Source organism: Pseudoxanthomonas sp., from assembly GCF_002863005.1.
Taxonomy (GTDB): domain Bacteria; phylum Pseudomonadota; class Gammaproteobacteria; order Xanthomonadales; family Xanthomonadaceae; genus Pseudoxanthomonas_A.
Genome location: NZ_PKDG01000009.1, coordinates 165,241 through 221,881, shown reverse-complemented (window position 1 = coordinate 221,881; position 56,641 = coordinate 165,241). Strand labels below are relative to the sequence as shown.

The following is a 56,641-nucleotide window of genomic DNA, read 5'->3' as shown; positions in this document are numbered from 1 at the left end:
CTCGAGGATGCCGCGCGCGCAATGCAGATAGGCGGCTTCGCTGCCGAGCAGGAACTGTTCCGGCGGCACCACGTGCGGTGCGATGGCGGACAGCGTCGGCAGTGCATCGGCCTCCTGCACGAAGGCGACCAGCAGGCGCGACGGGTCGGCGGCCGCATCGGCCAGCGCGTTGTCGTCGATGATCGTGGCCAGCTCCTTCGCCGACTTCACGATGACGGGCACGTCGATCCCGAGCTGCGCGGCGATGGCGGCGGAGATCTCCGCCGCGATCTTCGCCGGCGTCTTCTTGCTGGAGCGGAACACCACGTTGCCGCTGTTGAGCAGCGTGGCGACATCCGCGTGGCCCAGCCCTTCCAGCAGCGCGCGCAGGTCCGCCATGGCGATGCGCTTGACCTTGCCGACGTTGATGCCGCGGAGTAGGGCGATGTAGGTGGTCATGGGATGTCTCAGGGTGAGGGACGGGCGAATAGCAGCAAGGCGAGGATGCCCTTCATGAGCCATCAGACGCCGAGCACATACACCCTCGCGCCCTTGGAGGCGAAGGACACTCTATAGCCCTGTAGATGCCTCATGAATTCTTCCGCCGCGATGCTGACTTCAGAGCGCGGCGATGCGCCCAGTGACTCGATACACACACTGTAGAGTTTGCTGCCGCGACGGGTCCGCTCAAGCGTCCCGAGGAACCGTCCGAGGGCATCGCACGAGGCTTTACTCTGATCGTCGCCAGGCGTTTCTATGTCGAGAACGTCCCAGCCACAGCCACATCCCGTGTGCGGCGCGAGGTAGTAGACGTACTGGGAGCCGAGCACTGAACGAACCACCCTCGCCTCGGGCGACGCTGACGGCACGAGGCTCAGAGAGAAGTCATACGTTCTCACCTCGTCGAGTTGCTTGTCCACGCCAACGTAGAGCTGCGAGCAGTTCACGCGCTCACCCAACCGGCGCGAAGCGTCGCACCGCGCGCCCATCCACGATCACGTCTTCGCAGAACATCGCATACGGCCGCACCCACAAGCTGCCTTCGCCGTACAGCGCGCGGTACACCACCACCGGCTCCAGCGTCTCGCTGTGCCGCGCCACCGCGACCACGTCGTAGTCGTTGCCCTTGTAGTGGCGGTAGAGGCCGGGGGTGAGTTCGGGGAGGGCGGGGAGCGTGGCCATGCGTGTGCCTCGTGGATGAGTAGGGTGGACCCTGGCCCACCGTTGCGGACATTGTCCACGATCAGGCAACACACGCGCCGGGAGACGTTGGATCCACAATGAATGTATGTGGTGGGCCGGGGCCCACCCTACGAGCTCTTGAGGCCAAGCGCAGCCCTTATCCGATCCCACGTAGATATGTCGAAATCCTCAGACAGCATCAAGGATGCTGCTGATGGATTGATATCTACAATCTCAGCGTACTGAGCCTTTATCCTGAAACCATCTTCTTTGTAGAGCCTTAGAGAATCATACAAAGAGCCGACTTGGTCAGTCCTAATCTGCAGGCGAACCGCCGTTCCTTCGTAAGAACAGGGAAAGTAACTCTTACCCTCAGCTGCCTTTGTAAGCATCATTCCCTGATCGCCGCTGGCAATGAAAAAGTTGCCGCCATTTCGACAAATTCTACTAGTCATATACAGGCCGAATCCTGAGTTCGCCCAGTGACCCTTCTGCCTGATGCGAGATCCTTTGAAGGCCTTCCCTGAAACCGCAGGCATACAAGCATAGTTGAGGGCATGCTTGTCACTCTCAATTCCGAGATGGGGATTGCGAGACAGCGTCTTCCTGAGACCAATCCCTCTATCAATAATTGCGACTTCGACTTTATTCTTCGTCGGCCAATATTGAGCACACATTCCGATCTGATCAGCCTCACTGTGCTCAACCACATTCCTCATTATCTCTCTCAGTGAGTACGCCAACGTTCTGTGAAGATCGCTCTCGTCTTCCCCGCAGAGCATTGCCGCCAACCGCTTGCTCTTCTCTTCAATCACATCGCCAACTGCTTCTCCCCGCTCTACTGCTTGGTTTCTAAGCTCATCACAGTTGAATATAGAAACAGGCAAGTATCGTGAACCTCCAGGGGCTTCGCCGGGACGCTTACCATAGTCATACCCAAACGCTTTGAAGAACCCCATGTGGGCTGCGTAAGTCATCTTCTCGTGATTGACACATCTGAAGCTATTAAGCTGACAACGAACGGCAGCTCTCTGGAGCTCACTTGATACGATCAGCATTGCGAAGGGCTCGACGAGCCCGACGTTCTTGAAGTCAACACATATCTCCTTCTCATCCTTGAGCTGTGCCAATTCAACGGTGAACTGGAGCGAACTGCTCAAGTCCAAGGTCCGGGGAATACTGATGACTTTCTCTGGCATATGCTTCGCTTTCTGTTTCACATAGCAACGCGCTGTGCAGGCGGTTGCAAGCCTTTTCAACGACTCCATCTAAGGGTTTGACTACAACAAACTCAATACCCCGCCGCCTGCCCATCCTTGCGGCTTTCGCTGGCGCCGTAATACACACCGGTCTCCGGGTCGCGCTTGATGGCCTGGTAGCCGCCGTAGGGGCCGAGGGCCCATTCGACGTGGTGGCCCTTGTCCATCAGCGCGCGGATGGTTTCGTAGGGGTAGCCGGATTCCAGCTGCACCACGCCGCCGTCGGTCATCGCGGTGGCGCTGCCGACCGGTTCGGTGGAACCGTCATGCTGGATGCGCGGGGCGTCGCCGGCTTCCTGCAAGGTCATGCCGAAGTCGATCAGGTTCATCACGATCTGCGCGTGGCCCTGCGGCTGCATGGCGCCGCCCATCACGCCGAAGCTGACCCAGGGCCGCCCGTCCTTCGTGATGAAGGCCGGAATGATCGTCTGGAACGGGCGCTTGCCCGGCGCATAGCAGTTGGGATGCGGCGTGGCGCCGTCGCAATCGCGCAGCACGAACATCTCGCCGCGGTCCTGCAGGATGAAGCCCAGGCCGGTCGGCGCCATGCCGCTGCCCATGCCGCGGTAGTTGGACTGGATCAGCGAGACCATCATCCCGTCCTTGTCGGCGACGGTCAGGTAGATGGTGTCGCCTTCTTCCAGTTCCTTCGGCGTGCCGGGCTGCACTTCGCGTAGCACCTTGTCGGGCGAAATGAGTTTCGCGCGTTCGCGCGCGTACGGCTTGGAGATCAGGCGCGCGACCGGCGCGGGCTGGAATGCGGGATCGGCATACCAGCGCGCGCGATCGGCGAAGGCCAGCTTCTTCGCTTCGACGAATAGGTGCACATGCTCGGGACTGCCGAAGGGAATCCTGCTGAAGTCGTAACCCTCCAGCACGTTGAGCATCTGCAGCGCGGCGATGCCCTGCCCGTTCGGCGGCAGTTCCCACACGTCGTAGCCGCGGTAATTGGTGCTGACGGGTTCGACCCATTCGCCGTGGTGGGCGGCCATGTCCTCGTACGAAAGGAAGCCGCCGTTGGCCTTGAAGTACGCGTCGATGGTGCGCGCGATGTCGCCCTTGTAGAACGCATCGCGGCCGCCGATGGCGATCTTCTGCAGCGTGTCGGCCAGGCGCGGGTTCTTCCACAGCTCACCGGTGCGTGGCGCGCGGCCGCCGATCGTGAATTGCTCGCTGAAGCCGGGGAACTTCGACAGCCGCGGCACCGAGCGCTCCCAGTAGTAGGCGATCGTCTGGTGGACCGGGTGGCCGTCGCGCGCGTAGCGGATGGTCGGCGCCAGCACTTCGCGCATCGGCAGCTTGCCGAAGCGGTCGTGCAGCGCGAACCATCCATCCACCGCGCCCGGCACGCTGACCGGCAGCGGTCCGTGCGCGGGGATGTCGGTGATGCCCTGCTGCCTGAAGTAATCGAGCGTCAGCGATTTCGGCGAACGGCCGGAGCCGTTGTAGCCGTGCAGCTTCTTCGTCTTCGGGTCCCAGACGATGGCGAACAGGTCGCCGCCGATGCCGTTGCCGGTGGGCTCCATCAGGCCGAGCGCCGCATTGGCGGCGATGGCCGCATCCATCGCGGTGCCGCCCTGCTTCATCACGTCGAGCGCGATCTGCGTGGCCAGCGGATGCGAGGTGGCCGCCATCGCGTGCGGCGCGATCACGTCCGAGCGCGTGGCGAAGGCACGGCCGGTGATGCGGTCGGCGGCGGATGCGGCGGGAACACCGGCGGCGGCACTCAACGCCGTCGCAATGCAGAACGAAGCAAGGATGCGCATCAGGGGAGGAGGATGGTGCGCGGTGCGCACCTTCACCCGCCGATCTTACGCGCTGGACTACGGCCAGACCGGCGGATTCGCCTGCCAGGCGCCGAGCACTTCCGCCAGGGTGTCGCGGTCTTCCTGTCGCCAGTCGGGCAACTGCGTCGCGAAGTTGCGCGCATCGACCCATACGCTGGGCTCGGTGCGCACGGCGGCGCCGAACCATGCGACGGCCTCCTGCTTGCGGTCGAGCCGCCACAGGACCAGCGCCAGCGTCGGGGGCGCCCAGGAAGGCGAGCCGTAGGCCGTGACGATCTCGGACCACTGCACCAACGCCGGCTCGAACTGGCCCGCCCGGTACAGGTCCCACGCATAGTTCCAGCGGACGGCCCGGCCTACCGTGCCCTTGGCCTCGGTCGCGGCAACGGTCTGCTGATAGAGCTGTCCCGCCAGCTCTGTCCGCCCTTCACTGGCGGCGATGTGCGCGAGCTGCGCCGTCGCCTCGATATGGCGCCGCCCGCGTTCGCGCTCGCGGACCAGCGCCTGCACCTGCGCCTCGCCTTCGCCGGGGACCACGACGATCTGCCTGGCCGTCGACTTGTCTTCGTCGAAGTAGAACTCCTTGGGCTTCGGCACGTTCTGCGCGTGCGCGGACAAGGCCATGGATGCCAGCACGGCGGCCAGCAGCAAGTATTTACCGGATTTCACGTACGTTCCCCTGACACTTGATGTTTCCCCGAACCCCATCGTAACCGCTGCAACGCACAACGACGAAGTGACCCACGTCACAGAAAAGGCCGCTGTTACAATGCGCGCCTTCACGCCCGAGGGGATTTCGGGCCCCGCCAGCCGCTTTCACGGGCCCGCCATGACCAGCACCGCCGAACTGACTTCGCCCTCGTCCGCCAACCTGCCGCAGCTCGGGGCGATCGACAGCGACTACACGCTGGAACACAAGTACACGCGCACCGACGGGCGCATCTACCTGAGCGGCGTGCAGGCACTGGTCCGCCTGCCGCTGATGCAGCGGCTGCGCGACCAGGCCGCGGGCCTCAACACCGCCGGCTTCATCAGCGGCTACCGCGGCTCGCCGCTGGGCGGCTTCGACCTGGAGCTGTGGCGCGCGCGCAAGCACCTCGAATCCGCGGGCGTGAAATTCACCCCGGGTTTGAACGAGGACCTCGGCGCCACGATGGTGTGGGGCACGCAGCAGACCAACCTGTTCCCGGGCGCCAAGGTCGATGGCGTGTATGCCATGTGGTACGGCAAGGGCCCCGGCGTGGACCGCTGCGGCGACGTGTTCAAGCACGGCAATGCCGCGGGCACCTCGAAGTTCGGCGGCGTGCTGGCGCTGGCCGCGGACGACCACAACTGCCGCAGCTCGACGCTGCCGCACGGCTCGGAAGACGAGTTCGTCAGCGCGATGATGCCGGTGCTGAACCCGGCCGGCGTGCAGGACATCCTGGACCTGGGCTTGGTGGGCTGGGCGATGAGCCGCTACACGGGCCGCTGGATCGGCTTCAAGACGATCGCCGAGACGGTGGAATCGTCGGCCTCGGTGCAGGTGGATCCGTTCGCGCGCGAGATCCTGCTGCCGGAAGACTTCGCCATGCCCGCTGGCGGCCTCAACATCCGCTGGCCGAATCCGCCGCTGGACCAGGAGATGCGCCTGCACAAGTACGCGGTCGCTGCGGCACAGGCCTTCGCACGGGCCAACAAGGTGGACCGCATCGTGCTGGACTCGCCGCGCGCACGCCTCGGCATCGTCACCACCGGCAAGAGCTATCTGGACGTGCTGCAGGCGCTGGAATACCTGGGCCTGGACGAACAGGCCTGCGCCGACATCGGCATCCGCGTCTACAAGGTGGGCATGACCTGGCCGCTGGAGCCGGTGGGCATCACCGAATTCGCGAAGGGGCTGGAAGACATCGTCGTGGTGGAGGAGAAGCGCGCCTTCATCGAGCGGCAGATGAAGGAATACTTCTACAACTGGCCGGCCAGCGCCGGTACGCGTCCGTCCATCGTCGGCAAGTACGACGAAGGCGGCGAATGGATCCTGCCGTCCACCGGCGAGCTGACCCCGGCCACCATCGCCGGCGTGATCGGCAAGCGCATCCAGCGCTTCTTCACGACGGAGTCCATCGAGCAGCGCCTGCGCTGGATGGAAGAGAAGGAAGCCGAGATGGCGCTGCCGCGCGCCAACTTCCCGCGCGTGCCGCACTACTGCTCCGGCTGCCCGCACAACACCTCGACGGTGGTGCCGGAAGGCTCGCGCGCGCTCGGCGGCATCGGCTGCCACTACATGGTCACATGGATGGACCGCGACACCGACACCTTCACCCACATGGGCGGCGAAGGCGTGACGTGGTCCGGGCAGGCACCGTTCACCGAGACCGAGCACGTGTTCCAGAACCTCGGCGACGGCACGTTCTTCCACTCCGGTTCGCTGGCGGTGCGCCAGTCGGTCGCCACCGGGGTGAACATCACCTACAAGATCCTCTACAACGACGCGGTGGCGATGACCGGCGGCCAGCCGGTGGACGGCACGCTGTCGGTGCCGCAGATCGCGCACATGATGCGGTCCGAGGGCGTCGATACGATCGTCGTGGTCAGCGATGAAGTCGGCAAGTGGAGCAAGCGCGAGATCTTCCCGTCGGGCGTCGAGTTCTTCGACCGCAAGGAACTGGACGACGTGCAGCGCCGCCTGCGCGAGGTGAAGGGTGTCTCCATCCTGATCTACGACCAGGTCTGTGCCACCGAGAAGCGCCGCCGCCGCAAGCGCGGCAAGCTGCCGGACCCTGCCAAGCGCACGATGGTCAACACGCTGGTCTGCGAAGGCTGCGGCGACTGCGGCGTGAAGAGCTTCTGCGTGTCGGTGCTGCCGAAGGAAACCGAGTTCGGCCGCAAGCGCGAGATCGACCAGTCGAACTGCAACAAGGACTTCCGCTGCGTCGACGGCTTCTGCCCCAGCTTCGTCACCGTGCACGGTGGCACGCCGCGCAAGGGCAAGAAAGCGAATGCCGCCGACCTGCTGGCCGCGCTGCCGGCGCCGGCGTTCAAGTCCGACCTCGACCAGCCCTGGAACATCCTGATCACCGGCGTCGGCGGCACCGGCGTTGTGACCATCGGCGCGCTGCTCGGCATGGCCGGCCACCTGGAAGGCAAGGGCGCCAGCGTCCTGGACCAGACCGGCTTGGCGCAGAAGGGCGGCGCGGTGACCACGCACATCCGCATCGCGCGCACCCCGGAGGACATCCACGCCGTGCGCATCGCCGCGGGCGAGGCCGACCTGGTGCTGGGCTGCGACATGGTGGTGGTCAACGACTACTGGGTGCTGTCGAAGGTGCGCGGCGAGCGCTCGCAGGTGGTGCTGAACACCTACGAAGCGATGCCGGGCACGTTCACCACGCATCCGGACATGCAGTTCCCGGCCGCCGACATCATCGCGGGCGTGAAGGTCGCCCTCGGCGGCCGCGAGCCGATGCTGGTGGATGCCACCCAGATCGCCACCGCGCTGATCGGCGACGCGATCGGCAGCAACCTCTTCATGCTGGGCTACGCCTGGCAGCAGGGCCTCGTGCCGATCTCGTTCGAGGCCATCATGCGCGCGGTGGAGCTCAACGGCGCCGCGATCGAGATGAACAAGACCGCCTTCGCGTGGGGCCGCCTGGCCGTGGTGAATCCGCAGGCCGTGCAGGAAGCCGCCGGCCTGATCCGCAACACGCAGACCGAAAGCGAGCGCACGCCGGGGGCGCTGCAGATCCTTCCCCCGGGCGAATGGGAAAGCAGCGAATGGGGCGCCAACAGCGCACCCCGCAATCCGGGCAACGAAAGCGAACTGCGCGGTCTGCCGGAAGGCGCTACCGGCAGCGGCGACAACGTCGCATTCCTGCCGCTCGACGACCTGCGCCTGTCGCGCTCGCTGGACGAGCTGATCGCCCGGCGTTCGGCGTTCCTCACCGAGTACCAGGATGCCGCCTACGCGAACCGCTACGCCGACCTGGTGGCGAAGGTCCGCTCCGCCGAGAACATCAAGGCGCCGGGTTCGACCGCATTGACCGAGGCGGTGGCCCGCTATTTCTTCAAGCTGATGGCCTACAAGGACGAATACGAAGTCGCGCGCCTGTACACCAGCGGCGACTTCCAGCGACGCCTGCAGCAACAGTTCGATGGCGACTACGAGGTGCACTTCCACCTGGCACCGCCGCTGTTCGCCAAGAAGGATGCGCACGGCCGCCTGATGAAGAAGGAGTACGGCCCCTGGATGTTCAAGGCATTCGGCCTGCTGGCGAAGCTGCGCTTCCTGCGCGGCGGCACCTTCGACGTGTTCGGCTACACCGAAGAGCGCAAGGGCGAGCGACAGCTGATCGCCGACTACGCGAGGACGGTGGACGAACTGCTGGGCGCGCTGGATGCCGACCGCCTGGGGCTGGCCGTGGAGATCGCCAGCATCCCGGAGCACATCCGCGGCTACGGTCACGTCAAGGAGAAGCACTTGCACGCGGCCAAGGCGCGCGAGGCGGAACTGCTCGGCCTGTGGCGCAACCCGAAGTCGCTGCATATCGTGCAGGCCGCGTAGCAAGAAACCCCGCTTCGGCGGGGTTTCTTGTAGCGTGCGCCATGCGCACGACCTCATGATCCTTCCGGTAACTCGTGGTCGTGCGCATGGCGCACGCTACGCACATGAATTCGCTCAATCGCTGTGGGAGCGACGTGAGTCGCGAACGCTGCCGTGTAGAAACCTTTCGGCACGGATCACGGCGGATAAGTGCGGATAAAGCACATCAGACATTCGTTTCTGATCCGCTGTTCTCGCCCTGATCCGTGTCGAACGAATGCTTTCGATCCACGGTCGCGACTCACGTCGCTCCTACAAGAATCTCCGCCGTCGCCAGACCAGGCAGCGGTTGTTGGCCGGCATGGGGTTGTCCTCGACCAGCGACAGGCCGATGCGACGCGCGAGTGCGTCGATGGCCTCGAAATCGCGGATGCCCGAGGCGGGATCGCGGTCCTTCAGCCATTGCTCGAACGCGCGGTTGCTGTCGCTGGTGAACTCGCCGACATAGTTGAAAGGCCCGTAGACGATCAGCAGGCCGTTCGCCTCCAGCACCTTGCCGACGCCGGCGAAGAAGGCCTCGACCTGCGGCCAGCCCATGATGTGCAGGCTGTTGGCGGTGAAGACCGCATCGAAGCCGGCGTCGGGCCACGGCCCGTCGACGTCGAGTTCGAAGGCAGGCGGCGTGTTCGGCAACGCCGCGTCGTCCAACCATGCCCCGATGCCGGCCAGGTTTTCCGCGCGATCACTGCCCTGCCATGCCAGCCAGGGCATCGCGGCGGCGAAATGCACCGCGTGCTGGCCGGTACCGCTGCCGATCTCGAGCACGCGACGGGTGTCTGCAAGGTGGCGCTGCAACACCGACAGGATCGGGTCCCGGTTGCGTTCGCAGGACGGCGCGAAAGGTTTGGTCATGCCACGTAGCGTGCGCCACGCGCACGAGCCGCCGTAGCCGGAAGCGTCCTGACGTCGTGCGTATGGCGCACGCTACGCGGCCCGCACATAGAAGCGCTTCGCACCGCCCTCGCCCGCCCGCTCCTCGACGGTGAAGTGGCGCGGATGCGCCTTCATCAGGTCGCTGAGCTTCTTGTGGCCGTAAAGCCGCGTGTCGAAATCGGGGCGCACCTTGTTGAGATAGCTGCCCACGCTGCCCAGGAAGGCCCATCCCTGGTCATCGCTCGCGTCTTCGATCGCCTGGCGGATCAACTGCAGCGGCAGCGACTCGTGCTTGCGCTGCTCGACGACGGGTGCGGCCGCAGGTTCGGCCTGCGTCGCCGGCTTCCTGGTCGCCGGCCTGGCGGTCTTCTTCGCCTGCTTCTGTGGCGATGGTGATGGCGGCGCGGGGGCTTCGCTGCGCAGCACCTCGACGTAGATGAACTTGTCGCAGGCCTGCACGAACGCATCCGGCGTCTTGCGCTCGCCGAAGCCGTATACCGTCAGGCCTTCCTCGCGCAGACGCTGGGCCAGGCGGGTGAAGTCGCTGTCGCTCGAGACCAGGCACACGCCGTCGAAGCGCCGGGTGTACATCAGGTCCATCGCATCGATGATCAGCGAGCTGTCGGTGGCGTTCTTGCCACTGGTGTAGGCGAACTGCTGCACCGGATTGATCGAGTGCTTCAGCAGCGCCTGCTTCCATTGGGTCATGCGCGTGCTGGTGAAATCGCCGTAGATGCGCTTCACGCTGGCCACACCGTACTTGGCCGTCTCCGCGAGCAGGCCCTCGATGACGGCCGGCTGGGCGTTGTCGGCATCGATCAGCACCGCGAGGCGGGGCTGTTCGTCGTCGTTCTCGAGCCGTGCGACCGGGCGGGATTTCATGCGGGTCGATTCCTGTACGGGATGAGGCCCATTGTGCACCACGTCACGGCGTCATGACCGCCGTCACTTGACGCTGCGATGCGTGCCGACGACAGTCCGGAGGCTGCCGTTTCCGGACCCGATCGATGCAACGACGCGACTTCCTCGCCCTGGGCGGACTGACCCTTGCCGGACTGGCCTTGCCCGGTACGCGCGTCATCGCGGCCGAAGCGCTGCTGGAACCCGGCGACGTGGCGAAGAAGAAGCGCCTCGCCGAAGCCGCACTCTCGGCCGCGACCGCGGCGGGTGCGAGCTACTGCGACGTGCGCGTCGGCCGCTACCTGCGGCAGTCGCTGATCACCCGCGAGGACAAGGTGCAGAACGTGGTGAACACCGAATCCTCTGGCATCGGCGTGCGCGTGATCGCGCAGGGCGCGTGGGGCTTCGCGGCGACGAACGACCAGACACCCGACGGCGTGGCCGCCGCCGCGCGCCAGGCCGTGGCGATCGCGCGCGCGAATGCGCGCATCCAGGGCAAGCCCGTGCAGCTGGCGCCGTTGAAAGGCGCCGGTGAGGTGAGCTGGCGCACGCCGATCGTGAAGAACGCGATGGCGGTGCCGGTGAAGGAGAAGGTAGAGCTGCTGCTGGACGCGAATGCCACCGCGCTCGCTGCCGGCGCCAGCTTCGCGGCGTCGCGGATGTTCGTCATCAACGAGCAGAAGTATTTCGCCAGCACCGACGGATCCTGGATCGACCAGGACGTGCACCGCATCTGGGTGCCCTTCACGGTGACGGTGGTGGACAAGGCGACCGGCAAGTTCAAGACGCGTGATGGACTCTCTGCCCCGATGGGCATGGGCTACGAGTACCTTGATGCGAACCCGGCCGACAGATTCGCGCTGCCGGGCGGCGTGGTGGCCTATGGCGCGTCGTACGACCTGCGCGAAGACATCGTGGCCGCGGCGAAGCAGGCGCGGGCCAAGCTGACCGCGCCGTCGGTAAAGCCCGGCAAGTACGACCTGGTGCTGGACCCGTCCAACCTGTTCCTGACCATCCACGAGAACGTCGGCCATCCGCTGGAGCTGGACCGCGTGCTCGGCTACGAAGCCAACTACGCCGGTACCAGTTTCGCCACGCTGGACAAGCGCGAGCAGCGCTTCCAGTGGGGCAGTCCGATCGTCAATTTCACCGCCGACAAGACCGAACCGCGCAGCCTCGGTGCGGTGGGCTACGACGACGAAGGCGTGAAGACGCGCCGCTGGGACCTGGTGAAGGACGGCGTGCTGGTCAACTACCAGGCCACGCGCGACGAGGTGCATATCCTCGGCGAGGACGCGTCGCACGGCTGCAGTTACGCCGATTCCTGGAGCAGCGTGCAGTTCCAGCGCATGGCCAACGTGTCGCTGGCGCCGGGCAAGACGCCGCTGACGGTGGCCGAGATGGTGAAGGACGTGGAGAACGGGCTGTACATCCACGGCCGCGGCTCGTACTCGATCGACCAGCAGCGCTACAACGCGCAGTTCGGCGGGCAGCTCTACTTCGAGATCAAGGACGGCCAGGTCACGCGCCAGGTCGAGGATGCGGCCTACCAGATCCGTACGCCGGAGTTCTGGAACGCCTGCACCGCGATCTGCGACGCGCGCGATTTCCGCCTTGGCGGTTCGTTCTTCGACGGCAAGGGCCAGCCCAGCCAGGTATCGGCCGTGTCGCACGGCTCGGCCACCACGCGCTTCAACGGCATCAACATCATCAATACGGCGCGCAGCCTGGGGTGATGCGAAGGCGTCGATCCGGGCATCGCGACACCGTGTGTATGCCGAAAGTCATTTGACGCTGTCTGCACGCGGGCGCAAGAATCCGGGACGACCTGTGCGGTGGTGAAGGCGCAGGCCGGAATGCTCCCGTCGCAGTGCCCCGCCTGCCGCCCGGCAGGCCCAACCGGTGGAGAATTGCCTTGCAACGTCGTGACTTCCTGGCCATGACCGGCCTCAGCCTGGGCGGCCTGATGGTGCCGTCCTTCTTCGGCAAGGCGATTGCCGCCGAGCAGCTCCAGTCCACCCTCGATGTCGCCTTCAAGAAGCGCCTCGCCGATGCCGCGCTCGCCGCGGCCAAGCAGGCCGGCGCGACCTACTGCGACGTGCGCATCGGGCGCTACCTGCGCCAGTTCGTGATCACCCGCGAGGACAAGGTGCAGAACGTGGTGAACACCGAGTCCACCGGCGCCGGCATCCGCGTGATCGCCAACGGCGCCTGGGGCTTCGCCGCCACCAACACGCTGACCGCCGAGGGCGTGGCCGCCGCCGCGCGCCAGGCCGCCGCCATCGCCAAGGCCAACAGCAAGACCCAGACCGCGCCGGTGCAGCTGGCCAAGGCGCCGGGCTTCGGCGAGGTGTCGTGGAAGACGCCGATCAAGAAGAACGCGATGGACGTGCCGATCAAGGACAAGGTCGACCTGCTGCTGGGCGTCAACGCCGCGGCGATCAACGCCGGCGCGGATTTCGTCAACTCGATGATGTTCCTGGTCAACGAGCAGAAGTATTTCGCCAGCACCGACGGCTCCTTCATCGACCAGGACGTGCATCGCATCTGGGTGCCGATGACGGTCACCGCCATCGACAAGGCCAGCGGCAAGTTCCGCACCCGCGATGGCCTGTCCGCGCCGATGGGCCTGGGCTACGAGTACCTGGACGGCGACGCCGCGCAGAAGTTCACCTCGCCGAACGGCGTGGTCAACTACGGCCTGTCCTACGACATGAAGGAAGACGCCATCGCGGCTGCGAAGCAGGCGCGCGCGAAGCTGACCGCGCCGTCGGTGAAGCCGGGCAAGTACGACCTGGTGCTGGATCCCTCGCATACCTGGCTGACCATCCACGAATCGGTCGGCCATCCGCTCGAGCTGGACCGCGTGCTCGGCTACGAAGCCAACTACGCCGGCACCAGCTTCGCCACGCTGGACAAGCGCGAGCAACGCTTCCAGTACGGCAGCGAGCTGGTCAACCTGTTCGCCGACAAGACCCAGCCCGGCAGCCTGGGCGCGGTCGGCTACGACGACGAAGGCGTGAAGACCAAGCGCTGGGACCTGGTGAGCGCCGGCAAGCTGGTCGACTACCAGACCATCCGCGACCAGGCCCACATCCTGGGCAAGACCGAATCGGATGGCTGCTGCTATGCCGACTCGTGGAGCAGCGTGCAGTTCCAGCGCATGGCCAACGTGTCGCTGGCCGCCGGCAAGACCAAGCTGTCCGTGGCCGACATGGTGAAGAACGTCGAGAACGGCATCTACATCATCGGCGATGGCTCGTTCTCGATCGACCAGCAGCGCTACAACGCGCAGTTCGGCGGCCAGCTCTTCTACGAGATCAAGAACGGCAAGATCACCCAGCAGATCGAGGACGTGGCCTACCAGATCCGCACGCCGGAATTCTGGAACGCCTGCACCGCCGTCTGCGACGAGAGCGATTACCGCCTGGGTGGTTCGTTCTTCGACGGCAAGGGCCAGCCCGGCCAGGTGTCCGCGGTGTCGCACGGGTCGTCCACCGCGCGCTTCAACGGCATCAACGTCATCAACACCGCCCGCTCGCTCGGCTGACCGGCGCAAGGAGATCCTAGAACATGAGCATCCTCACCGAAGCGCAGGCCAAGGCCATCCTGGACAAGGTCATCGCGCTGTCCACCGCCGACGAGTGCACCGCCTCCCTCACCGGCTCCGTCGACGGCAACATCCGTTTCGCGCTTAACAACGTCTCCACCAGCGGCATCGTCAGCAACACCGACCTTGGCGTGCAGGTGGCGTTCGGCAAGCGCGTGGGCATCGCGACGATCAACGAGTTCGACGACGCCGCGCTGGAACGCGTGGTGCGCCGCGCCGAAGACCTCGCCCGCCTGGCGCCGGAGAACCCCGAGTTCATGCCGGCCGTCGAGAAGCAGACCTACAAGCCCAGCGCCACCTTCAGCGAATCCACCGCCGCCATCACGCCCGAGTTCCGCGCCCAGGTCGCCGCCGACTCGATCGGCCCCTGCAAGGCGGAGAAGCTGATCGCCGCGGGCTTCCTCGAAGACGGCCAGAGCTTCGTCGCGTTCGCCAACAGCAAGGGCAACTTCGGTTACCAGCGCGCGACCGCGTTCAACTACACCTGCACGGTGCGCACCGAGGACGGCCGCGGTTCCGGCTGGGTCGGCCGCAACCTGAAGGACGCGAACGCATTCAAGGCCGACAGCGACATCCGCACCGCGATGCGCAAGGCCAGCGAATCGGCCGAGGCCAAGGCGCTGGAGCCGGGCAAGTACACGGTGATCCTGGAACCGGCCGCGGCCGCGGGCCTGATCTCCTTCATGATGAACTTCTTCGACGCGCGCCAGGCCGACGAAGGCCGCAGCTTCCTGTCCAAGATGGGCGGCGGCAACAAGCTGGGCGAGCAGGTCTACGACCCGCGCGTGAACATCAGCGCCGACCCGTGGCACCCGGGCGCGGAAGTGATGCCGTGGGACGGCGAAGGCCTGCCGCGCGAGAAGATGGCCATCGTCGAGAACGGCAAGATCGCCAACCTGGAGTACTCACGCTTCTGGGCGCAAAAGCAGGGCAAGCGCGCGATCGGCTCGCCCGGCAACCTGCTGGTGGCCGGCGGCACCAAGTCCACGGCCGAACTGGTCGCCGGCACGCAGAAGGGAATCCTCGTCACGCGCACCTGGTACATCCGCATGGTCGATCCGCAGACCGTGCTGCTGACCGGCCTGACCCGCGACGGCACGTTCTACATCGAGAACGGGCAGATCAAGCACCCGGTGAAGAACTTCCGCTTCAACGAGTCGCCGGTGATCATGCTCAACAACATCGAGGAACTGGGCAAGCCGGTGCGCGTGGCCGGCGACGAGTCCAGCTTCGTGATGATGATCCCGCCGATGAAGCTGCGCGACTTCACCTTCACCTCGCTGTCGGACGCGGTGTAACGCTTTTCTCCTTCTCCCCTGGGGAGAAGGTGCCCGAAGGGCGGATGAGGGGCGAACGAAGTCCATGATGCTCGAACCATCGGGACTCCATCGCCCCTCACCCCAACCCCTCTCTCCCACCGGGACTTCCTGCGGTCGCCGTCGGGAGAGGGGCTTTCAGAGACCTCGGCTTTGCTCCACTCCCGGCTAACGCGCGCGCAGTTCCTCCACCTGATGCTCGGCGGCATGGTGACGGCCGCATTGCCCAGGCAGGCACGCGCAGCCGGCCACTACGATTTCCACTTCACCCGGCTGAAGTACGACTCCGGCGACTGGGACGTGGACGCGCGCATGCCGTCCAACCTGATCACCTCGCTGATCGACTACACCACGATGCGCGTGGACCCGAAGGAACACGTGCTGGCGCTGTCCGATCCGCGCATGCTCGCTGCCCCGTTCTGCTACCTGGCCGGGCACAAGCTGGTGGAGTTCAATCCGGTGGAGCGCCGCCACTTCGAGCGCTACGTGCGCAACGGCGGCTTCGTGTTCGTCGACGACTGCAACCACGACATCGACGGCCTGTTCGCCAAGTCGTTCGAGGCGCAGATGGCGTCGATCTTCGGCGCGAAGGCGATGAAGAAGCTGCCGAACACGCACGCGATCTATTCCTCGTTCTTCAAGTTCGAAGGCCCGCCGGCCACCAGCTTCGAGCTCAACGGCTGGGGCGACGACCTGGTGCACGAGTACCTGCAGGGCATCGAGATCAACGGCCGCCTCGGCGTGCTCTACAGCAACAAGGACTACTGCTGCGAGTGGGACTACGACTGGCGCAACAAGCGCTTCCTGGCCGAGGACAACACCAAGTTCGCGGTCAACCTCGTGATCTACGCGCTGACGACATGAGGAAAGACAACGCCATACCACTCGCCTCGCTGGCGCTCTGGGGCGCCTCGCTCGCTTACGTGTGGACGATATCCGGCCAGCCACGCATGGCGGACGGCGGACTGTCGGGCGACGAGATGTCCCTGATCGAGATGGCGATGATGCTGGCCGTCCCGTTGGCCACGTTCGCCTCGATGTTCATCGCCATGCGGCGCGCGTACTGGAACGGCAGCCGATTCTGGTTGTTCGCATGCCTCTTGCTCTGGCCACTCGCCTACGTCTACGCCCTGCTCATCAACCGTACCGACCTGCATTGAGCAGGCTCCGGACATTCTGAAACGACGGAATCCCCATGGCATCCATCACCGAATCCGACCTCCAGCGGCAACTCGCCACGCTGGGCGAACTCCGCGCCGCCATCGGCCAGGCCATCGTGGGCCAGCAGGACGTGGTGGAGCAGTTGCTGATCGGCCTGCTCGCCGGCGGCCATTGCCTGCTCGAAGGCGTGCCCGGCCTTGGCAAGACGCTGCTGGTGCGCTCGCTGGGCGAGGCCCTGCACCTGCAGTTCCGCCGCGTGCAGTTCACCCCGGACCTGATGCCCAGCGACATCCTCGGCACCGAACTCCTGGAGGAAGACCACGGCACGGGCCATCGCCATTTCCGTTTCCAGCCCGGCCCGATCTTCACCAACCTGCTGCTCGCCGACGAACTCAACCGAACGCCGCCGAAGACCCAGGCCGCGCTGCTGGAGGCGATGCAGGAACGCACGGTCAGCTACGCCGGTACCACGCATGCGCTGCCTTCGCCGTTCTTCGTGCTGGCCACGCAGAATCCGCTTGAACAGGCCGGCACCTATCCGCTGCCGGAAGCGCAGCTGGACCGATTCCTGCTGCACATCCGCGTGGACTACCCCACCGAGCAGGAAGAACACGACATCCTCGCGCAGACCACCGGCCGTGCCGGCGGCGCGGTACCGCGCGTGATGGAAGGCGAGGCCGTGCTCGCGCTGCAGAAGCATGTGCGCGACGTGCATGTCAGCGAGGACCTTCTGCGCTGGATCACAAAGCTCGTGCGCGCCAGCCGTCCCGGTGATGGCGTGCCGGAGGAGATCCGCAAGTACGTGCGCTGGGGCGCCGGTCCGCGCGCCGGCCAGTCGTTGGTGCTGGCCGCGAAGGCCCGCGCCTTGCTGCACGGCCGCCTGGCGGCGACGCGCGAGGATATCGTCGCGCTGGCGAAGCCGGTGATGCGCCACCGCCTGCTGCTGTCGTTCGCCGCCGAGGCCGAACAGGTCAGCGCGGACGACGTGATCGCCGCGCTGCTGCGCGGCGTGCCGCTCGCCGCCTGATCGACCGCCCATGGCGCACGACCTGATCCCCGCCGACGTCCGCAGCCGGTTGAAGGACCTGCGGCTGACCGCGCGCCGTGCAGTCGGTGCGCAGGGGATCGGCGTGCACCACAGCCGCAGCCGCGGCGCCGGCTTGGAGTTCGCGCAGTACCGCGCCTACGAGCCCGGCGACGAGCTGCGCCAGATCGACTGGAAGCTGTACGCGCGCTCGGACCGCTTCTTCGTGCGCGAAGCCGAGCGCGAGAGTCCGCTGACGGTGTGGATCGTGCTCGACGCGACCGCCTCGATGGCGCAGCGCGATGGCGCGCGCGGCACGCGCTTCGACGCCGCGCGCAGCCTCGTGGCGTGCGTCGCCGAACTGGCGCTGCGCCAGGGCGACCGCTTCGGCCTGCTCGTGCTGCACGGCGATGGCGTGCGTCTGGTGGCGCCCGGCAATGGCGCGCGCCAGCGCGACCAGCTGCTGCTCGCCTTGCACGGCCTGCGTGCGGACGGTGCGTTCCCTGCGCAGGAACGGTTGGGACCGGTGTTCGAACGGATCGGTGCCGGCGATCTGGTGGTGGTGCTCAGCGACTGGTTCGACGAAGCCATGCCGGCGCTGGTGGAGCGGCTCGCCGCCGCGCGGCGCGAAGTGCTGGCCATCCAGCTGCTCACCGCCGACGAGCGCGACTTCGCCTATACCGGCGGCCATCGCTTCCGCGATCCGGAAACCGGCGAGGAATTGCTGGGCGATGCCGCAGCCCTGCGGGCCGACTACCTGCAGCGCTTCGGCGAGGCACAGCGCGTGCTGGACGCCCGCCTGGATGCGGCCGGCATCCGCCACGCCCGCCACTACACCGACCAGCCGCTGGACCTGCCGCTGCGCCGGCTGTTCGGTGCACGCGACGCGGCGGAGTACGCATGAGCCTGGCGTTCCTGCTGCCGGCCGGCCTGGCCGCGTTCGCGGCGCTGCTGCTGCCGTTGCTGCTGCACCTCGCACGTCGGCACGAGCAGACGCCGACCGACTTCGCCGCACTGCGCTGGCTGCGGCAGAAACCGAAGCCGCGCCACCGCATCCGCTTCGACGAATGGCCGTTGCTGTTGCTGCGCCTGCTGCTGCTCGCATTGCTCGCGCTGTGGCTGGCCCGGCCGATGCTGTCGGGCCTGGACGACACGCGGCCGTGGACGGTCGCCGTGCCCGGCGTGGATGCTGGCTTCGCACGTACGACCTCCGATGCGCGCATGCGGCTGCACTGGCTGGCGCCGGGCTTCCCGTCGCTGGATGCGCCGATGCCTGCCGGCACGCCCGCCATCGGCAGCCTGCTGCGGCAACTCGACGCCGAACTGCCTCCCGGCGTCGCGTTGACCGTGATCTTGCCTGCAACCTTGCAGGGCGCGGATGCCGAGAGGCCCGCGCTGTCGCGTGCGGTGACCTGGAAGGTCGTCGACGGCGCGATGCCGGCATCGTCGGCGAAGTCCTCGCCATCGCCTGCATGGGCGATCCGCCACCCAATAGGCGACGAACATGCGCTGCGCTACCTGCGCGCCGCCGCGCGGGCGTGGCAGCCGAACAGCGCGACGGCCGTGCAGATCGGGACCACCGACGCGCCATTGCCTCCGCCGTCGCAGCCGCTGGTGTGGCTGGCGCCGGGACCGGTGCCCGCGCCGGTCATGCAATGGATCTCGGCCGGCGGCATCGCGTTGCTCGCCCATGAAACGACAGTGGACGGCATTGCGATGTCGTCGACGGCCTGGCGCGACGCCGAAGGTGCGCCCCTGGTCGAAAGCGCCGTGCTCGGCCAGGGCCGGGTGATGCGCTTCACCCGCGCGCTGCGGCCCGACGCGATGCCGGCGCTGCTCGACGCCGATTTCCCGCGCCGGCTGCGCGCCCTGTTCGACGGTCCCGCTGCCGCACCCACGCGCGTGCTCGCGACGGATTACGCGCCGACGCACGGTGGCGCGGCCTATCCGGTCGCACCACGCGATCTGCAACCCTGGCTCGCGCTGCTGATCGCGTTGTTGGTGCTGGCGGAACGCTGGATGGCCACGGGGCGCACGCGGAGCGTGGCGCCATGACGTTGTCGGCCTTCGACCGCCTCGCCCAGGTCCGTCGCCATGCGACGCTCGGCCAACTGGTGTTGGGAGCACCGATTCCCGTCGCGCTCGCCGGTGTATTGTGGCGCTTCGCATCGCCCATGCTCGCCGTGGCCGTCGCGCTGGGCGGGATCGCGGTACTCGCCGCGCTGGCCTGGCGACGCGCACGCGCGTTCGACACCGCCTGGCTGGTGCGCCAGCTGGATGCACGCCGCAAGGACCTCGACGACAGCAGCGATCTGCTGCTGGCACCACCCGCTTCGCTGACGCCGCTGCAACAGCTGCAGCAAGCGCGCGTCCGCGAGCGACTACGCAGCCAGCCGGCACCGGACCTGCGCACGCCGTGGCCATGGCCGCGCATCGTGGCGATGTGGCTGGTGGCTGGCGTGGTGATCGCCGTGTCGGCGCTGTGGCCGGCGCGCGCACCGATGGCCAGCGCGCTCGCGCCTGCGGATGAGGAAACACCGGTCATTCCCGGCGTCCCGCGCCTGGTCGGCCAACGCTTGAACGTCGCGCCGCCGCCCTACACGGGCCAGTCGGCGCGCGACGAAGCCACGCTCGATGCGAAAGCCCCCGTTGGCTCGCGACTGGCCTGGACGCTGCGTTTCGAACCGCAACCGACCCGCGCCGATCTCGTCTTCCACGACGGCCAGCGCATCGCGCTGCAGCGCGACGGCGACACCTGGCGAGCGACGCATGGCCTCGCGAAATCCACGCTGTATCGCGTGGTGGCCGCCGGCACCGAGGCGCAACCGCCGTCCAAACTCCGGCGGCTGGATGCCATTCCCGATCGCGCGCCGCAGGTGAAGGTGCTCGCGCCCGACCGCGGCCTCAGCCTGGTGGCAGTCGGACAGACGCGCTGGGCGCTCGCCTTCGAAGCGCGCGACGACTACGGCGTGGCCGCGGCCGCCACGCTGAAGCTGACGCTCGCGCAAGGCAGCGGCGAGAACATCGCGTTCAAGGAACAGGCGATGACGCTGCACGGCACCGGCCCCGCGACCGCGCGCCGGTTCGCCGCCTCGCTGGACCTGAAGGCGCTCGGCATGGCCGTGGGCGACGACCTGATCGCACAGCTCACCGTGCGCGACACGCGCGCGCCGACGCCGCAGACCGCGCAGAGCCCCGGCCTGATCCTGCGCTGGCCGGCGGACCTGGGCGAGGAAAGCACCGGCTTGGAAGGACTGGTGAAGAAAGTGATGCCGGCCTACTTCCGCAGCCAGCGCCAGATCATCATCGACGCCGAAGCGCTGCAGAAGCAGAAACGCGGCCTGGCGGCGGACACGTTCGTCACGCGCTCGGATGCGATCGGCGTGGACCAGCGCATCCTGCGCCTGCGCTACGGCCAGTTCCTCGGCGAGGAAGCCGAAGGCGAGCCGCAACCGCCGCCGACCAGCGACACCGATGACGACCACGCGGACGACGACGGACACGATCACGCCGGAACCCCGACCGCCGCGCAGGACGATCACGACCATGCGACATCGGCGAGCGGCGCCGGCTTCGGCCGCGAGGCCGACGTGCTGGAGGCCTACGGCCACACGCACGACCACGCGGAAGCCGCGACGCTGCTCGACCCCGACACGCGCGCCACGCTGAAGAAGGCGCTGGACCAGATGTGGCAATCGGAACTGCATCTGCGCCAGGGGCAGCCGGACCGCGCACTGCCGTTCGCGTACAAGGCGCTGGAGTACATCAAGCAGGTGCAACAGGCGACACGCATCTACCTGGCCCGCGTGGGACCGGAGCTGCCGCCGATAGACGAGACGCGCCGGATGGGCGGCGATCGCAAGGGCATCGGCTCACGCGCGCTCGGCCCGCTCGCCCCGATGCCCGACGACGTCGACGCAGCCCCCGCTCGCGCATGGCGTGCCCTGGCCAACGATCGTGCGCCGGCGGATGGCGCGGACCTGGACGCGCTGCACACCTGGCTGCGCACGAACGAGGCACGCGTGCCGGATGCGCTGGACCTGTTCGCGGCCATCGATGAAGTGCGCGGCGATCCGGCGTGCGCGCCCTGCCGTGCGCGGCTGCGTGCGCTGCTGTGGTCGGCGTCGCCGCAACCGCCCGCACAGGTGCAACGTCGGGCCGCGCCGGACGATGCCGGCCGCCGCTATCTCGATGCCCTCCAGCAGGAGCCCGCGCGATGACCCTGCCCGCGCTCCTGCCCTGGCTGCTGGCCGGCCTGCTCGCGCTCGGCGTGCTGCTCGCGTGGGCGCGCCTGATCGCGCGGCGTCGTGGTGCTTCCACGGATGTGCGCGGCTCCCGTACCCGCTTCCTGCTGCTGTGCGCGCTGCAACCCGTCTGCGCGCTGCTGCTCTACTTCACCCTGCTGCCGCCGCGGCAGGCATCGACCCCCGGCACGCTGGTGGTGATGACCGCGAACGCCGGGCAAGTTGCCCTGCCCGTGGCGCTGCAGGGCCAGACCCGCGTCGCCCTGCCGGAGGCCGCGGCCTCCGACGGCAGCGAGCGCGTGCCGGACCTGGGCACTGCGCTGCGCCGGCATCCGGACGTGGGGACGCTGCACGTCGTCGGTGATGGACTGGAAGCCCGCGACCGCGATGCGCTCGGCGACCGGCGCGTCATGTATTCGCCTACCGCCTTGCCGCGCGGTGTCGTCGAACTCGCGCCGGTGGGTGTCGTGGCGCCGGGCGACACCTTCATCGCCAGCGGTCGCGTGAACGACTTGCCGAAGGCGACGGTGGTGCTGTTCGACCCCGCAGGCCAGCGCGTCGATGCCGCGCCGGTGGACGAGCAGGGTCGCTTCCGCCTCACCGGTGTCGCCCGCCTGCCCGGGCCGGCGCTGTTCCGGGTAGAGGTGCGGGAAGCGCGCGGTAGCGTGGCCGATGCCGCGTCGCTGCCGGTCTGGACGCAGCCCTCGACGCCACCCCGCGTGTGGGTGCTCGCCGGTGCGCCCAATGCCGAGGGCAAGTACCTGCGTCGCTGGGCGACCGACGTAAGCATCCCGCTCCACATGCAGGTCAGCCTCGGCGGAGGCATGCAGCTCGGCGACGCGCCGTTGCCGATGAACGCCGAGACGCTGCGCCGTTTCGACCTGCTGGTGCTGGATGCGCGCAGTGCCGCGGGACTCGGCGAAGCGCAACGTGCGGCGCTCGGCGCGGCCGTGCGCGACGGACTGGGCGTGCTGGTGCGCGCCGACGGACCGATCTCGCCGCCCGTGCAACGCCTGCTGGGCGTGCCGGCCGTCGGCAACGACGAGTCCGAGTTCCGCCTGTCCCGTCCCGCGCCGGACGACGACGCCTGGCGCGCACCACGCGGCGCGGGCACGGCAGACCTGCCGGTGGATGCCGACGCCGTGCCGGGCGGCCTGCCCGTCCTCACGCGGCGGGCGGTGCGGATGCCTGCGGGTGACGATGTCGCACTGTTGCGGGACGCCGCTGGCGCACCGGCCGCGTGGTGGCACGCGATGGGCCGCGGCCGGGTCGGCGTGTGGACGCCGGCCGATACCTACACGCTGGTGCTGGCGGGCCACGCCGACGTGCATGCCGCGCTGTGGTCGCAGGCGTTTGCCACGCTGGCGCGCGCGGGCACGCAGGCCATTGCCACGACGCCCCACGGCGCGCGCGTGGGCGAGCGCATGGCGCTGTGCGGCATCGCAGACGACGCACGGATCGTCGCACCCGACGGCATCACGACGCAGGTAGTGCGTGATCCCGCCTCCGGCAGCGCGCGCTGCGCAGGCTTCTGGCCGCGAAGCGCGGGCTGGCATCAGCTGAGGGTGGGCGACGCCGCGGCGCCGTTCTTCGTCCGCGCCGAAGACGATGCGCCGTCGCTGCACCGCGCCGAGCTCCAGGCGCAGACACGCTCGCGCTCAGGCGCCGCGAGCGCAGTGGTGGCATCGCCATCGACCATGGAAGGCGTTCGCGGGCCCGCCTGGCCGTGGTTCCTCGCCTGGCTTTCCGTCAGCGCGCTGCTATGGTGGCTCGAACGCAGGCGCGCGCCGGCCGGTTAACGACTCTCGAATGTCCGGTGCGCAATCCTTCCTTCCATCTCACCCTCCGGAGTTACGCATGATCCGAACGGCGATTCCCGCCCTGCTGTTGACCCTCTCGCTGGCCGCCTGCTCTTCGCCCGAAGCCGACGAACAGACCGCCGCCGCCGAGCAGTCCCAGGCTGCGGCCAGCGAAGCGGCCACCCCGCCCGCTGCCGAGCCCGCGCCGGCCGAACTCGCCGGCAGCTGCGACGACACCCAGGCGCAGTGGATCATCGGCAAGACCGCGAGCGAGGCCGACATCGAACAGGCCAAGGCCGACAGCAAGTCCGACGCCGTGCGCGCGCTGAAGCCGGGCGACGCCGCGACGATGGACTTCAATCCGAACCGCCTGAACATCATCCTCGACGAGAAGGGCGCGGCGACCTCGGTCAACTGCGGCTGACGCTTCGCGCCACGTCCATCGGACGACGAACCGCCCGCGGCGACGCGGGCGGTTTTTTGTTGTCCGGCGGACACGGTTTTGCCCCGTGAAAAGTTGCCTTTGCAACCAACAGGTGGTGCGCCATAGGTGTTGTTGCGGCGTCGCAACATCTATGGTCTAGTCGGATTTCCGGTGACATTTCGAAGTGCCGCTGCGTGGGCAGGGCACGGTGTCGCCGTCACTCCGGTTTGAGGCAAGACATGGCCCCTCGCAATCGCCAAGGCGGCTTTGAACAGGGTCTCTACGACCCGAACGACGAACGCGACGCCTGCGGCTTCGGCATGATCGCGCAGCTCGACGACCAGCCCTCGCGTGCGCTGGTCGACACTGCGATCGCTGCGCTCTCGCGCATGACCCATCGTGGTGGCGTGGCCGCCGACGGTCTCACCGGCGACGGCTGCGGCCTGCTGATCCGCAAACCGGAGGCATTCCTCCGCGCGCTCGCCGCCGAATCCGGCATCGCATTGGGCGTGCGCTTCGCCGCCGGCCTGGTGTTCCTGCCGCACGACGAGGTGCAGGCCGCGCAATGCCGCGCCGCGCTCGAAGCCGAACTGTTCCGCACCGGCGTGGCGGTGAAGGGCTGGCGCGTGCCGCCCACCAACGACGCGGTCTGCGGCCAGTTGGCCAAGGACACCCTGCCGCGCATCGAGCAGCTCTACGCCCAGGCAGAGGAAGGGCAGAAGGACGAAGCCTTCGCGCTGGCGCTGTTCCTCGCGCGCCGCCGGGCCGAACAGCAGCTGCGCGCGTCCGTGCCCGACTTCTACGTGGTCACGCTGTCGCCGCATGCGATCGGCTACAAGGGCATGGTGTTGCCGGACAAGCTGTCGACCTTCTTCCCGGACCTGCAGCGCAGCGATCTGGCCAGCAGCGCGGTGGTATTCCACCAGCGCTTCTCCACCAACACGCTGCCGCGCTGGCCGCTGGCGCATCCGTTCCGGCTGCTGGCGCACAACGGCGAGATCAACACCATCGAGGGCAACCGCCGCTGGGCGCAGGCGCGCACCAAGGTGTGGAAGACGCCGCGCTTCGACATCGGCGAATTCGACCCGGTCATCTCGATGCACGGCTCCGATTCGCAGAGCCTGGACAACATGCTGGAGTTGCTGGTCGCCGGGGGCATGGAGCTGATCCAGGCGCTGCGCATCCTGGTGCCGCCGGCGACGCAGTCGCTGGAGTTCAAGGACGCCGACCTCGCCGCGTTCTACGAGTTCTACGGTCTCAACACCGAACCGTGGGACGGCCCCGCGGGCATCGTCTCGATGGATGCGCGCTACGCCGCGTGCACGCTGGACCGCAACGGCCTGCGCCCCGCGCGCTGGATGCTGACCAGCGACCGCCACTTCATCGTCGCCAGCGAAGCCGGCGTGTGGGAAGTGCCGGCCGAACGCGTCACCCGCAAGGGCAAGCTCGGCCCGGGCGAGATGATGGCCATCGACCTGCGCCGCGGCGACCTGCTCGACAGCGAAGCGGTGGACCGCATCAACCGTGGCCGCGCGCCGTACAAGCAGTGGCTGCACCAGGGCGTGACCTACCTGCAGACCGAGCTGATCGATCCGTCGCTGGTCGAGGAACCCTTCGACGAGCGCACGCTGCGCGGCTACCACAAGCTGTTCCAGCTCTCGACCGAGGAAGTGGAGCAGGTGCTGCGCCCGCTCGCCGAGACCGAGCAGGAAGCCACCGGCTCGATGGGCGACGACACCCCGATGGCCGTGCTCAGCCGGCAGACGCGGCCGCTGTACGACTACTTCCGCCAGGCGTTCGCGCAGGTCACCAACCCGCCGATCGATCCGCTGCGCGAAGACTGCGTGATGTCGCTGACCACCCAGCTGGGCCGGGAGACCAACATCTTCCACGCCGGCCCGGAGACGGTGAACCACGTCATCCTCAATTCGCCGGTGCTGAGCCAGCGCAAGCTGCGGCAGTTGCTGAAGATGCCGCAGTACGTCGAGAAGAACCGCCTGATCGACCTGTCCTATTCGCATGAGGAAGGCCTGAAGGCCGGCCTGGAGCGGATCTGCCGCGAGGCCGAACAGGCGGCGCGCGATGGCGACGTCATGCTGCTGCTGTCGGACCGTTACCCGCAGCCGGGCCGGCCGATGGCGCATGCGCTGCTCGCCACCGGCGCCGTGCACCACCACCTATGCCGCGTGGGCCTGCGCTGCGACGCCAATCTGATCGTCGAGACCGGCACCGCACGCGATCCGCACCACATGGCCTGCCTGATCGGCGTGGGCGCCACCGCGGTGTATCCGTACCTGGCCTACCAGACGCTGTTCGACCTGGGCCGGCGCGGCATCCTGCAGATCAAGAAGGGCGGCGAGCAGGCGCAGATCGGCCGCAGCTACCGCAAGGGCATCTACAAGGGCCTGTCGAAGATCATTTCGAAGATGGGCATCTGCACCATCAGCAGCTACCGCGGCGCGCAGCTGTTCGAAATCGTCGGCCTGGACCCGGACGTCGTCGACCTGTGCTTCGCCGAGACGCCGTCGCGGATCGGCGGCGTGGGGTTCGAACGCCTCGACCTGGAGGCGCGCCAGCTCGATGCGCGTGCGTGGAACGACCGTGAATCACCGGAAGTCGGCGGCCTGCTGAAGTACGTGCACGGCGGCGAGTACCACATGTACAACCCGGACGTGGTGATGACGCTGCAGCGCGCGACGCGCACCGGCGACGCCCGCGACTGGCAGGCCTACGCCGACGCCGTGAACTCGCGCCCGCCGTCGGCACTGCGCGACCTCTTGCAGTTAAAGAAAGCCGACACACCGACGCCGCTGGACGAGGTGGCCGACGCATCCGACCTACTGCGCCGTTTCGACACCGCGGCGATCTCGTTGGGTGCGCTGTCGCCCGAGGCGCACGAAGCGCTTGCGATCGCGATGAACCGCCTCGGCGGCCGCAGCAACTCCGGTGAAGGCGGCGAAGACCCCGCGCGCTATGGCACCGAGAAGCGCAGCAAGATCAAGCAGGTCGCGTCCGGCCGCTTCGGCGTGACGCCGGAGTACCTGGTCAATGCCGAAGTGCTGCAGATCAAGGTCGCGCAGGGCGCCAAGCCCGGCGAAGGCGGCCAGCTGCCGGGCCACAAGGTCAACGAGCTGATCGCGCGCCTGCGCTACGCCAAGCCCGGCATCGGCCTGATCTCGCCGCCGCCGCACCACGACATCTATTCGATCGAAGACCTCGCGCAGCTGATCTACGACCTCAAGCAGATCAACCCGACCGCCCTGGTCTCGGTGAAGCTGGTCAGCCATGCGGGCGTGGGCACGATCGCCGCCGGCGTGGTGAAGGCCGGCGCGGACCTGATCACCATCTCCGGCCATGACGGCGGCACCGGCGCCAGCCCGGTGAGCTCGATCCGGTATGCCGGCGTGCCTTGGGAACTCGGCGTGGCCGAAGCGCACCACGCGCTGGTGGTGAACCAGCTGCGCGACCGCACCGTGCTGCAGACCGACGGCGGCCTGAAGACCGGCCTGGACGTGGTCAAGGCCGCGCTGCTCGGCGCCGACAGCTTCGGCTTCGGCACCGGCCCGATGATCGTGCTCGGCTGCAAGTACCTGCGCATCTGCCACCTCAACAACTGCGCCACCGGCGTGGCCACGCAGGACGAGCGCCTGCGCACGCAGTACTTCACCGGCCTGCCCGAGCGCGTGGAGAACTTCTTCCGCCTGCTGTCCGAGGAAGTGCGGCAGTGGCTGTCGTACCTGGGCGCGCGTTCGCTCGACGAGATCGTCGGCCGCACCGACCTGCTGCAGCAGCTGGACGTGTCGCCGCGCGAAGGCGTGAATGTCGACCTGTCGCGCCTGCTGAAGGGTGCACAGTTCGACAGCAGCAGCTGCGCGGCGCAACGCCTGTACGAATCGCCGGACAGCCTGGCCACGCAGCTCGATGGTTTGCTCGCCGAACCGATTCGCAAGAAGAGCGGCGGCGACCATCGCTTCCTGATCCACAACACCGACCGCAGCATCGGCACCCGCCTGTCCGGCGCCATCGCGCGCCAGCACGGCAACCAGGGCATGGCCGACGCACCGCTCAACCTGCGCTTCCGCGGCACCGCGGGGCAGAGCTTCGGCGCGTTCAACGCCGGCGGCCTGCAGATGGAGCTGGAAGGCGAAGCCAACGACTACGTGGGCAAGGGCATGGCCGGCGGCCGGCTGGTGGTACGCCCGCCGCGCGGCGCGCGCTTCGAGGCACGCAACACGCCCATCATCGGCAACACCTGCCTGTACGGCGCGACGGGCGGCGAACTGTTCGCCGCCGGCCGCGCGGGCGAACGCTTCGGCGTGCGCAATTCCGGCGCGCTGGCGGTGATCGAGGGCGCCGGCGACCACTGCTGCGAGTACATGACCGACGGCATCGTGCTGGTGCTGGGCAAGGTGGGTCTGAACTTCGGCGCCGGCTTCACCGGTGGCCTGGCCTACGTGCTCGACCTGGATCGCGATTTCGTCGACCGCTACAACCACGAACTGATCGACATCCACCGCATCAGCCCGGAAGGCTTCGAGAGCCATCGCCAGCACCTGCACACGCTGATCAGCCGCCATCGCGAACTGACCGGCAGCATCTGGGCGCAGCAGATCCTCGACGAGTTCCGCGACTACGTGGGCAAGTTCTGGCTGGTAAAGCCGAAGGCCGCGAGCATCGACTCGTTGAATGAGACCTTGAGGCGCGCAGCATGAGCGCGCTCCGCCTTTCTCCTCCCCCCTCGCGGGGGAGGATGCCCGCAGGGCAGGAGAGGGGGCGCGAGCGCAGCGACGCATGCCGTTGCGTCCGTGCACTCGATGCGCGGACGTGGCGCTTCGCCGCAACGGTCTCCGGCTCACCCTCTCCCGGCCTTCGGCCACCCTCTCCCATCAAGGGAGAGGGAAAGCAGGTACTGTCCTCATGAGCAAGAAGCAGGTATTCCAGTTCCTCGACCTGCCGCGGACGATGCCGCAACGCATCCCGCTGGAGTTGCGCACGTCCGGCGACTGGGGCGAGCTGTACGGCAAGTTCGGCAAGGAGGAAGCGCAGTACCAGGCAGGCCGTTGCCTCGACTGCGGCAATCCCTACTGCAGCTGGAAGTGCCCCGTGCACAACGCGATCCCGCAGTGGCTGCAGCTGGTGCAGGAGAACCGCATCGAGGAAGCCGCCGCGCTGTGCCACTCCACCAACCCGCTGCCGGAAGTCTGCGGCCGCGTGTGCCCGCAGGACCGCCTCTGCGAGGGCAGCTGCACGCTGGAGGAATTCGGCGCGGTCACCATCGGCGCGGTGGAGAAGTACATCGTCGACACCGCGCTGGCCAATGGCTGGCGGCCGGACCTGAGCGACGTGCAGCCGACCGGCAAGCGCGTCGCGGTCATCGGCGCGGGACCGGCGGGCCTGGGCTGCGCCGACCGCCTGGCGCGCGCCGGCATCCAGGCCGTGGTCTACGACCGCTACGAACAGATCGGCGGCCTGCTGCAGTTCGGCATCCCCAGCTTCAAGCTCGACAAGAGCGTCATCGCGCAGCGCCGCGAGGTGCTGGAAGGCATGGGCGTGGAATTCCGCCTGGGCGTGGAAATCGGCCGCGACCTGACGCTCGCGCAGCTGCTGGAAGAGTACGACGCGGTCTTCCTCGGCACCGGCGCCTACCGCTATACCGACGGCGGCCTGCCCGGCCAGGACCTGGACGGCGTGCTGCCGGCCCTGCCCTTCCTGGTGCAGAACGGCCGCATCGTGAGCGGCAACGATCCCTGGGGCCGCGCGATCGCCGGTTGGGAAGACAAGCTGCAGCTGCCGGACCTGCAGGGCAAGCGCGTGGTCGTGCTCGGCGGCGGCGATACCGGCATGGACTGCGTACGCAGCGCGATCCGTCTGGGTGCCGCGAAGGTGACCTGCGCCTACCGCCGCGACGAGGCCAACATGCCCGGCTCCGCCCGTGAAGTCGCCAACGCCCGCGAGGAAGGCGTGCGCTTCCTGTTTAATCGCCAGCCGCTCGGCATCGTGGCCGGCGACGACGGCACGGTGGCCGGCGTGCAGGTGGTCGAAACGAAGCTCGGCGAGCCGGACGAACGCGGCCGCCAGAACGCGGTGCCGGTCGAAGGCAGCGAATCGGTGCTGGAAGCGGACGTGGTGATCATCGCGTTCGGTTTCTCGCCGACCGTGCCGGCGTGGTTGGCCGACGTCGGCGTGGAAGGCACGCCGAACGGACGCATCGTCGCCGGCGGCGGCGATCGCCTGCCGTTCCAGACCACGCATCCGAAGCTGTTCGCCGGCGGCGACGCCGTGCGCGGCGCCGACCTGGTGGTCACCGCGGTCGCCGAGGGACGCGACGCGGCGGGCAGCATCGCGACGCTGCTGCTTGCATAGGGTGCGCACGGTGCGCGTTGCCGCGTCTCGTGGACACGCGCTGACGCACGACGACAGCGGTGGCGGGCCAGGGCCCGCCCTACGCTAGACTCGCGGCTCTCTTCTCGTGACCTCGACGATGCGCCTGGGCCTGGCTGCCAACCGCCTGCACCACCATACCGAGGACGCGGCGCTGTTCCGCTGGCTGCGGGCCTGCGAACCGGGCATCCGCGACCTGCAACTCGCGCTGCATGCGGTGGGACGCACGCATGATGCGATCGCCGCCGCCGGCATGCTGCGCGGCTACGACGGGCTCAAGCGGTATCCGTACGGCCGCGATGGCGGACTGATGAAACTGGTGGCGGAAGTCGTCGGGCTGGAAGGCGCCGAACGCAGCCTCGATGGTGCGATCTACTTCATCGATCCTGTCGATCCGTCCTCGATCTTCCCTGAAGCTACCGCACTGAAGCGCCAGTGCGTGATCCACGGCAAGCCGTTCCTGTCGACGGTCGCCTCCGCGCGCGACTGGATCGAGATGGAACGCATCCATGCCGGCTTCGCTCCCGACCATGGCGCGGATCGCTTCCATGCGCTGGAATCGCAGACGCTGGCCCTGATCGCGCACGATGCGATGAAACCGCAGATGCTCGCGTTCGCCGACGCGCACTTCGACGTGCTGTCCCGTTTCGCGCACCGCATGGCGACCGGGACCACCGGCCTGCGCCTCAACGAACTGGCGTGGAGCCGCGGGTGGCCGCAGGACGTGCCCTGGGTGGAGCGTTTCCAGAGCGGTCCGCTCGGTGGCGACGCGCAGATCGCCGACCGCGTGCTGGAGCATCGCTGCCAACGCGTGATCTTCTTCGAGGATCCGCATGTGGCGCGCCAGCACGAAGCCGACATCCAGTTGCTGGAGCGCGCCGTGACCACGGTGACCGACGAAGCGGTGTGCACCACGTCGCTGGCGGTGGCAAAGCGATGGTGCGAGGCCGTCGGAAAGCGCCAGTCGGCTGTTGTGGGAGCGACGTAAGTCGCGAAAACGCGCGGCGGATCGTCGCCATCCTTTTTACACAATGAAATGCCCATCGGAGTTGGCTGAGAAAGCGTTCGCGACTCACGTCGCTCCCACATGAATTACGGCTCCATGGAATCTCCACCCCGCCACCTGCTGAAGGATCTCTCGCTGTCCGCCATCGTGGCCGGCTTCGTCACCGTGCTGGTCGGTTTCGCCAGTTCGGCCGTGATCGTGTTCCAGGCGGCGCAGTCGCTGGGCGCCTCGCCGGAAGAGATCTCCTCATGGATGTGGGCGCTCGGCCTGGGCATGGGCCTGACATGCATCGGCCTGTCGTTGCGTTACCGGATGCCGGTGGTGACGGCGTGGTCCACGCCCGGCGCGGCCATGCTGATCAGCAGCGTCGCCGGGCTGCCGCTGTCGGATGCGATCGGCGCGTTCCTGCTGTCGGCGTTGCTTATCGCCGTGTGCGGATTCTCGGGCTTCTTCGAACGGATGATCAGCCGCATCCCGGTATCGCTGGCGTCCGGCATGCTGGCCGGTGTGCTGCTGCGCTTCGGCATCGACGCGTTCGCGTCCATGAAGACGCAACTGGGCATGGTGCTGACGATGTTCGCGGTCTACCTGCTCGCCCGCCGTCTGCTGCCCCGCTACGCGGTGATCCTGACGTTGCTGGTCGGCATCGCGATCGCCGGCGCGCTCGGCTTGCTGCGCATCGACGGCCTGTCGTTGCAACTGGCGAAACCGATCTTCACCACGCCGACGTTCTCGTTCGCGGCGGTCGTCGGTATCGCCTTGCCCTTGTTCATCGTGACGATGGCCTCGCAGAACGTCCCCGGCGTGGCGGTGATCCGCGCATCCGGATATCCGATTCCGATTTCGCCTGTCGTCGGTTGGACCGGCGTGGTCAACCTGGTGCTGGCGCCGTTCGGTGCGTTTGCGCTCAACCTGGCGGCGATCACTGCGGCGATCTGCATGGGCCGCGAAGCGCATGAAGATGCTGCGCGTCGTTACGTCGCGGCCATCGCGGCTGGCGTGTTCTACGTGCTCGTCGGTCTGTTCGGCGCGACGGTGGCGGCCTTGTTCGCCGCCTTTCCGAAGGAACTGATCCTCGCCATCGCCGGCATCGCATTGCTGGGCACCATCGGCAACAGCCTGGCCGCCGCATTGCGCGAGGAAGCGGAGCGCGAGCCCGCGCTGGTGACCTTCCTCGTGACGGCATCGGGCTTGTCGCTCGCGGGCGTCGGTTCCGCGTTCTGGGGCCTGCTCGCGGGCGTGGTGACGCTGCTGGTATTGCGCCGCACCTGAGCCTCGTTCGCATTCCGCTCATGAGGGTGAAAGCGGCGTGGAGTGTTCATTTTCAACGGCACGGATTCACCTGTGGGTGATGCAGGCGTGGGCACGATTCGGTCCACGCCATCCCATAGGAGATTTCCATGCAGACCATCCGTTACCGCCATCGCTTGTTGACGCTCGCCGCGCTTGCCGCGCTGTCGGGCGCTGCGTTCGCGCAGGCGCCTTCGCCGACTGCCGGCAAGGACGCGTTGAAGGAGCCGCAGGTCCGCTCGCTGCTCACCGAGAAGGGCTACACCAACATCGATGATCTCGACTTCGAGGACGGCCAGTGGGAAACCGATGCGACCAGCGCCAACGGCGACCGCGTCGACGTGCGCATCAATCCGGCCAGCGGCGACATCGTGGCCGAGAAGCTGGTGTCCAACCTCAGCGAGAACGACGTCAAGGCGAAGCTGGCCGCTGCCGGCTATTCCAAGGTGCATGACGTCGACTTCGACGACGGCGTCTGGAAGGCCGAGGCCGAGCGTGCCGATGGCAACGACGTCGAGATCCACCTGGCCGCCAACACCGGCGAGATCATCCACGTCGAAAACGATTAATCCAGCTCGCTTCGCGCGCAACGACGAAGGCCGCCCCAAGGGCGGCCTTCTTTCATGCCATCGGCGCCTGCGGCCTGGGACGCGCAAATCGCCATCCCACCAGCATGCCGCAGAACAGCAGGATCGCAGCAAGAAACCACGGGGCGCCAGGGACATGGGCGGGCGCGGATTTTCCGATGAACAGCGCGAACGTCCCCGCGAACATCATCGGGCCGATGACGCCCGCCAGGCTTGCGAGGCTCATCAGCGCGCCCTGCATGCGCCCCTGCTCGCGCTCATCCACTTCACGCGTGATCAACGACTGTGTCGCGGGCGTGGCCAGCGCCCATAGCGCACTGATGGGCAATCCGAGCAGGAAGGCGGTACCGACTGGTGCCCACCCGTAAACGACGAAACCGAGCGCACCGCATGCCAGGCCAAGCAATAGTGTCCTGCGCTCGCCAAGTCTTTTCACCACGCGACCGATCAGCAGGGCGTTCACGATGACGCTCAGGACGCCCACCGCTGCCAACACCCAGCCGACCTCCTTCGGACCCCATTGGAAGCGGTAGCCGGCGAACAACACGAATACGCTGGGATAGACGAAGTGCGCGAGGTTCGCGATGAAGACGACGGCGACCAGGCCGAGCACCTGCGGATAGCGCTTGAGCAATACCAACGAACCGAAGGGGTTCGCGTGCTTCCAATCGATGCGGCTGGTCCGCTTTTCCGGCGCAAGCGATTCGGGAAGCACGAACCAACCGTAGAGGAAGTTCAACATCGCCAACCCTGCGGAGAACCAGAACGGAAGACGCAGATCGATGTCCCCCAGCGCACCACCGATCAGGGGACCAATGACGAACCCTACGCCGAACGCCGCGCCGATCATGCCGAAGGCCTGTGCGCGCCGCTCCGGCGGGGTGACGTCGGCGATGTAAGCATTCGCCGTCGTGAAGCTCGCCGAGAACACACCCGAGAAGACTCGCGCCAGCAGGAGCAGCGGCAGGGTGCCGGCGACCGCCATCAATACGAAGTCGGCACCCAGGCCCAGGCACGAGAGAAGGATCACCGGCCGGCGTCCGAATCGGTCGGACAGCGCGCCCTGCACCGGCGAGCTGATGAACTGGATGGCATAGAACACCGTGCCGAAGATACCCACCCAGATCGCAGCGCGCGCCGCATCCCCACCGGTGAACTGCTTCACCAGATCCGGCAACACCGGGATGATCACGCCGAACGACAGGATGTCGATCAGCACCGTGACGAAGATGAAGATCAGGGCGGCGCGGCGGCCGGCGTGTGCGGGAGCTTCGGCGTTCACGGAGCGGACCGGCGAAAAGGTGCGCAAGTGTAGGGCATGTCGCGCCTTGTGGTCCCCCTGTGGGAGCGACGTCAGTCGCGACGGCAAAGCCCGCACGTCGCAAAAAAACCGTCGAGTCCGAGAAACCGCGCTGACCAAGAAGGACGTGACGGCGTAGGACGTGCGGTCGCGACTGACGTCGCTCCTACAACGGTGCTGCGGAGATCACGTGGCTCAGCCGATGGCGCTGGCCGGGTTCCAGTTCGATCGCGTCTTCGGCGGCATTCGCGGCTTCCAGACAGACGAAGGTCCGCCAGCCGTCGCCGGGCATGTCCGCGATGGTGGCCGCACCAGCGTCGCCCGGGTTCCAGACCACCAGCGAACGACTGCCGAAGGTGTCCAGCCGGATGCGGCGGCGGCCGGCAGGATCGATGAGGTCGAATCGATGGCCGGTGCCGGTATAGATCCGGTCGCTGCGGCCCGGGTCGCGTGGGTCGTGCAGCGTCCAGTCGCCGGCTTGCGCGTGCGTGGCGCCGTCGTACTTGTCCGCATAGCGCAGGCCGTCGAAGCCCGTGACGCGCACCTGTGCCGCGTCGGCCACACGGAAATACGTGTGGAGCGCCTGGGTCAGCACGACCGGCGCCTCACCGCGATGCAGGGTGTCCAGGCTCTGCCGGAGGTCGCGACCGACATGCACGGTCTGGATCAGCTCGAGCGGCACGCCATCCCGCAGCGGCAACGCGAGCTTGAGCACGACGCTGCCATCGGCCTCGCGCCGCACGTCCGTCAGCGGCCAGCGCGATACACGTGCATGACCGTGCTGGGGTGCATCGTCGGGTTGTCCCTGCCGGCCGAAGTAGGGCCAGCACACCGGCACGCCGCCGCGGATCGCCTTCGGCGGCATGGCCGTGGTCGGCGACACCCAGAGCAGGTCGTCGAATCCCGTCGGCGCGAACGACAGCACCTGCCCGCCGTGCAGACTGATGCGAGCAAGGGACATCGGGGTTTCCACCCGCAGCACGTCGATGTCCTGCCAACGTTCCTGGGTCACGCCTTCGGGTAATGCACTCACGGCTTTCGCGGCTCCGGTGGCGCGACGGGCGGCCCTTCCGCCTTCAGCGCGGCGAGTATTTTCGCACCGGCCCGGCCGTCCGCGGGCTGCAGGCCCAGGCGCTGCTGTTCGACGAGGATCGCGCGCCGCGTCTGCGTGCCGATCATGCCGTCTGCCGTGCCGATCGCGTGGCCTCGCGCGAGCAGCAGCGTCTGCAGTTCGCGACGCTGCGGCCGACCCAGGCCGGGATCGTCCGTCGGCCAGGCCGTCACCAGCCCCGTGCCGCCACGCAGGCGATCCGCCAGCAGCGCGATGGCCAGTGCATAGCTTTCGGCCGCGTTGTAGGAATAGATGGCGTCGTAGTTCTTGAACACGACGAAGGCGGGACCGTTGATGCCCGTGGGCACCAGAATGGCCGCGTTGCGATCATCCGCGGGCAACGGCTGTCCGTCGACGCGCGAGATGCCTTGCGTGACCCACGCGGCCAGGGGCTTCCGGTTCGTGCGCCCCGCCTGCGCGAGGTCGAAGCCGGCAGGCAGCGTCACCTCGTGGCCCCACGACTCACCGGTGCGCCAACCCGACTTCACCAGGTAGTTCGCGGTCGATGCGAGCGCGTCGGGAATGCTGTCGATCAGGTCGCGGCGACCGTCGCTATCGAAATCGACGGCGATGCGTTCGTAAGTGCTCGGCATGAACTGCGTGTGCCCGAACGCGCCGGCCCACGAGCCAGTCAATCCTTCCACCCGTACGTCGCCGGACTGCAGCAGCTTCAACGTGGTCAGGAATTCGCCCCGGAAGAATGCCTGCCTGCGACCGAAGCACGAGAGCGTGGACAACGACACCAGCAGCGGTCGCTTCCCGAACACACGCCCATAGTCGCTCTCCACGCCCCATACCGCGACCACGGTGGCGGGATCCACGCCATACGCCTGCGAGACACGACCCAGCAGGTCCGCATGCGTCACCAGCATTGCCCGCCCGTCCGCCACGCGCTGGTCGTCGACCAGCGCCGCCAGGTAATCCCACAGTGGCGTGGTGAACTCCGGCTGTGCATCCAGCAGGTCCAGCACGCTCATGTCGGCGGCCAGATCCTTCGCGTACGTGTCGAACGTGGCCGTCGCGATGCCCTGCTTCTCGGCGACGCCGCGCAACGTGGTCATGCAGGCGGCGAAGACCGGGTCGACCACGGGAACGGCGACCGGCGGCACGCCGGGGGCGGAGGCGGCAGGTGCGTTCTGCGCTGCTGCCGGCAGTGCCGCCAGCAGCGCCAACCAGAGAAAGGATGCAGGTGAAGTCATGACGGCCTCCCTGGCCTTCGGGGGAGCGGTCACTTTGCCTTGCGGGAAGATCGAAGCCAAGCCGCGCAGGGCCGGCGCGGAGACCAAGGACCGAAGCAACGAATCAGCGCACGATCACCCGATGTTCCACCACTTCCACCGGCGGCACGGTCTCCCACGACCGCCGGTACACCATCCGCACCGTGGTCTCGCCTGCCTTGTCCGCACGGAACCACCAGCGCGCGATCGAGGACGCACCCGGCATGGGCGGCTGCGTGTCCATCGGCGGCGGCGTGGCCGGACCGGTGGTGCGCGACAGCACCGGCGCGCCGTCGGACGTGAATTCCCACGCGTACCCCGTGCTCGCGTTGGACATCAGCGCAATCTCCAGCACCTGGCCTACCTGCATCACGACGGCGTCCTTGCCTTGCGGACGGACCAGGCCATCGTCCGCAGGCGGGGTGGGACGTGGCCCGCCATCGCTGGCAGTCCCGCTGGCGCAGGCGGCAAGCATCACGCACAGGCCGGGCAGCAGCAGTGATCGCATGGGGAACTTCCTCGGGGAGAGGCCGCCGTTATACACCCCGGCTTTAGGGCCCGTCCGTAGAATGGCCAGCATGAACAACACCCCCCAGAATTCCTCGCTGGGTCGCGAGGTCGCGTATCCCGCGCAGTACGACCCTACCCTCCTCTTCCCGATCCCGCGCCAGGGCGCGCGCGACGAGATCGGCATCGCCGCCGATACCTTGCCGTTCGTCGGCCACGATCGCTGGCATGCGTACGAGTTGAGCTGGCTGGATGCCCGGGGCAAACCGCGCGTGGCGACCGCCACGCTGACCGTACCGTGCACGTCGCCGTGCCTGATCGAATCCAAATCGCTCAAGCTCTATCTCAACTCGCTCAACAGCACGCGCTTCAACAGCGATGCTGCGGTGCTCGAGCGCATTGCAACCGACCTGTCTGCACGCGCGGGCGCGGACGTGCAGGTCGTGTTCGGCCTGCCGCCGATGGCCGAGATGCCCGAGGGCGAATCGCTCGACGGGCTGGACGTGGAGATCGACCATTACGGACCGCCGCGCGCCGAATTCCTTGCCGCCGATCCGGAAGCCGAGGTCGAGGAACTCCTTTCGTCGGAACTGCTGAAGTCGAATTGTCCCGTCACCGGCCAGCCCGACTGGGCGACGGTCGTGATCCGCTATGCCGGCCCGCGCATCGACCGGATCGAACTGCTGCGCTACCTGGTGAGCTTCCGCGACCACGCGGAGTTCCATGAGCAGTGCGTCGAACGGATTTTTCACGATATGCTGGCCCATTGCCGGCCGACGTCGTTGTCGGTGGAAGCGCGCTATACCCGGCGCGGCGGCCTGGACATCAATCCGTGGCGCGCCACGGCCGACATGAATGTCCCGCTCATGAAGCGCGATCAACGGCAGTAACGTCACTCAGCTAACAATAGAAGCGATTTCACGCACGCGCTATGGATTCTTAACAAGGCACGTGCAACGCTCTGCTCATCCCACAGCCCGCCAGGAAGGGTGGTTGCAATGAGCACAGAGAAGAAAGCCGACTTCTCCAACGTGAAAGAAGGTTTCGCTACCTCGGGTGAGGTGAAGCAGGCGCCTGACTTTTCAAACGTCAAGGAAGGATTCGCGGCATCTGGTCAGGTGGAAGACGTGACGCCTGCCACCGAGATCGCTTACACGGTGGAGAAGGGCGATACGCTGTCCAAGATTGCGAAGGAACATCTTGGCAGCGCCAATGCCTGGAAGCAGATCTTCGAAGCCAATCGCGACGTCATCGACGATCCCGATCGCATCTTTCCAGGCCAGGTCATCAAGCTTCCGCCCAAGCCGAGCGACGCTTGAGCGCTCCACATCTCCATTCAAAAGGAACCGAATCCATGAAGCAGAATCGCACCGCCTATGCCCTCGCCGCCGCCATGATCGGCACCGTAGCCCTGGTGGGCTGCAAAAAGAAGGAAGAGCCAGTCGCCGCGCCTCCTGCCGTGGTGGAGCCGGCCCCGGCTCCCGCGCCGATGGAGCCGGCGCCTGCGGTCGTGTCGGTGACGGGCGTGACGCTGGGTAATGCCGTCGACGCCGAACAGAAAGTAACAACCGCTGCGACCACGTTTGCACCGAAGGACACCATCTATGCATCCGTGGCGACCGATGGTGCCGCCAATGGCGCGATGCTGGCGTCCAAGTGGACCTTTCAGGATGGCCAGACGGTCAGCGAGGAAACCAAGACCCTCAACACCACTGGCCCCGGCGTGGCGACCTTCAGCATCTCCAAGCCTGATGGACTGCCGGCTGGCAAGTACAAGTTCGAAGCCACGCTCAACGGTACGTCGGCCGGCGTGACAGAGTTCGAAGTCAAGTAACCCGCAAGGCAAGTCTCTCTCCCACGTGTGTGGGGCAAGCTCGGGCGTGGAGGAATCCACGCCCGCTTTTTTTTGTCACTAATGTTAGTTGCCAAGCGCGATGATGCCAGCGATGCTGATTCGTCCCACTGAGGGACTTAACCAAAGGAATGACGATGAAAGTATTGAATGAATCCGAATTGGCGCTGATTTCCGGTGGTGCAGCAGACTTTTCGGACGTCACCGCTACAGTAGATTCGACTGAAGAGCTCGTAAGTCCCGTAAGCAACGGGGCTCTGAAGGTATGGGTCTGCATCACGACCGGCATCTGTCTGAAATAAGCAGAACTGCTGCCTCATCCGATGCATGAACAGGCGTGGATGTCTCCACGCCTGTTCTTCTATGCGGATGCCGCGGACACTGATGCTCCAAGTCCGCCTTCTGGTACGCCCGACGTGGTACTGGCAGGTTACCATACCCCCTCGTTTTGCCCTGCGTGCGGCGACACGCGACAATGGCGCGCTGACTTCCCCATCGCCCCTTGTCGAGAGTCCTGATCCCCATGTCGGATACGCCCCGCATCATCTACACCCTCACCGACGAAGCCCCGTTCCTCGCCACCCAGTCGCTGCTGCCGATCATCGAGGCGTTCACCGCCCCCGCCGGCATCGCCGTGGAAACCCGCGACATCTCGCTGGCCGGCCGCATCCTGTCGCAGTTCCCCGAGTACCTGGCCGACGCGCAGAAGATCAGCGACGACCTGGCCGAGCTGGGCCAGCTGGCGACGCAGCCGGAAGCCAACATCATCAAGCTGCCCAACATCAGCGCCTCGGTGCCGCAGCTGAAGGCCGCCATCAAGGAGCTGCAGGCCCAGGGCTACCCGCTGCCGGACTACCCGGACGAGCCGAAGGACGAGAAGGAAAAGGACGCCAAGGCGCGCTACGACAAGGTCAAGGGCAGCGCGGTGAACCCGGTGCTGCGCGAAGGCAACTCGGACCGCCGCGCGCCGCTGTCGGTGAAGAACTTCGCCCGCAAGCACCCGCACCGCATGGGCGCGTGGAGCGCGGATTCCAAATCGCACGTCGCCCATATGGCGGCCGGCGATTTCTTCGGTAGCGAGCAGTCGGCCACGTTGGCCAACGACGGCGCGCTGAAGATCGAACTGGTCGCCGCCGACGGCACGGTCACCGTGCTCAAGGACAAGGTGAAGGTGAAGGCCGGCGAGATCGTCGACGCCGCTTCGATGGGCCGCAAGGCGCTGGCCGCGTTCGTCGCTGCCGAGATCGCCGACGCCAAGGCCCAGGACGTGCTGTTCTCGCTGCACCTCAAGGCCACGATGATGAAGGTCTCCGACCCGATCATGTTCGGCGTGGTCGTCAACGAGTACTACAAGGCCGCGCTGGAGAAGCATGCTGCGGTACTGGAGCAGATCGGCTTCGATGCCAACAACGGCATCGGCGACCTCTACGCGCGCCTCGGCGCACTGCCGGCCGACCAGCAGGACGCGATCAAGGCCGACCTGCAGGCCGTCTACGCCGATGGCGCCGCCGTAGCGATGGTGAATTCCGACAAGGGCATCACCAACCTGCACGTGCCGAGCGACGTGATTGTCGACGCCTCGATGCCGGCGATGATCCGCGACTCGGGCAAGATGTGGAACGCCGAAGGCAAGCTGCAGGACACCAAGGCCGTCATCCCGGACCGCTGCTATGCGGGGATCTACCAGGCGGTGCTCGACGACTGCCGCAAGCACGGCGCCTTCGATCCCGCCACGATGGGCAGCGTGCCCAACGTCGGTCTGATGGCGCAGAAGGCCGAGGAATACGGCAGCCACGACAAGACCTTCCAGATCCCGACCGACGGCAGCGTGCGCGTCACCGACGACGCCAGCCGGGTCGTGTTCGAGATGAAGGTCGAGGCCGGCGACATCTGGCGCATGTGCCAGACCAAGGACGCGCCGATCCAGGACTGGGTGAAGCTGGCCGTCGGCCGCGCGCGCCTGAGCAAGACGCCGGCGATCTTCTGGCTGGACAAGGACCGCGCGCACGATGCGCAGGTGATCGCCAAGGTCGAGCAGTACCTCAAGGACTACACCACCGACGCGCTCGATATCCGCATCCTGCCGCCGGTCGAGGCGATGAAGGTGTCGCTGGAACGCATCCGCAAGGGCGAGGACACCATCTCGGTGACGGGCAACGTGCTGCGCGACTACCTGACCGACCTGTTCCCGATCATGGAGCTGGGCACCAGCGCGAAGATGCTGTCGATCGTCCCGCTGATGGCCGGTGGCGGCCTGTTCGAGACCGGCGCCGGCGGTTCCGCGCCGAAGCACGTTCAGCAGTTCCTGGAAGAGGACTACCTCCGCTGGGATTCGCTGGGCGAGTTCCTCGCGCTGGCCGCATCGCTCGAGCACCTGGGCCAGCGTTACCTCAACACGCCCGCCAAGGTGTTGGCCAACGCGCTGGACGTCGCCAATGGCCGCATCCTCGACGAGAACCGCTCGCCCGCGCGCAAGGTCGGTGAGCTCGACAACCGCGGCAGCCACTTCTACCTGGCCCTGTACTGGGCGCAGGCGCTGGCCACGCAGGACGAGAATGCCGAACTGAAGGCGAAGTTCGCGCCGCTGGCGAAGGCGCTGGCCGATAACGAAGCCGCCATCCTCGGCGAGTTGAACGGCGCGCAGGGCAAGGCGCTCGACATCGGGGGCTACTACCACCCCGACATCGCCAAGACCGCCGCCGCGATGCGTCCCAGCAAGACCTTCAACGACGCGCTGGCGACGCTGTCGGCCTGAGGTCTATCGCTTTCTCCGCCGCATCCAGCGCCCGGCCCTGTGCCGGGCGTTGTGTTTCATGCGGACACAGACTCGCCAGCTGTCCGCGCGCGAAGCTTCGATCTACGTGAAGGGCTCCCACGCTGGCGGGCGCTCAGCGGAACAGCGACAACGAGGTCATCGCACGCAGCCGCCGTGCGCCGAGCCGCTGCACCGCTTCGCGACGCCGGGCCAGGCCTGGCGCATCGTGGACATGGTGCCGGTGGGCGGGTTCGTGCGGCGGGCTGTCGGTGTGGGCGACATGACCCTGCAGGAACAGCATGCCCTGGCTCATTCCACCCAGCTGCTGCCACCACTGCTTCCTGATTCCGGTTTGCATGGGACTGCTCCGTGGCGCCGGTGTCCGGCTTGAAGGACTCCCAAGGTAGGCGCATGATCGGCCCCGAAAAAGCGAAAGCTCCGCAAGCCAGCCTTGAGGTGGATTCAAGATGAGCCGACTGCCGCTGGATCAGGTGGACGCCTTCGTCACGGCCGCGCGCCTGCGCAACCTCACCCGCGCCGCCGAGGCCATGCACCTGACCGTCAGCGCGTTGAGCCATCGCATGCGGCTGCTGGAGCAGCGGCTCGGCCACAAGCTGCTGGCGCGCGGACCTCGCGGCGTGGAGATGACGCCGGAAGGCCAACGCCTCTTCGATGCCATCTCCGGGCCGCTGGACACCATCGAGCATGCGCTGCGGCGCGCCACGTTGCGCAACGACCACACGGTGACGCTGAGCCTGATCCCTTCGATGGCCACGGCCTGGCTGGTGCCGCGCCTGCCGGCGTTCCTGGCCCAGCATCCGGAGCTCGGCCTCAATCTGCAATCGAGCACGCACGTGGTGGATTTCGAGCGCGAGCCGGTGGACCTGGCGCTGCGGCTCGGCGGTGGACGCTGGCCGAACGTGCACGCGGAGTTTCTCTTCCACGAATGGATCACCCCGGTCGCCAGCCCCGCCTTGCTGAAACAGCACGGCCGGCCGGCACCGGACCAGATGGCGAAGTTGCCGTTGCTGGGCGATCCGGCCAATCGATGGAAAGACTGGTTCGAGCATTTCGGCGGGCAGCCGCCGGCGCGCTATGTCGCGCAGTTCGACGACACCGAGACACTGCACCAGGCGGCGGCGCAAGGCGTGGGCGTGGCACTGGCGCGCTGGACGCTGGCCGAGCCGCTGGTGAAGGCCGGGCGGCTGGTGACGCTGACGAAGAAACGGCTGCAGGCCGACTTCGCCCACTACTTGGTGTATCCGGAACGCAGCCTGGCGCACCCCGGTTTCCGCAAGGTGCGCAGCTGGCTGCTGGAGCAGGCCGGCATCGCAGTGGAGCGATGACTCCAGCGCGTGCCGGCTAACATCGCGCGCATGGTCCCCGCCGACGCCATCGTCCGCCTGATCCACGACGCCTTCGCGGATTACCACGCGCGCTTCGCCGAGATCACCCGGCGCGCGAAGATCCGGTTCGAGACGCAGGACTGGACCGCGGCCCGCGCCGATGCGGTCGAACGCATCGAACTGTACGACCAATGCATCGCCGAGTGCGCACTGCGGCTGCAGGCGGTACTGCTGGGACAGGCCCATGACCGGACGCTGTGGATCGCCGCACGTACGGCGTTCGAGAAGTTGGTCAGCGGGCAGATCGACCGCGAGCTCTACAAGACCTTCTACAACACGCTGAGCCGCCGCTTCCTGCGCATCCGCGGCGTGGACCCGGCGCTGGAGTTCGTCGCGCTCGATGTGGAACCCACCGACGCGATCACCCACCCCGTCGCCCGCCACAGTTACGCGGTCTCCGAGCATCGGCCCACCGACACCTTCGCGCGCGTGCTGGCGGACTACGGCTTCGACGTGCCGTATGCGCACCGCACCCGGTGCGCGGCGGCGATCGCGGTGCGGCTGCAGGACGACCTGGCGCACTGGGGGGCGCAGCCGGTGCGCGGCATCGAACTGCTGGACACGGTGTTCTACCGCGAGCGGCGCGCCTATCTGGTCGGCCGGGTGTTCGGCGAACACCGGTTCTCGCCCTGCGTGATCGCGCTGGTGAACGACGGCGGCCAGCTGAGGGCGGAAGCCGTGCTGACCCATCGCGCCGACGTGGCGCATCTGTTCGGCACCTCGCGTAGTTATTTCCACGCCGACCTGTCAACGGTCGGCGATGCGGTGGTGTTCCTGCGCTCGTTGTTGCCGGGCAAGCCGATCGACGAGATCTACACCGTGCTCGGCCGCGCCAAGCAGGGCAAGACCGAACGCTACCGCACGTTCTTCCACCATTTCGCATCGCATCCGGACGAACGGCTGGTGCATGCCGAAGGCACGCCCGGCATGGTGATGGCGGTATTCACCCTGCCCAGCTACCCGCTGGTGTTCAAGGTGATTCGCGACCGGTTCGCCTATCCGAAGGCGATGAGCCGGCAGGACGTGGAAGACAAGTACGACCTGGTCTTCCACCTGGATCGCGTCGGCCGGCTGCTGGACACGCAGGCATTCCGCTTCCTGCGCTTTCCGCGTGCTCGGTTCGCGCCGGCCTTGCTGCAGGAATTACGCGAGAGTTGCGCACAGAGCATCAGCGAAGACCGCGACGACCTCGTCATCGCGCTGTGCTACGTGCAGCGCCGGTTGCGGCCGTTGAACCTCTACCTGCGCGAGCAGAAGCCCGAGGCCGCGCGCGCCGCCGCGCTCGACTACGGGCAGGCCATCAAGGACATGGCGCGCAACAACATCTTCCCCGGCGACATGCTGCTGAAGAACTTCGGCGTGTCCCGGCACGGACGCGTGGTCTTCTACGACTACGACGAACTGCGGCTGGTCACCGACTGCCGGTTCCGCGACTGGCCGCAGGCGGAGAGCTACGAAGAACAGATGGCCGGTGCGCCGTGGTTCCATGTGGACGCCGGTGATGTGTTCCCGGAGCGGTTCCCGCAGTTCCTCGGCCTGCCCGAGCCGCAGGCGAAGGCGCTGAAGGCCGCGCACGGCGCGCTGTTCCAGCCTGACTGGTGGCGCGACCTTCAGTCGCACCTCGCGGCGGGCGACTATCCGGATACTCCGCCTTACCCGGACACGCTCAAGCTCGCGTGACGGCGCGCATGCCCCCGCAACAGGCGGCGCGTTACCCTAGCCGCCACGTGGAGACCGCCTTCCCGCCATGAGTACCTACCGCCTCGACTCGATCTTCCGCCCACGCGCCGTCGCCGTGGTCGGCAGCCAGTCGCGTCCGCGCTCGGTGGGCCGCGCGGTGGTGGAGAACCTGCTCAACGCCGGCTTCGCCGGTCCCGTCGGCCTGGTCAACAAGCATCCGTCGCCGATGGACGGCGTCGCGACGGTGCGCCACCTGCGCGACCTGCCGTGGACGCCGGATTTGGTCGTGATCGCCACCCCCGCGGCAACGGTGCCGCAGCTGGCCGCCGAAGCCGCGGAGAAAGGCGCGGCTGCCGTGGTCGTGCTCACCGCGGCGATGGGCAGCGGCCCCGGTTCGCCGGCCGCGCAACTGGAAGCGCTGACGCGCGAGAAGGGCCTGCGCGTGTTGGGTCCGAATTGCCTGGGCGTGATCGCGCCGCATGCGCGCCTCAATGCCAGCCTGGCGAGTCGTTTCCCGAAGGCCGGCGACCTCGCGCTGATTTCGCAATCCGGTGCGATTTCCGGCGGCCTGGTGGAATGGAGCATGAGCCAACCGGTCGGCTTCTCCGCCGTCGTGTCGCTGGGCGATGCACTGGATGTCGACTTCGCCGACCTGCTGGACTACTTCGCCACCGACCACCGCACGCGCGCGATCCTGTTGTATGTGGAAGCGATCCGCGACGCGCGCAAGTTCATGTCCGCCGCGCGTGCGGCCGCGCGCACCAAGCCCGTGGTCGTGGTGAAGTCCGGCCACGGCGGCCGCGCCCAGGTGACGCCTTCCGGCAGCACGCATTCGCAGAATCTCGCGCGTCCCAACGCCGTGTACGGTGCAGCGTTCCGTCGTGCCGGCCTGCTGCGCGTGCGCTCGCTGCACGAACTGTTCGCCGCTGCGCGCACGCTGGGCCAGGTACGCCCGTTCCACGGCCGCCGACTGGCGATCCTGACCAACGGCGGCGGGGTCGGCGCGCTGTCGGTGGACCACCTGTACGAACAGGGCGGCACGCTGGCGACACTGTCGGATGCCACCCGCGATGCACTGGACCGTCTCTTGCCGGTGGGCTGGTCGCGTACCAATCCGGTCGACCTGCTGACCGACATCGACGCGGACCGCTATGCCGCGACCATCGAAGCGCTGCTCGCCGATCCCGACAACGACGCGTTGTTGGCGGTCAACGTGCCGACCGTGCTGTCGTCGTCATCGGAAGCGGCGCATGCCGTCACGCGCGTGCTGTCGCAACGTCCTCCGCACGGCCTGCGCAAGCCGGTGTTCACCGTCTGGCTGGGTAACGATCCCCAGGCCGAAGCCGTCCTCGACGCCGCCCAGATACCGCGCTATCCGAACGAGTCCGATGCGGTCGCCGGCTTCATGCACCTGGTGCGCCACCGCGAGGTGCAGGCCGCGTTGATGGAGACGCCGCCCAGCCTGCCGGAAGACTTCAGTCCCGACGTGGCGATGGCGCGCGCGCTGGTGGACAGCGCGCTGGACGCCGGCCAGACCTGGCTGGATCCGCTGGCCACCACGCAACTGCTCGCCGCCTACGGCATTCCGATGGCGCCGCTGTGGCGCGCGACCGACGCCGAGGATGCCGCGCGCATCGCTGCCCCGCTGCTCGCCGAGGGCAGGACGGTGGCGGTGAAGATCCTCTCGCCCGATATCCCGCACAAGTCGGACGTGGATGGCGTGCGCCTCAACCTGCCGAACGCACACGCGGTGCGCGAAGCCGCCGCCGGCATCCTGCAGCGCGGGCGCGAACGCCGGCCCGAGGCACGTATCGAAGGCGTGCTGGTGCAACCGACGGTGCTGCGCCCGAAGGCGCGCGAACTGATCGCCGGCATCGCCGACGATCCCGTGTTCGGCCCGGTGATCGCGTTCGGCCGTGGCGGCACGGCGGTGGAAGTCATCAACGACCAGGCCGTCGCCCTGCCGCCGCTGGACCTGCGCCTGGCGCACGAACTGATCGCACGCACCCGTGTGTCGCGCGTGCTGAAGGCGTACCGCGACGTGCCGGCGGCCGACGAGCGCGCCGTCGCGCTGGTACTGGTGAAGCTGGCGCAGCTGGCCGCGGACATTCCGGAGATCCAGCAACTCGACATCAACCCGTTGCTCGCCGACCGCGATGGCGTGGTCGCGGTGGACGCGCGCATCGCCGTGGCGCGCGGCCGGGCATTGCACAAGGGCCGCGGCCATCCGCGCTTCGCGATCTTCCCGTATCCGACGGAGTGGGAGCGGACCATCGAACTCGCCGACGGCCAGCCCGCGCTCGTTCGACCGGTGCGGCCGGAAGACGACGCGATGTTCCGCGAGTTCTTCACCCGCATCACCGACGAGGACCTGCGCCTGCGCTTCTTCCAGTCGGTACGCCATTTCAGCCACGAGTTCATCGCACGCCTGACCCAGCTCGACTATGCGCGCTCGATCGCGCTGGTCGCGGTACATCCGGGCACCCACGAGATGCTGGGCGCAGTCCGCCTTCATGCGGATGCAAACTACGAAAAAGGCGAGTACGGCATCCTCGTTCGCTCGGACCTCAAGGGCCACGGCATCGGCTGGAAGCTGATGCAGATCATGATCGAGTACGCGCAATGGCAGGGCCTGAAGCTGATCGAAGGCCAGGTGCTGCGCGAGAACCGCACCATGCTCGCGATGTGCGAAAGCCTGGGCTTCACCGTGAAGCTGGACCCGGACGACCCCACGCTGATGAACGTCAGCCTGCCGGTGCCCGCCTCCGCATGAAGCGTCGCACCGTGCTGGTCGCGACGTCACTGGCGCTGGCGACTTCGGTCGCCGGCGTCATCGTGTGGAAGGCCGCACCCCCGAAGCGTGCTTCCGTGCCCAAGGCATCGATCCCGGACGGCGCACGCCTCCTGCAGACCGCGCACTACCACGTGCACAGCACGGCGACGCCTGCGCAGACCCAGGAGATCGCCGCCGCCGCGGAAAGCCTGCATGCCGCCTACCTGTCGCTGTTCGCGGACCATGTGGCGCCGTCGACCACGCCGCTGATCCTGGTGCTCTACCGCGACGCGGACGAGTTCGCGCGCAACAACCGCAGCCGGCCATGGGCCGAAGCCTATTACCTGCGGCCCGCCTGCTATGCGTATTACGGGAGCGGCAGCGCGAACCCGTACCATTGGATGCTGCACGAGGCCGTGCACCAACTGAACACCGAAGTCGCCGGCTGGCGGTTGCCCGCGTGGGCCAACGAAGGCGTCGCGGGCTATCTCGGCGCGAGCTGGCTAGAGAACGGTGTGCTCACCCCGGGTCGCAGCGATCCCGACACCTATCCGACCTGGTGGCTGTCGCGCATGAAGCTCACGGGGAGCCTCGACGCCGACGTCGCGGCCTTGCGTTTCATCCCGTTGCGGGAGCTGGTGGAAGGCCGCGGCCCGGGCATCGACCAGCACGTCAATCTGTACTACCTGCACTACTGGAGTCTCTCGCACTTCCTGTTCCACCACCGGGACGGGAGGTACGCCAGCGCTTACAAACAGTTGCTCGCCCTGGGCGCCTCCACGCCCGACTTCGAACGCCTGATCGGACCGATCGAGGAGATCGAGAAGGCGTGGTACGCGTATCTGCTGGACGCCATCGCGAAGATGCAGGCTTACGAAGCCGAGCACGGCATCGAGCGCTGAGCCGCCGTGCTCAGAGCTTCACCACCACCTTGCCGAAGTTCTCCCCGCGCAGCAGGCCGATCAGCGCGCGCGGTGCGTTCTCCAGCCCCTCCACGATGTCCTCGCGGTAGCGGATCTTTCCTTCGGCGAGCCAGCAGCCCATCTCGCGCAGGAACTGCGGATACAGCGCGATGAAGTCGTACTGGATGAAGCCGCGCATGGTCAGGTGCCGGGAAAGGATCTGCCCCATCAGCCACGGCATGCGGTCGGGCCCGGCCGGCAAAGCCTTGTCGTTGTAGTGCGCCACCAACCCGCAGACCGGGATGCGGGCGAAATCGTTGAGCAGCGGCACCACGGCATCGAACACGGCTCCGCCGACGTTCTCGAAATAGACGTCGATGCCGTCAGGGCACGCGGCGCGCAGCTGGTCGGCGAAATCCGGGGCGCGATGGTCGAGCGCGACGTCGAAGCCGAGTTCGTCGTGCAGGTAGGCACGCTTGCGCTCGCCACCGGCGATGCCGACGGTACGCGCCCCCTGCAGTTTCGCGATCTGGCCGACGGTCGCGCCGACCGGTCCGCTGGCGGCGGCCACCACGACCGTTTCGCCGGCCTGCGGTTTGCCGATTTCATGCAGGCCGACATAGGCGGTGAAGCCCGGCATGCCATAGACGCCCAGCGCGGTGGTCAAAGGCGCCACGCGTGCGTCCAGCGTGCGCTTCAACCCCTTGCCATCGGCCACCGCATGCGTCTGCCAGCCGCCGTGCGCAAGCACGACATCGCCCACCTTCAGATCGGGGTGGCGGGAGGCGACCACCTCGGACACCGTCCCGCCTTCCATGACCTCGTCGATCTCGACCGGCTTGGCGTACGAGCGCCCGGCATTCATGCGTCCGCGCATGTACGGGTCCAGCGACAGGTAGCGGTTGCGCAGCAACACCTGGCCATCGGCGGGAGCAGGCAGCGGCACCTGTTCCATCCGGAAATCGTCGGCCGTCGGCTCGCCCTGCGGGCGGGCGGCCAGCACGATGCGGGTGTTGCGGGTGGGATCCTGGCGGGTCATGGCGGCGTGTCCGGCGGTGCGATGCGTCGCAGTCTAGCGAGGCCGCGTGCGGATGCGATGAAGCGTGGCCGCGGCGCGACGGCCGCCATGCGGGCTGAACATGCTGCGTGCTAGGCTCCGCGCACCTTTCTGGAGGCCTTCCCGATGACGATCCGCATGGTTCCGCTGTCCCTGGCGCTGGTGGCCGCACTGGCCGCATCGCAACCCGCATTCGCCGCTTCGCCGGCCAAGGCCGCGGACGCCGCGCACACGCTGTCCGCATCCGATGCCGCCGCGCTCGACGCCGTGCTGAAGGGCGAGTGGCGCGATGCCAAGAACACTGCGCGCGACGTCCATCGCCATCCGAAGGAAACCCTTGCGTTCTTCGGCGTCAAGCCATCGCAGACCGTGGTGGAAATCACCCCCGGCGGCGGCTGGTATTCGGAGGTGCTGGCGCCGTACCTGAAGGCGGAGGGGCGTTATGTCGCTGCGGTCGTCGATCCGGCGGCCGTGGCCGAGAAGAGCCGCAGCTACTACCAGCGCAGCGTCGATGGCCTGCAGAAGAAGTTCGTCGATGCTCCCGCGCAGTTCGACAAGGCGGTGACGGTGAAGTACGACCCCGCCGCTCCGGTCTTCGGCGCGGCCAATTCCGCCGATGTGGTGCTGACGTTCCGAAACGTGCACAACTGGCGCAGCGCGAACCAGGCCGAAGGGATGTTCAAGGGCTTCTTCGCCGTGCTCAAGCCCGGCGGCGTGCTGGGCGTGGTGGAGCACCGCGCGAACCAGGACGTGGCGGCAGACGACGACACCGGCTATGTCAGCGAGGCGCAGGTGATCGCGCTGGCGAAGGCCGCCGGCTTCCAGCTGCAGGCGAAGAGCGAGATCAACGCCAATCCGAAGGACACCAAGGACCACCCGAACGGCGTGTGGACGCTGCCGCCGTCCAACAACCACCCGGAAGCGGACCGCGCGAAGTACCAGGCCATCGGCGAAAGCGACCGCATGACGCTGCGGTTCGTGAAGCCCTGACAGGGGCGCGGGCGTCGCGATGAGCGTTCCTCACGATGATGCGCACGCGGGCCAGGGTCGACGTCCTTGGCGAGCGTTGCTGGCGATCGCCGCCATCGTCCTGGCGGCGGCGCTGGCCTTCGCCTGGGTCGCGGGCCGGATCGGACCGGAAACTCGCCTGACCGCCCCGCGGCTGGTTGACGACATCGAGAACGGCAAGCCCTATCCGGGCTTCCGGCGCGCGCACAGCAAGGGCATGTGCGTGTCCGGCCATTTCGTCCCGACGCCGCAGGCCGCTGCGCTGTCGCGTGCCCGCGTCTTCGCCCAGTCGAGGACGCCGGTGCAGGGGCGCCTGTCGATCGGTGGCGGCGATCCCTTCGGCGCCGAGGCGCAGGCGCGCGTGCGCAGCCTGGCGCTGTCGTTGCGGACGGACGACGGACAGGAATGGCGGATGGCGATGAACAGCTTCCCGTTCTTCGCGGTGGCCACGCCGGCCGGTTTCCATGCACAGATGCTGGCGTCGCGCCCCGATCCGGCCACCGGCAAGCCCGACCCGGCGAAGATGGCGGCGTTCCTCGCGCAGTATCCGGAAGCCGCCCGCTTCCAGGCCTGGGCGAAATCCGCGCCGTGGTCGAGCAGTTGGGCGAACACGGACTACAACGGCGTGAATGCCTTCCGATTCATCGATGCACAAGGCCGCTCACGCTTCGTGCGGTGGTCGATGCGACCGCAGGCCGCGTTCGAACCGTTGGCCGACACCGCACGCCGGCAGGCCGAAGCGGATTACCTGCAAGGCGAACTGCAGGGACGGCTCGCCCGGGGCCCGCTGCGCTGGGACATGGTGGTCACGGAAGCGGTGGCCGGCGATCCGGTCGATGACCCGTCGCAGCCGTGGCCGGCGTCGCGGCCGCAGCAGGTGGTCGGCACGCTGGTGCTGGACCGCAGCGAGGCCCAGGCCACCGGCGCATGCCGCGACGTGAACTACGACCCCACCGTGGTGCCGGACGGCGTGGCGCTGTCCGGCGACCCCATCCTCGCTGCACGCGCCGCTGCGTACAGCGTGTCGTTCAATCGTCGCGAGCGCGAGACTGCGCGCGGCGACATCGCGACGCCGCCGGCCGCATCGGACGCGGAGGTGGGCCGGTGAACCGTCACGGCCATTTCGATGCGGTCGCGCGCCTGCTGCACTGGGGCATGGCGGTCCTGATCCTGACGATGCTGTTCGTCGGCGTCGGCATGGTCGCGTCGCTCGCCTGGCGGCCGGCACTGGTCGACCTGCATCGCCCGCTGGGCATCGCCGTGCTGGTGCTGGCGTTGGTCCGCCTGCTGTACCGCTGGCGCCACCCGCCGCCTCCCCTGCCCGCTTCGCTTTCCCGCGCGCAGGCGCTCGCGGCGAAGGGGTCGCACGTCGCGCTGTATGCGGCCATGCTGGCCATGCCGCTGCTCGGTTGGGCGATGCTGTCGGCCGGCGGCTATCCGGTCCGCATGACCGCCACCTTTTCGCTGCCACCGATCCTTCCGCACGATCCCGCCCTGTACAGCGCCCTGCGACAGGCGCATGGCGTGCTGGGCTATGCGCTGTTCGCGCTGATCCTGCTGCACGCGGCGGCAGCGCTCCACCATGCGTGGGTGCGCCGCGATGGCGTTTTCGAGGCCATGGCGCGCGCAAGACCCCGTTGGCCGGCGACGCCCGATAGCCAGCCGCCCGAGCCCCCGGCACCAGCCGCCTGAGTGATGAACCCGACACTCCATCCTCGCGGCAATGCGCATCGTGCTCGATGGCCGGACCGCCGCGCGTGCTGATCGCATTCAACAAACCCTTCAACGTGCTCTGCCAGTTCACCGACCGCAGCGATCCGCCGCGGCGGACACTGGCGGAATTCGGCCTGCCGCCGCGCGTCTATGCGGCGGGTCGGCTGGATTACGACAGCGAAGGCTTGCTGCTGCTCACGGACGATGGCGCGTTGGCGAACCGGCTGACCGATCCGCGCCACAAGCAACCGAAGACGTACTGGGTGCAGGTGGAAGGCGCTCCGACGGAAGCGCAGCTGGACCGGCTGCGGCGCGGCGTGGTGTTGAACGATGGGCCCACGCGGCCTGCGCTGGTCGAGAGACTGGATCCCGCACCGGCCCTGTGGCCACGCGATCCACCTGTCCGCTTCCGCAAGTCGGTGCCGGATGCGTGGCTTTCGATGACGATTACCGAAGGTCGCAACCGCCAGGTCCGGCGCATGACGGCGGCCGTCGGCCTGCCCACGCTGCGACTGGTGCGTGCCTCGATGGGCGATACCCGATTGGGTGACCTGATGCCGGGCATGTGGCGCCCGCTGTAACGCGGGCGCCAAGCCATCAGACATCAGCTCTCGGCGGTACGCGCCGTGCTGCGCGGCTTGCGCGGCGTTCCGGTCTTGCGTGCCGTGGAGGTCTTGGCCGTGCCATTGACCTTGCGCGCTTCAACGCGGCGCGACTTGCCTTCGATCGCACCCGTGGCCTGGTCCTGCTTGCGCTTGCGGTAAGCGACCAGGGCCAGCAGCCCGACGCCGATACCGGTGGCCACGGCGACGGCAGGATTGCGACGCACGAAGCCCACGGCCAGCCTGCCGCCGGTCTTCGCCACGCCGAGCGCGGCGCCGGTCTGCAGCAGCTTGTCGGCGCTGGGAACCGCATGCTTGAGGCTGGTACCGGCCTGGCTGGCCAGCTCGAGTGCGCGATCGGTGATGGTGGTCAGCTTGCTCATGGCGTCTTCCCTGAAAGGGGTGGGGAGGACGCCAGTGTCCGGCGCTGGATGTTTACGTGGTGTTAGTTCCGCTGCCCCGCGCTGGCCGCCGGCTGAACGTGATGCGCGTCGAGCACGCGATAGAGAGGCGGATGCGTGAGGCCGTGCGATGAAGCGAGCTTCATGCGGTCGTGCGCATGGCGCACGCTACGTACCGCGCGGCTTCGCTCGATGGGTCGCCTGGGCGCTCCAAGGGTCGTCGGGCCGCGCCGAGTGGAACCCACCGCCAACGTAGTGGGTGCGCCGCCGCCGCGACAGGCGATAACGACGCGCTACGTACCGCGCGGCTTCGCCCGATGGGTCGCCTGGGCGCTCCACGGGTCGTCGGGCCACGGATGCTTCGGATACCGCCCCTTCATCTCCTTCTTCACCTCGGCGTAGGTCGAGCTCCAGAAGTTGCGCAGGTCGGAGGTCACCTGCAGGGGTTTGCCGCCCGGTGAGAGCAAATGCAGCAGGACGGGCACGCGGCCGTCCGCCACGCGCGGGGTGTCGGCGAGGCCGAACAACTCCTGCAGCTTCACCGCCAGCACCGGCGGCTGGCCGTGCGCATACTCGATGCGGCGCTCCATGCCCGACGGCACGGTGATCCGCGTGGGTGCGAGCGCATCGATGCGCTGGCGCAGCGACCAGTCGAGGCCGGACTTCAGCGCGTTCGCCAGATCGTCCTCGCCCAGCGCATCCAGCCGCGTCTTGCCGGCGAAGGCGGGCTTCAGCCAGGTATCGAGCGTCGCCATCAATGCGTCGTCGGACAGGTCGGGCAGGCCGAGGTCGGGCATCCACTCGCGCAGGCAGCGCACGCGTTCGCGCCATTGCTGCAGCGATTCGGGCCACGGCAACGCGTCCAGACCGAGGTCGCGCACCGCATCGGTCAGCGCGGCGGCGGCGAGCACGGGATCCACGCGGCCGGCAGGCCGTGCGTCGAACACGATCTGGTCGAAGCGCGATTCGCGTTGCGCAGACAGCGCGCGACGCGACGCATCCCAGCGCACGGTGTCCTCGGTGACGAAGCGATCGGCGAAGTCGCGTCGCAGCCGCCGTTCGTCCAGCGGCGCGGCCTGCTGCACGAGCGCGTCGCGCGCTTCATGGCGAAGCTCGCTGACCACGATCCACGGCTCGCCGACCAGCGCACTGTCGTCGAACAGCCGTGCGCTGCGTCCGTTCGCCAGCAGGTAGCGACGTGCGTCCTGCGGATGCTGGAAACCGATGCGGTCCGGAAACGCATGCATCAGCACGTCGCCCAGGCGATGCGCTTCAACGGAGGATGGCGGCGCTGCGTTCTCACGCACGCGGCGGCGCCACTGCTTCGCGGCGGCTTCGATCGCGGCCAGGCCGGAGCGGTTCGCGTCCTGCGGCGCGCGGCCGCTGCGGAACGCCGCCAGGGCGCGCCAGCGCGCGGCCAGCGCATCGCCGCCCATCCGCAGTGGATCGCGCGCTTCGACCAGCGCGGCGAGGTCGCAGGCGAGCGCGCGGTCCTCGCCCTCGCCTGCCGACAGCAGCATCGCCGCGAGTCGCGGATGCGTGCCGAGCGCGAGCATGCGCTTGCCCAGCGGTGTGATGGCGTTCGTCGGCGTCAGTGCGCCGAGGCGGCGCAACAGGTCGCGCGCGGCGTTCATCGCGCCGGGCGGCGGGGCATCGACGAAGCGCAGGTCGTCGCTGCCCCATGCGGCCAGCTCCAACGCCAGCGCACCGAGTTCGACCAGCGCGATCTCGGGCCGCCGCTGCGGATCCAGCCGCTGCGACTGCGGCCACAGGCGATACGCCCACCCTTCGGCCACGCGACCCGCGCGGCCTGCGCGCTGGTCGGCGGAGGCCTGCGAGATAGTCGTCACTTCCAGCCGCGAGAACCCGCTGTTCGGGTCGTACGAAGGCTCGCGTGCCTGTCCGCTGTCGACCACCACGCGCACGCCGGGCAGCGTCACCGACGATTCGGCCACGTTGGTCGCCAGCACCACGCGGCGTCGGCCCTGTGGATCCGGCTGCAGCGCTTCGGACTGTTTCTCCACTGGCAATTCGCCATGCAGGGCGAGGACGAGGATGTCCTGCGGCAAGACCTCCGCCAGCATCGTCGCCACGCGCGCGATCTCGCGCTGCCCAGGCAGGAACACCAGTACGTCGCCGGGGTGCGCCTGCACGGCCTGTTCGATGGCGCGACGCGCCTGCACGTCGGTGGGCTCGTCGCGGCGTGCGGGGAAGTGCGCGACCTGGACCGGGAAGCCCCGGCCTTCGCTGCTCAGCCGCGGCGCTTCGAGGAACCGCGCCAGCTTCTCGCCGTCGAGCGTGGCAGACATCACGACGATGCGCAGGTCCTCGCGCAGCTGCGCCTGCACGTCCAGCGCGAGCGCCAGGCCGAGGTCGCCCGCCAGGTGGCGTTCGTGGAATTCGTCGAACAGGATCGCACCGACGCTCTCCAGCATCGGATCGTCCTGGATCATCCGGGTCAGGATGCCTTCGGTGACCACTTCGATCCGCGTGTCCGGCCCGACCTTGTTCTCGAACCGGATGCGGTAGCCGACCGTGCCGCCGACCGCTTCGCCCCGCTGCTTGGCCATGAACCCGGCCGCCGCGCGTGCGGCCACGCGGCGGGGTTCCAGCATCACGATCTTGCGGCCCTGCAGCCACGGCTCGTCCAGCAGCGCCAGCGGCACCTGCGTGGTCTTGCCCGCACCGGGCGGGGCTTCCAGCACCAGGCGCGGATGGTCGGACAGGCTGCGGACGATGTCCGGCAGCAGCGGGATGATCGGGAAGGCGGGAGACGGCATGCGGTGGGAAGGATAAGGCTTTCCCGGTCGAACTCTTGCACCTGGATGTGGGAGCGACGTAAGTCGCGATGAATCACCGCGGAAGCCGCATCGCGACTTACGTCGCTCCCACATCGCACATCCCAGAACCCAGCGCCTACACCGGCTAAAATGCCGCCATGGATCTCATCGACATC

Annotated in this window: 46 protein-coding genes (1 of these 46 cut by a window edge); 30 read left to right on the top strand and 16 right to left on the bottom strand. The window is 67.7% G+C overall.

Annotated elements, in window-relative coordinates; translation table 11 throughout:
• The 6 genes from CYU89_RS03205 to CYU89_RS03180 form a co-directional block, all read right to left on the bottom strand.
• A partial coding sequence (locus tag CYU89_RS03205; RefSeq protein ID WP_296278769.1) for a DUF1697 domain-containing protein occupies positions 1-438 on the bottom strand: 438 nt, incomplete at its 3' end.
• A gap of 62 nt (positions 439-500) precedes the next feature.
• Positions 501-926, bottom strand: coding sequence for a hypothetical protein (locus CYU89_RS03200; protein WP_296278768.1), 426 nt, complete (start codon positions 924-926; stop codon positions 501-503).
• Positions 927-930: 4 nt separating this feature from the next.
• Positions 931-1,161, bottom strand: coding sequence for a DUF1653 domain-containing protein (locus CYU89_RS03195; RefSeq protein ID WP_296278767.1), 231 nt, complete (start codon positions 1,159-1,161; stop codon positions 931-933).
• A gap of 128 nt (positions 1,162-1,289) precedes the next feature.
• Positions 1,290-2,381 (bottom strand): ATP-binding protein, encoded by a 1,092-nt coding sequence (locus tag CYU89_RS03190; protein ID WP_296278766.1) that lies wholly within the window; start codon positions 2,379-2,381, stop codon positions 1,290-1,292.
• Positions 2,382-2,452: 71 nt separating this feature from the next.
• The gene (ggt, locus tag CYU89_RS03185) at positions 2,453-4,186 is read right to left on the bottom strand and encodes a gamma-glutamyltransferase (RefSeq protein WP_296278765.1); all 1,734 of its coding nucleotides are present in this window, start codon (positions 4,184-4,186) and stop codon (positions 2,453-2,455) included.
• A 57-nt stretch (positions 4,187-4,243) separates the two neighbouring features.
• Positions 4,244-4,876, bottom strand: a complete 633-nt coding sequence (locus CYU89_RS03180) for a tetratricopeptide repeat protein (protein ID WP_343125236.1) — start codon at positions 4,874-4,876, stop codon at positions 4,244-4,246.
• 160 nt (positions 4,877-5,036) lie between these two features.
• Between CYU89_RS03180 and CYU89_RS03175 the strand changes: the two genes are divergently transcribed.
• Positions 5,037-8,747 (top strand): indolepyruvate ferredoxin oxidoreductase family protein, encoded by a 3,711-nt coding sequence (locus CYU89_RS03175; RefSeq protein ID WP_296278764.1) that lies wholly within the window; start codon positions 5,037-5,039, stop codon positions 8,745-8,747.
• Between the two features lie 291 nt (positions 8,748-9,038).
• Here the strand turns inward: CYU89_RS03175 and CYU89_RS03170 are convergent, their stop codons facing one another.
• Positions 9,039-9,638: a DUF938 domain-containing protein gene (locus CYU89_RS03170; RefSeq protein WP_296278763.1), complete on the bottom strand. Its 600-nt coding sequence runs from the start codon at positions 9,636-9,638 to the stop codon at positions 9,039-9,041.
• A 72-nt stretch (positions 9,639-9,710) separates the two neighbouring features.
• Positions 9,711-10,541, bottom strand: a complete 831-nt coding sequence (locus CYU89_RS03165) for an NYN domain-containing protein (protein ID WP_296278762.1) — start codon at positions 10,539-10,541, stop codon at positions 9,711-9,713.
• Between the two features lie 125 nt (positions 10,542-10,666).
• Between CYU89_RS03165 and CYU89_RS03160 the strand changes: the two genes are divergently transcribed.
• The 16 genes from CYU89_RS03160 (at position 10,667) to CYU89_RS03085 (ending at position 33,383) form a co-directional block, all read left to right on the top strand.
• Positions 10,667-12,295: a TldD/PmbA family protein gene (locus tag CYU89_RS03160; RefSeq protein WP_296278761.1), complete on the top strand. Its 1,629-nt coding sequence runs from the start codon at positions 10,667-10,669 to the stop codon at positions 12,293-12,295.
• 179 nt (positions 12,296-12,474) lie between these two features.
• The gene (locus CYU89_RS03155; protein WP_296278760.1) at positions 12,475-14,109 is read left to right on the top strand and encodes a TldD/PmbA family protein; all 1,635 of its coding nucleotides are present in this window, start codon (positions 12,475-12,477) and stop codon (positions 14,107-14,109) included.
• Positions 14,110-14,132: 23 nt separating this feature from the next.
• Complete coding sequence (locus CYU89_RS03150; protein WP_296278759.1) at positions 14,133-15,467, top strand: TldD/PmbA family protein; 1,335 nt, start codon at positions 14,133-14,135, stop codon at positions 15,465-15,467.
• A 213-nt stretch (positions 15,468-15,680) separates the two neighbouring features.
• Positions 15,681-16,349, top strand: coding sequence for a DUF4159 domain-containing protein (locus CYU89_RS03145; RefSeq protein WP_296278779.1), 669 nt, complete (start codon positions 15,681-15,683; stop codon positions 16,347-16,349).
• Positions 16,346-16,645 carry a hypothetical protein gene (locus CYU89_RS03140; RefSeq protein ID WP_296278758.1) on the top strand — a complete coding sequence of 100 codons (300 nt, stop codon included), beginning with the start codon at positions 16,346-16,348 and terminating at the stop codon, positions 16,643-16,645. Before CYU89_RS03145 ends, CYU89_RS03140 begins: the two co-directional genes overlap by 4 nt.
• A 35-nt stretch (positions 16,646-16,680) precedes the next feature.
• Positions 16,681-17,673, top strand: coding sequence for a MoxR family ATPase (locus CYU89_RS03135; protein ID WP_296278757.1), 993 nt, complete (start codon positions 16,681-16,683; stop codon positions 17,671-17,673).
• 10 nt (positions 17,674-17,683) lie between these two features.
• Positions 17,684-18,574 carry a DUF58 domain-containing protein gene (locus CYU89_RS03130; RefSeq protein ID WP_296278756.1) on the top strand — a complete coding sequence of 297 codons (891 nt, stop codon included), beginning with the start codon at positions 17,684-17,686 and terminating at the stop codon, positions 18,572-18,574.
• Positions 18,571-19,725, top strand: coding sequence for a BatA domain-containing protein (locus tag CYU89_RS03125; protein ID WP_296278755.1), 1,155 nt, complete (start codon positions 18,571-18,573; stop codon positions 19,723-19,725). The genes CYU89_RS03130 and CYU89_RS03125 overlap by 4 nt, the downstream gene beginning before the upstream one ends.
• Positions 19,722-21,890: a hypothetical protein gene (locus tag CYU89_RS03120; protein ID WP_296278754.1), complete on the top strand. Its 2,169-nt coding sequence runs from the start codon at positions 19,722-19,724 to the stop codon at positions 21,888-21,890. Before CYU89_RS03125 ends, CYU89_RS03120 begins: the two co-directional genes overlap by 4 nt.
• Entirely contained in the window at positions 21,887-23,713 is a 1,827-nt protein-coding gene (locus CYU89_RS03115; protein WP_296278753.1) for a carboxypeptidase-like regulatory domain-containing protein, read from the top strand. Before CYU89_RS03120 ends, CYU89_RS03115 begins: the two co-directional genes overlap by 4 nt.
• A gap of 58 nt (positions 23,714-23,771) precedes the next feature.
• A complete protein-coding gene (locus tag CYU89_RS03110; RefSeq protein ID WP_296278752.1) occupies positions 23,772-24,137 on the top strand; it encodes an I78 family peptidase inhibitor in 366 nt (121 codons plus the stop codon).
• A 239-nt stretch (positions 24,138-24,376) separates the two neighbouring features.
• Positions 24,377-28,849, top strand: a complete 4,473-nt coding sequence (gltB, locus tag CYU89_RS03105) for a glutamate synthase large subunit (protein WP_296278751.1) — start codon at positions 24,377-24,379, stop codon at positions 28,847-28,849.
• Between the two features lie 205 nt (positions 28,850-29,054).
• On the top strand, positions 29,055-30,500 hold the full coding sequence (locus CYU89_RS03100) for an FAD-dependent oxidoreductase (protein ID WP_296278750.1): 1,446 nt from the start codon (positions 29,055-29,057) through the stop codon (positions 30,498-30,500).
• Positions 30,501-30,618: 118 nt separating this feature from the next.
• The gene (locus tag CYU89_RS03095; RefSeq protein ID WP_296278778.1) at positions 30,619-31,506 is read left to right on the top strand and encodes a methylglyoxal synthase; all 888 of its coding nucleotides are present in this window, start codon (positions 30,619-30,621) and stop codon (positions 31,504-31,506) included.
• A 114-nt stretch (positions 31,507-31,620) separates the two neighbouring features.
• On the top strand, positions 31,621-32,796 hold the full coding sequence (locus CYU89_RS03090) for a benzoate/H(+) symporter BenE family transporter (protein ID WP_296278749.1): 1,176 nt from the start codon (positions 31,621-31,623) through the stop codon (positions 32,794-32,796).
• 128 nt (positions 32,797-32,924) lie between these two features.
• Positions 32,925-33,383 (top strand): PepSY domain-containing protein, encoded by a 459-nt coding sequence (locus tag CYU89_RS03085; RefSeq protein ID WP_296278748.1) that lies wholly within the window; start codon positions 32,925-32,927, stop codon positions 33,381-33,383.
• A 52-nt stretch (positions 33,384-33,435) separates the two neighbouring features.
• Here CYU89_RS03085 and CYU89_RS03080 read toward each other — a convergent pair whose 3' ends face one another.
• The 4 genes from CYU89_RS03080 to CYU89_RS03065 all read right to left on the bottom strand — a co-directional run bounded on the left by CYU89_RS03080 (position 33,436) and on the right by CYU89_RS03065 (position 37,537).
• Complete coding sequence (locus tag CYU89_RS03080) at positions 33,436-34,710, bottom strand: TCR/Tet family MFS transporter (RefSeq protein ID WP_296278747.1); 1,275 nt, start codon at positions 34,708-34,710, stop codon at positions 33,436-33,438.
• Between the two features lie 157 nt (positions 34,711-34,867).
• On the bottom strand, positions 34,868-35,734 hold the full coding sequence (locus CYU89_RS03075; RefSeq protein ID WP_296278746.1) for a D-hexose-6-phosphate mutarotase: 867 nt from the start codon (positions 35,732-35,734) through the stop codon (positions 34,868-34,870).
• On the bottom strand, positions 35,731-37,011 hold the full coding sequence (locus CYU89_RS03070; protein WP_296278745.1) for a lytic murein transglycosylase: 1,281 nt from the start codon (positions 37,009-37,011) through the stop codon (positions 35,731-35,733). The genes CYU89_RS03075 and CYU89_RS03070 overlap by 4 nt, the downstream gene beginning before the upstream one ends.
• Before the next feature lie 103 nt (positions 37,012-37,114).
• A complete protein-coding gene (locus CYU89_RS03065; RefSeq protein ID WP_296278744.1) occupies positions 37,115-37,537 on the bottom strand; it encodes a protease inhibitor I42 family protein in 423 nt (140 codons plus the stop codon).
• A 61-nt stretch (positions 37,538-37,598) separates the two neighbouring features.
• Between CYU89_RS03065 and queF the strand changes: the two genes are divergently transcribed.
• The 4 genes from queF (at position 37,599) to CYU89_RS03045 (ending at position 42,143) form a co-directional block, all read left to right on the top strand.
• A complete protein-coding gene (gene queF, locus CYU89_RS03060) occupies positions 37,599-38,426 on the top strand; it encodes an NADPH-dependent 7-cyano-7-deazaguanine reductase QueF (protein ID WP_296278743.1) in 828 nt (275 codons plus the stop codon).
• A 108-nt stretch (positions 38,427-38,534) separates the two neighbouring features.
• Entirely contained in the window at positions 38,535-38,855 is a 321-nt protein-coding gene (locus tag CYU89_RS03055) for a LysM peptidoglycan-binding domain-containing protein (RefSeq protein WP_296278742.1), read from the top strand.
• Positions 38,856-38,890: 35 nt separating this feature from the next.
• Complete coding sequence (locus CYU89_RS03050) at positions 38,891-39,370, top strand: hypothetical protein (RefSeq protein ID WP_296278741.1); 480 nt, start codon at positions 38,891-38,893, stop codon at positions 39,368-39,370.
• A gap of 541 nt (positions 39,371-39,911) precedes the next feature.
• Complete coding sequence (locus CYU89_RS03045; RefSeq protein WP_296278740.1) at positions 39,912-42,143, top strand: NADP-dependent isocitrate dehydrogenase; 2,232 nt, start codon at positions 39,912-39,914, stop codon at positions 42,141-42,143.
• A 133-nt stretch (positions 42,144-42,276) separates the two neighbouring features.
• Here the strand turns inward: CYU89_RS03045 and CYU89_RS03040 are convergent, their stop codons facing one another.
• On the bottom strand, positions 42,277-42,501 hold the full coding sequence (locus CYU89_RS03040; RefSeq protein WP_296278739.1) for a hypothetical protein: 225 nt from the start codon (positions 42,499-42,501) through the stop codon (positions 42,277-42,279).
• A 109-nt stretch (positions 42,502-42,610) separates the two neighbouring features.
• Here CYU89_RS03040 and CYU89_RS03035 point away from each other — a divergent pair, with 109 nt between their 5' ends.
• The 4 genes from CYU89_RS03035 to CYU89_RS03020 all read left to right on the top strand — a co-directional run bounded on the left by CYU89_RS03035 (position 42,611) and on the right by CYU89_RS03020 (position 48,904).
• Positions 42,611-43,489 (top strand): LysR substrate-binding domain-containing protein, encoded by an 879-nt coding sequence (locus tag CYU89_RS03035; RefSeq protein ID WP_093489116.1) that lies wholly within the window; start codon positions 42,611-42,613, stop codon positions 43,487-43,489.
• A 30-nt stretch (positions 43,490-43,519) separates the two neighbouring features.
• Positions 43,520-45,229 carry a bifunctional isocitrate dehydrogenase kinase/phosphatase gene (aceK, locus tag CYU89_RS03030; protein ID WP_296278738.1) on the top strand — a complete coding sequence of 570 codons (1,710 nt, stop codon included), beginning with the start codon at positions 43,520-43,522 and terminating at the stop codon, positions 45,227-45,229.
• Positions 45,230-45,296: 67 nt separating this feature from the next.
• Complete coding sequence (locus CYU89_RS03025; protein ID WP_296278737.1) at positions 45,297-48,002, top strand: bifunctional acetate--CoA ligase family protein/GNAT family N-acetyltransferase; 2,706 nt, start codon at positions 45,297-45,299, stop codon at positions 48,000-48,002.
• Entirely contained in the window at positions 47,999-48,904 is a 906-nt protein-coding gene (locus CYU89_RS03020) for a hypothetical protein (protein ID WP_296278736.1), read from the top strand. Before CYU89_RS03025 ends, CYU89_RS03020 begins: the two co-directional genes overlap by 4 nt.
• A 10-nt stretch (positions 48,905-48,914) precedes the next feature.
• On the opposite strand, the gene CYU89_RS03015 is transcribed toward CYU89_RS03020, so the two are convergent.
• The gene (locus CYU89_RS03015) at positions 48,915-49,943 is read right to left on the bottom strand and encodes an NADP-dependent oxidoreductase (RefSeq protein WP_296278735.1); all 1,029 of its coding nucleotides are present in this window, start codon (positions 49,941-49,943) and stop codon (positions 48,915-48,917) included.
• Positions 49,944-50,087: 144 nt separating this feature from the next.
• Between CYU89_RS03015 and CYU89_RS03010 the strand changes: the two genes are divergently transcribed.
• The 4 genes from CYU89_RS03010 (at position 50,088) to CYU89_RS02995 (ending at position 53,263) form a co-directional block, all read left to right on the top strand.
• Positions 50,088-50,951, top strand: coding sequence for a methyltransferase (locus CYU89_RS03010; RefSeq protein ID WP_296278734.1), 864 nt, complete (start codon positions 50,088-50,090; stop codon positions 50,949-50,951).
• Positions 50,952-50,970: 19 nt separating this feature from the next.
• Positions 50,971-52,077: a catalase family peroxidase gene (locus CYU89_RS03005; RefSeq protein WP_296278733.1), complete on the top strand. Its 1,107-nt coding sequence runs from the start codon at positions 50,971-50,973 to the stop codon at positions 52,075-52,077.
• Positions 52,074-52,661: a cytochrome b/b6 domain-containing protein gene (locus tag CYU89_RS03000; RefSeq protein ID WP_296278732.1), complete on the top strand. Its 588-nt coding sequence runs from the start codon at positions 52,074-52,076 to the stop codon at positions 52,659-52,661. Before CYU89_RS03005 ends, CYU89_RS03000 begins: the two co-directional genes overlap by 4 nt.
• Before the next feature lie 65 nt (positions 52,662-52,726).
• Positions 52,727-53,263 (top strand): pseudouridine synthase, encoded by a 537-nt coding sequence (locus CYU89_RS02995; protein WP_296278777.1) that lies wholly within the window; start codon positions 52,727-52,729, stop codon positions 53,261-53,263.
• A gap of 23 nt (positions 53,264-53,286) precedes the next feature.
• Here the strand turns inward: CYU89_RS02995 and CYU89_RS02990 are convergent, their stop codons facing one another.
• A complete protein-coding gene (locus CYU89_RS02990; protein WP_296278731.1) occupies positions 53,287-53,667 on the bottom strand; it encodes a hypothetical protein in 381 nt (126 codons plus the stop codon).
• A gap of 311 nt (positions 53,668-53,978) precedes the next feature.
• Positions 53,979-56,465: an ATP-dependent helicase HrpB gene (gene hrpB, locus CYU89_RS02985; RefSeq protein WP_296278730.1), complete on the bottom strand. Its 2,487-nt coding sequence runs from the start codon at positions 56,463-56,465 to the stop codon at positions 53,979-53,981.
• 158 nt (positions 56,466-56,623) lie between these two features.
• Here hrpB and CYU89_RS02980 point away from each other — a divergent pair, with 158 nt between their 5' ends.
• Positions 56,624-56,641 carry the 5' portion of a TatD family hydrolase gene (locus tag CYU89_RS02980; protein ID WP_296278729.1) on the top strand. Its footprint extends 780 nt past the window's final position, so 18 of the gene's 798 nt are visible here — the first part of the coding sequence; its start codon is at positions 56,624-56,626; its stop codon lies off the right edge, out of view.

Coding starts and splice junctions, on each gene's coding strand:
- CYU89_RS02990 (WP_296278731.1), bottom strand. CDS start 53,667: ATGAGCAAGCTGACCACCATCACCGATCGCGCACTCGAGCTGGCCAGC.
- CYU89_RS03110 (WP_296278752.1), top strand. CDS start 23,772: ATGATCCGAACGGCGATTCCCGCCCTGCTGTTGACCCTCTCGCTGGCC.
- CYU89_RS03170 (WP_296278763.1), bottom strand. CDS start 9,638: ATGACCAAACCTTTCGCGCCGTCCTGCGAACGCAACCGGGACCCGATC.
- queF (WP_296278743.1), top strand. CDS start 37,599: ATGGCCAGCATGAACAACACCCCCCAGAATTCCTCGCTGGGTCGCGAG.
- CYU89_RS03160 (WP_296278761.1), top strand. CDS start 10,667: ATGCAACGACGCGACTTCCTCGCCCTGGGCGGACTGACCCTTGCCGGA.
- aceK (WP_296278738.1), top strand. CDS start 43,520: ATGGTCCCCGCCGACGCCATCGTCCGCCTGATCCACGACGCCTTCGCG.
- CYU89_RS03020 (WP_296278736.1), top strand. CDS start 47,999: ATGAAGCGTCGCACCGTGCTGGTCGCGACGTCACTGGCGCTGGCGACT.
- gltB (WP_296278751.1), top strand. CDS start 24,377: ATGGCCCCTCGCAATCGCCAAGGCGGCTTTGAACAGGGTCTCTACGAC.
- CYU89_RS03100 (WP_296278750.1), top strand. CDS start 29,055: ATGAGCAAGAAGCAGGTATTCCAGTTCCTCGACCTGCCGCGGACGATG.
- CYU89_RS03175 (WP_296278764.1), top strand. CDS start 5,037: ATGACCAGCACCGCCGAACTGACTTCGCCCTCGTCCGCCAACCTGCCG.
- hrpB (WP_296278730.1), bottom strand. CDS start 56,465: ATGCCGTCTCCCGCCTTCCCGATCATCCCGCTGCTGCCGGACATCGTC.
- CYU89_RS03085 (WP_296278748.1), top strand. CDS start 32,925: ATGCAGACCATCCGTTACCGCCATCGCTTGTTGACGCTCGCCGCGCTT.
- CYU89_RS03025 (WP_296278737.1), top strand. CDS start 45,297: ATGAGTACCTACCGCCTCGACTCGATCTTCCGCCCACGCGCCGTCGCC.
- ggt (WP_296278765.1), bottom strand. CDS start 4,186: ATGCGCATCCTTGCTTCGTTCTGCATTGCGACGGCGTTGAGTGCCGCC.
- CYU89_RS03140 (WP_296278758.1), top strand. CDS start 16,346: ATGAGGAAAGACAACGCCATACCACTCGCCTCGCTGGCGCTCTGGGGC.
- CYU89_RS03070 (WP_296278745.1), bottom strand. CDS start 37,011: ATGACTTCACCTGCATCCTTTCTCTGGTTGGCGCTGCTGGCGGCACTG.
- CYU89_RS03145 (WP_296278779.1), top strand. CDS start 15,681: ATGCTCGGCGGCATGGTGACGGCCGCATTGCCCAGGCAGGCACGCGCA.
- CYU89_RS03125 (WP_296278755.1), top strand. CDS start 18,571: ATGAGCCTGGCGTTCCTGCTGCCGGCCGGCCTGGCCGCGTTCGCGGCG.
- CYU89_RS03135 (WP_296278757.1), top strand. CDS start 16,681: ATGGCATCCATCACCGAATCCGACCTCCAGCGGCAACTCGCCACGCTG.
- CYU89_RS03195 (WP_296278767.1), bottom strand. CDS start 1,161: ATGGCCACGCTCCCCGCCCTCCCCGAACTCACCCCCGGCCTCTACCGC.
- CYU89_RS03120 (WP_296278754.1), top strand. CDS start 19,722: ATGACGTTGTCGGCCTTCGACCGCCTCGCCCAGGTCCGTCGCCATGCG.
- CYU89_RS03065 (WP_296278744.1), bottom strand. CDS start 37,537: ATGCGATCACTGCTGCTGCCCGGCCTGTGCGTGATGCTTGCCGCCTGC.
- CYU89_RS03005 (WP_296278733.1), top strand. CDS start 50,971: ATGAGCGTTCCTCACGATGATGCGCACGCGGGCCAGGGTCGACGTCCT.
- CYU89_RS03090 (WP_296278749.1), top strand. CDS start 31,621: ATGGAATCTCCACCCCGCCACCTGCTGAAGGATCTCTCGCTGTCCGCC.
- CYU89_RS03035 (WP_093489116.1), top strand. CDS start 42,611: ATGAGCCGACTGCCGCTGGATCAGGTGGACGCCTTCGTCACGGCCGCG.
- CYU89_RS03015 (WP_296278735.1), bottom strand. CDS start 49,943: ATGACCCGCCAGGATCCCACCCGCAACACCCGCATCGTGCTGGCCGCC.
- CYU89_RS03095 (WP_296278778.1), top strand. CDS start 30,619: ATGCGCCTGGGCCTGGCTGCCAACCGCCTGCACCACCATACCGAGGAC.
- CYU89_RS03050 (WP_296278741.1), top strand. CDS start 38,891: ATGAAGCAGAATCGCACCGCCTATGCCCTCGCCGCCGCCATGATCGGC.
- CYU89_RS03040 (WP_296278739.1), bottom strand. CDS start 42,501: ATGCAAACCGGAATCAGGAAGCAGTGGTGGCAGCAGCTGGGTGGAATG.
- CYU89_RS03045 (WP_296278740.1), top strand. CDS start 39,912: ATGTCGGATACGCCCCGCATCATCTACACCCTCACCGACGAAGCCCCG.
- CYU89_RS03115 (WP_296278753.1), top strand. CDS start 21,887: ATGACCCTGCCCGCGCTCCTGCCCTGGCTGCTGGCCGGCCTGCTCGCG.
- CYU89_RS03150 (WP_296278759.1), top strand. CDS start 14,133: ATGAGCATCCTCACCGAAGCGCAGGCCAAGGCCATCCTGGACAAGGTC.
- CYU89_RS03130 (WP_296278756.1), top strand. CDS start 17,684: ATGGCGCACGACCTGATCCCCGCCGACGTCCGCAGCCGGTTGAAGGAC.
- CYU89_RS03055 (WP_296278742.1), top strand. CDS start 38,535: ATGAGCACAGAGAAGAAAGCCGACTTCTCCAACGTGAAAGAAGGTTTC.
- CYU89_RS03010 (WP_296278734.1), top strand. CDS start 50,088: ATGACGATCCGCATGGTTCCGCTGTCCCTGGCGCTGGTGGCCGCACTG.
- CYU89_RS03165 (WP_296278762.1), bottom strand. CDS start 10,541: ATGAAATCCCGCCCGGTCGCACGGCTCGAGAACGACGACGAACAGCCC.